Consider the following 44,713-nt stretch of genomic DNA (forward strand, 5'->3'; position numbering starts at 1 on the left):
AACCGCACCCCCACCACCAGGAACATCGCTGACACCGGGGCCGCGCACCATCGAGGCCATGCCCAGAGCGGGTACACCCTCATTGCTCCGACAACTTAAGCGGCGCCGGCTCCAACGAATCCGCGGGACGAAACCGGGTACGCCGCTCCCGCAGGGAGCCGCAAGCTGGATACCCCGAGACCTGGCCAAGTGTTAAACACAACAGGCCCCCACCAGAGGTGAAGGCCTGTTGTGTTGGCGCCGTTAGCTGGCGCCGGTGGCAACTAGTTGCCGGTGAGCTTTTCGCGCAGTGCGGCGAGTGCCTCGTCGGATGCAAGGGTACCTGCGCCGGCGTTGGACTCTGCAGCCGGCTCCGAGGAGTAGCTGGTGGTGCCGGAATCGCTGTCACCGGACGTTGCTGCTGCAGCGTCGTCGGCGGCGTGCTGGGTAACCTGCTTCTTGTGGGCTTCCCAACGGGTCTGGGCGTCAGCGTACTGCTGCTCCCAGGCGGCGCGCTGGTTCTCGTAGCCTTCAAGCCACTCGTTGGACTCCGGATCGAAGCCCTCGGGGTACTTGTAGTTGCCCTCTTCGTCGTACTCAGCGGCCATGCCGTAGAGAGCCGGATCGAATTCGGTGCTGTCGGCGTCGACGCCCTCGTTGGCCTGCTTGAGGGACAGCGAGATGCGGCGGCGTTCCAGGTCGATGTCGATGACCTTGACGAACAGTTCGTCACCAACGGAGACAACCTGCTCGGCCAGCTCAACGTGGCGCACGGCGAGCTCGGAGATGTGGACCAGGCCTTCGATGCCGTCTTCGACGCGGACAAACGCACCGAACGGAACCAGCTTGGTGACCTTACCCGGCACAACCTGGCCCAGGGCGTGGGTGCGGGCGAAGGTCTGCCACGGATCTTCCTGCGTAGCCTTGAGCGACAGGGAAACACGCTCGCGGTCCAGGTCGACTTCGAGAACCTCGACGGTGACTTCCTGGCCAACTTCGACAACCTCGGACGGGTGGTCGATGTGCTTCCAGGACAGCTCGGAAACGTGAACGAGGCCGTCTACGCCGCCCAGGTCCACGAATGCACCGAAGTTGACGATGGAGGAAACGACGCCGGGACGAACCTGGCCCTTTTCCAGCTTGTTGAGGAACGTGGAGCGAACCTCGGACTGGGTCTGCTCGAGCCATGCACGGCGGGACAGAACCACGTTGTTGCGGTTCTTGTCCAGCTCGATGATCTTGGCTTCGATCTGCTGACCGATGTACGGAGCCAGGTCGCGCACACGGCGCATCTCGACGAGGGATGCGGGCAGGAAGCCGCGCAGACCGATGTCGAGGATAAGACCACCCTTGACAACCTCGATGACGGTACCGGTGACGACACCGTCTTCTTCCTTGACCTTCTCGATGTCGCCCCAGGCACGCTCGTACTGAGCGCGCTTCTTGGAGAGGATCAGGCGGCCTTCTTTGTCTTCCTTGGTGAGCACCAGGGCTTCGACCTGATCGCCAACGGAGACAACGTCTCCGGGATCAACGTCGTGCTTGATGGAAAGCTCGCGGGAGGGGATGACACCTTCGGTTTTGTAACCGATGTCGAGCAGAACTTCGTCGCGGTCGACCTTAACGACGGTACCTTCGACGAGGTCTCCGTCGTTGAAGTACTTGATGGTCGCGTCGACAGCTGCGAGGAAGTCCTCAGCGGTACCGATGTCGTTAATTGCGACTACGGGGGTACCGGGCTTCTCGGTGGAGGTGATGGTCATGTAGTAGGGGCTCCGTTGTGGATAGTAAGTTGATCAGGCGACCACCACTTCCGGGTATTGACCTGGAGGCAGAGCACGGCGGATTGCCGGGTCATCCTGACTGCGGGATTAAACGTGCGGAAAAAAATTACGCACACGTAACACACGCCCGTTTATTCTAGTCGCAGCTCAACAGCCGGGTCAAAGCGGCGGTAGTACGTCCCCAAGGCGGGCAAACGTGGTTCCGCCGGCCAGGAGTTGCGGCAGTGCACGGCGGAAACCCGGGCCGGTGCCGCTGCCGGGCTTGTTGAAGTGCGCAATGACGATGTCCCCCGGCCGGACCCCGGCAAGGGCAGCAGCCACAGCCCCGGGTCCCAGGGTGGCGCCGCCGTCGGCATTAACGCTGAAGTTCACCGGCAGCATCCCCAACCTGCGCGTCATCCCGGCGGCCACCTCATCAAGATGGGCGGTGCCGGACCGGAAAAACCGCGGCTCCACTCCCGACGCTGCCCGCAGCAGCTCCAGGCAGCCCGTGAGTTCGTCATAAGCCTCCGCGACGGATCCGGTGCCGGGGATCCGGTACGCGGATTTGCCGACGACGGACAAGGGCCTGTGTGCCCAGCCGTGGTTTGCCAGCTCAAACAGCGGGTCGTGGCCAAGTTCAGTTGCCAGGCCAAGGTTCGCCTGGACCCAACGGGCATTGACGAACAGGGTCGCTGGCACGGCGAGTTGCCGGAGCAGCCCCAGCAGTTCCTGGTCCACCCCCGCGCCGCCGGGTCCACCGCAGGCGTCCAGGGTCAGCACCACCGGCTGTGCCGCGGACTGTGTCACCACGCCGGTGACCGCCAGGCCCCACTCGTTGGGATGGCGGCCGGCGAATTCCGCCACCAGTTGCTCCTTGGTGGGCGGCACAAAAGCGGGCGCGGACGGCGGCGCCGGCGCCGGAGAAGCTTCCTCCGGCACGGCATGGCCAGGCTCGGCAGCACCGGCAGCGCCGTGCCGGGCCTGACCAGGGTGCCCTCCGGGATCCGGTTGCCGGTCCGCCGGGCCGGCCGGATTGCCCGGCCCGGGCTGCCAGGGCGCCGAACACGACGCCGCGGCGGCCGCCACACCCACTGCCAAGCCAACCAACAATTCCCGCCGGCCGGCCAGCGCCGGTGCACGGTGATCCCCCAAGGATGTTCCTTTGTGAAGGCAGGGGCTCCTAGAAGTGGGTCAGGCAGTGCGTGGAACGCTCAACCGCAAACATCCCCCGTGCCTGGAGCGCCGCACCCTGCGTGTGTTCCCGGATCCGCCCAGCCGCCGCCAGCGTAACCGGGCTGACCGCGCCGAGGTAAATCGATGACAGGACAGAGACGTCAAGGTCCAGGTCGGCGGGCGTTTCCTCGGCAAGGCGTTCGACGTCGGCCTGTCCGCCTTCCACTGTAACGGCGAATGTTCCGCCGGCCAGGCCAAGCGGGTCACCGACGTTAATGACCAGCCGTCCGTCCACCGGGTAATGGCGCGCGGTGAGGGCGGCCGGAACGTCGAGGATCCGAAGCCACAGCATGTCCCGGACGTCCGAGGCATCGATGCAGCGGGGATCCGCGAGGGCCCAGGTGAGCGGGTCGTCCAACGGCGCCTCGTCCCACGTGACCCGTTCCACCAGGTCGATGGCGCCGAGGAACTGCCACAGCTCCAGGTAGGCGTCGTCGCTGGCCGCGAGGAAGTCCACTACTTCCACCGTGTAGGGCTCTTTCTCCCAACCCAGGAACTTGTAGGAGACGTAGCCGTCCACGGCGCCGGCAGGCCCGTAATGGAGGGCCACCTTGATGGCCGCATCTTCCTTGCCGTCCCGGCCCCGGGCCCCGGACACCATATGCCGGTACCACTCGTGCCGGCCCACAGACCCCGGCAACAGCCGGTGAACCTGTTCAAAAACTTCCGGGGCAAGGTCCAGCAGCTTCCGGGGATCGGCGATCTCCACAGTCCCGGTGGCCTGGTGGGCCAGGCTGAAACGGGCAGTGGTGTCCACCTTGACGCTGCGCTCAAAACTGGCCACGCCGAACCCGAAGCGCCCGTAAATGGTGCCCTCGGAGGCTGTCAGCGCGGCCATGGAGACTCCGCTGTCCTTGGCCAGGCGCAGGTCCTCAGCCATCATGCGCCGCAGCAGGCCACGGCGGCGGTGTGTGGTGCGCACCGTGACGGCGGTGATGAGGTGGCTGGGCAACGTCCTGCCGAACCCGATGTTCAGGGTCTTCCGGAAGGTGCCAAACGTCGCCACCGGAACTTCCGCCGGCAGGGACGACGCCGGCACATCCCCGACCTGGTAGACCCCGGTGTACTCCGGCTGGTCCGCCACCTTGATGGCCAGGGTGCCGGTGATGTGCTCCGTTGTCCTGGCCTCATCATGGAACCCGAACGCCACTGCCCGGGACCACGCCAGGGACTGGTCGAACCCCTCGCTACCCTCGGTTGCCGCCGGGAAGCGCCGGATCTCATAGTTATCACTCGAATTACTCACGATTCCGAGCCTAACCAATGAATCCGGCGCCTGACCAGCACCTGCGTCAGTGGCCGGCGTCGTACCAGCTGGGTCCTACGCCGATCTGCACTTCCAGGGGCACCGTGAGGTCCGCGGCGGCTGCCATCTGTTCCGTGACCAGCCGTTCCACGGCGTCCCGTTCACCGGCAGCCACTTCCAGCACCAGTTCATCGTGGACCTGCAGCAGCATCCGGGACTTCAGCCCCTGCGCCTTGAGCTCGGCGTGGACGCCCAGCATGGCGCGCTTGATGATGTCCGCGGCGGAACCCTGGATGGGGCTGTTGAGGGCGATCCGTTCGGCGTTTTCGCGCGCCTGCCGGTCGGTGCTGGTGAGGTCCGGCAGGTAGCGCCGCCGGCCTTCAATGGTGGCCGTATAGCCGTCGATCCGGGCCTGTTCCACCACGCCGCGCAGGTAGTCACGCACGGCGCCGAACCGGTCGAAGTAGTCCTTCATGAGGGTGCGGGCCTCATCAACCGAGATTTCCAGTTGCTTGGACAGACCGAACGAGGTCAGGCCATAGGCGAGGCCGTAGGACATGGCCTTGACCTTGGAGCGCATGGCGCTGGTGACTTCCTCCGTGGGCACGTGGAAGATGTTGGAGCCCACAAACCGATGCAGGTCCTCGCCGTCCTTGTAGGCCTGGATGAGGCCGGCGTCACCCGACAGGTGCGCCATGATGCGCATCTCGATCTGCGAGTAGTCGGCCGACAGCAGGCATTCGTAGCCTTCACTGACCACAAAGATGCCCCGGACCCGGCGGCCTTCCTCGCTGCGGATGGGGATGTTCTGCAGGTTGGGGTTGTTGGAGGAGATCCGGCCCGTGGCGGCTACGTTCTGCGCGTACGTGGTGTGGATCCGGCCGTCCGCGGCCACGGACTTCTTCAGCGATTCGATCATCTGGCGGAGCTTCGCGGACTCACGGTGCGCCATCAGCTGCACCAGGAACTCGTGGCCCGTTTTCTCCAGCAGGTTCTTCAGGGACGCGGCATCCGTGGTGTAGCCGGACTTGATCTTTTTGGTCTTGGGCAGTTCGAGTTCCTCAAACAGAACGGTCTGCAGCTGCTTGGGCGAGCCCAGGTTGACCTCATGGCCGATCGCCGCGAACGCCTGTTCCTGGGCGTGGTCGATCACCCGGGCGAGGTCGGCCATCTGGTCTTCCATCCGCTCCAGGTCGATCCCGATTCCTGCCAGCTCCATGTCCGCCAGCACCCGGCTGACCGGCAGTTCCAGCGTGGAGAGCAGTTCCTCGGACTGGCGTTCCTTCAGTTCGGCTTCGAAGAAGCTGCTCAGGGAACGCACGACGGCGGCCGCCTGGACCAGTGCGTCTGCCGCGGCGGTGTCGTCCCCGTCGAAGGAAAGCTCCAGTTGGCCGGCCTTCGCCGTGGCCCCGGGGAGGCCCACGTTCAGGTGGTGCTGGGCCAGTTCCGCGAGTTCGTAGGTCCGGCGGTCGGGTTCCAGCAGGTATCCGGAGATCGAGGTGTCGTCCACAACGCCTTCCAGTTCCAGTCCTCTCGCCGTCAGGGCCTTGAGCGCTGCCTTGAAGCCGTGCAGGACCTTGGGTTCCGCCGGGTTGCGCAGCCAGGCGGCCAGGATGTTTTCAGCTTCGGCGTCCTGCCCCTCCAGGGAGATGTAGGCTGCGCCGCCCTCGCGGACAATGGCCACCGCGGCTGCGTCCTCGCCGACGCGCCCCGGGATGAGGTCCACCGCAACGGCGGACCGCTGGCCGGTACCGGCGGCAAAGAATTCCGAGAGCCCTGCAGCGTCGGTTGGCGTGATGTACTCCGGGGTGGGGATGCTTTCCCGCTCGGCCGCGGGAGTGTCAGCTTCGCCGTACAGTGCGAAGAGGCGGGTCCGGATGGTCTTGAACTCCAGCTCATCAAACAGGTTTTCCAGCGCTGCCTGGTCCGGCCGCGGTTCGTACAGCTCGTCGAGCGTGACCGGCAGTTCCAGGTCCGTGTGCAGCCTGTTGAGCTTGCGGTTCCGCTTGACGGAGTCCACATGCTCGCGCAGGGCGTCGCCCACCTTGCCGCCGATGGCGTCGATGTTGGCCAGCACGCCTTCGAGCCCGCCATAGAGGTTGATCCATTTGGCGGCAGTTTTGGGCCCGACGCCGGGCACGCCGGGCAGGTTGTCCGCGGTCTCCCCCACCAGCGCGGCCAGGTCCGAGTACTCGGCGGGGGTGACGAAGTACTTTTCCTGGATGGCGGCCGCATCCATCCGGGGAATGTCGCTGACGCCCTTCTTGGGGTACAGCACAAAAACGTTGTCCGTAATGAGCTGGAACGCATCCCGGTCGCCGGAGACCAGCAGCACCTCATAACCGGCCTTGTCGCCCATGGCGGCGAGGGTGGCCAGGATGTCGTCCGCTTCGAAGCCGGGCATCTTGATGGTCTTGATGCCCCAGGCCTCCATGACCTGGCCGATGAGGTCGATCTGGCCGCTCATCTCTCGGGGGGTCTCGTTGCGGCCGCCCTTGTATTCGCTGTACTCCGCCTTGCGGTGGGTGGTTTCGTCGGAGACGTCGAACGCCACGGCGATGTGGGTGGGCTTCTGTTCCTTGATCAGGTTGATCAGCATGGAAGTGAAGCCGTGGATGGCGTTGGTGTGCTGGCCGTGGGCGGTGGAGAACTTGTCCGCGGGCAGTGCGAAGAAGGCGCGGAACGCCATGGAGTGACCGTCCAGGACCAGCAGCCGGGGCTGGCCCGTCAGTGGGACAACGGGGGCGTCAGTGGCCGAAACCGTTCCGGCGGCCGGAGGCGGTACCTGGTCCGTGGGGGCAGGGTCGCGCTCGAGGACCTGGGACGGGAAGGGGGCCGGTTTGGTTGTTTCACTCACAGGTGCCAGCCTAGTTGCCATGATGGACAATTTCACGCCCGGACCGTTCACCGCTGAACTGACGGCCGCCGGTATTCCCGAACACCTGCATGGTTGGCTTGGCAGCTTCGGGATCGGTGCCCTGGTGGTGAAAATGGAGATCCGGTTCCTTGAAATGAGCCCGGAACGCACGGTGGCCACCATGCCTGTGGCCGGCAACACCCAGGTTGCAGGGATCCTGCACGGCGGGGCGCACGTGGTCCTGGCAGAGACTTTGGGATCCTTTTCCGCAGGGATCCATGCCGGTCCCGGCCGGCATGCAGTGGGAATTGAGGTCAACGCCACACATCACCGCTCCATCGCCACCGGCTTGGTGACGGGAACCTGCACCGCCATCCACCTGGGCCGCACCCTGGCAACGCATGAAATCGTGATGACGGACGAGGCCGGACGCCGGCTCTCCACAGCCCGGATCACCAACATGATCAGGGACAACAACGGCGGCCGGGCCTAACCGGCCACACCCTCCGCAGCGGTTCCCAAAAGGTAGCGGAGCTCAACAATCCCGCGCCCCATGGTGCGCGAACCGCTCAACTCAAGGACCGGCGTCGGGCCCTGCAGTGGCAGCAGGCGCTTCCCGTCCCCCAGCACCACCGGGATGACCGACAGGATGATCTCGTCCAGCAGGCCGGCGGCTGCGAACTGGGCCGCCAGGTTGCCACCGCCAACCACCCAGATGTTCGCCCCGCCTGCGGCGCCGCGGAAGTCATCGATGAACTCCGCCACGTCGCCGCGGACAAACGTGATGTCCGCCCCCTGCTGGGCGCGGTGTTCATGCCGGGTGAAGACGTAGCTGGGTGTATCCGGGTACGGCCACGTGTCCGGTTCGTGTTCGATCAGCCATTCGTAGGTGCTGCCGCCCATAACGATGCTCCCCACCCCGGCCCTAAACGCGTCGTAGCTTTCAGCGCCGCCCTCGAACCCGTCGAACTGCAGCAGCCAGGCGAGGTCGTCGGTGGGTGTGGCGATAAAGCCGTCGAGGGATGCTGCGACAAAGTACTGGATCCGTGCCATGGGGCCAGCCTAGCCAAGCGTGGGCGCAGTTCCCAGAGTGCGGGTGCTCAGGCCGAGAAGTACGGGATGATCAGGTACAGCCCAAAGAGGACTGCAAGCCCGCAGAGTCCGAAGCAGGCGTAGGCCAGGGCCCGTTTTATGCCCGGTGAGGCCTGCTCGGAGTCACCGGCGATGGCTGTGAGCCGGACGCCCAGCGAATAGAGCACCACCACGGTGACGGCGGAAACCAGGGTTGCCCCGCCGACTGTCAGCAGTTCCAACCATTTCATCGCTGGGTCTCCTTGAAGGGTGCGGTGCCGTCTGTGCCGTTGATTTCCGGCGTTGCGCCGGCCGGGTTTTCGGCGGCCGGGGTTTCGGGGGCGGCAGGGTTTTCGGCGGCCGGGGCGGCGGCAGCGCCTGCGCGGTTCCTTGCCCTGTCGCGGACCCGGGCCCTGGCCCGGGCGCGGGCCTCGGCCAGCGCCTTCTTCTTGGCGAAACGGACGGCCTGGCCGGCCTCTTCCACCTCGACGGCGTTGTGGTGGCCCACTTCGGACTTGCGGGAGTGCAGGAACATGTAGAGGACTGCTCCGATACCTGCCACGGCGGCAATCAGGACGCCAACGATGCCGGTCTTGACCAGCAGCGCCGTCAGGGCACCAACGATGCCCGCAGCCGGAAGGGTGAACAGCCAGCCCAGCGCGATCTTGCCCACCATGGACCAGCGGACGCTGGTACCGCGGCGGCCCAGGCCGGAGCCGATGACGGAGCCGGAGGCCACCTGGGTGGTGGACAGCGCAAAACCGAGGTGCGAGGAGGCCAGGATGGCGGACGCGGTGCTGGTTTCCGCGGCGAAACCCTGGGCGGGCTTTACTTCGGTGAGTCCGGAGCCCATGGTCCGGATGATGCGCCAGCCGCCGGAGTAGGTGCCGATCGCGATGGCCAGGGCGCAGGCGGCGATGACCCAGAACTGGGGTCCGGTGCCTGGCGCCTGGGTGCCGGCGGAGATCAGGACGAGGGTGATGATGCCCATGGTCTTCTGCGCGTCATTGGTGCCGTGGGCCAGGGCCACCAGGCTGGAGGTGAAGATCTGCCCGGTCCGGAACCCGCCGCGTTTCTGCGTGAGCTTGCTGCCGGTCTCCGGATCGTGCCGGGACGTCAGTGCATAAGCTAGCCGCGTGCAGGTGTACGCCACGATGCCTGCGATGAGGGGGGCGAAGATGGCCGGCAGGATGACTTTCTGCGCCAGGGATGCCAGGTTGATGGAGTTGAAGCCGATACCTGCGATCGCGGCACCGATCAGGCCGCCGAACAAGGCGTGGGAGGAGCTGGACGGCAGCCCCTTCAACCACGTGATCATGTTCCAGAGGATGGCGCCCATCAGGCCGGCGAAGATAATTTCCGGGGTGATCTGGACCCCGTCGGCGCCTTCGTTGATGATGCCGCCGGACACCGTCTTGGCCACCTCGGTGGACAGGAAGGCGCCCACCAGGTTCAGGATGGCGGCGAGGGTGACGGCAGTCTTCGGTTTGATGGCGCCCGTTGCGATGGGCGTGGCCATGGCATTTGCGGTGTCATGGAAACCGTTCGTGAAGTCGAAAAATAGTGCCAGTGCGATGACCAGCGCCACCATGAAGGTGATATCCACCTGTTGCCCAATCTGCAGAGTCGACGTTCAGCAATTTCGCGTTTCCGGCTGCCCCCGCACAGCATAATTCACCAGCTGTTCGCGGGGAATGACCTGCGGCGTTAACCAACCGGCGTGAAACCTTATCGATCGTACGCGTCCGGAAGGTCAGGTCAAAACAACCGGCGCCGGCCGGTAACCACCCCGCCCAGTGTCAGGCGGTGGTTTCGCGCGGCTGGCCGGTGTGGCCGTCAGGGTGCGTGGCGCCGGCAGCGAGGCCGGGCGCTGCTTTGGCTTCCAGGGCCGCGATGGTGACGTCCGGCAGGACGATCAGGCCATCGAGTTCACGCCGGGCGCGTTTGTAGGCCTGCTGCCGTTCGGCCGGGGTAGCCGCTGAATCCTCGGCGATCCGGAGCAGTTTTCGGGCGGTGGCAAGCCGTTGCCGTTCGGGGCCGCTGAACCTGCTGTCCTTGATGCGTTTAGCCTCGCGCTCGGCCAGGTCCAGCGCCAGCGCGAAGCTGTCGACGGCCTGCCGGTAGGACTCGAAGGCGGCTGGCGACGTCATGTCGGCGGCCGTGGTCGGGCGCTGGCCGTCCGCTTCCCGTTTCGCCCGGAGGAAGGCCACGGTGAGGGGCTCCCGGACGTCCGTCATCAACGGAAAGTCGATGAGTTTGCCGACGTCCAGTTCGTACTCGAGCCACCGCGCGTTGGTTGCGGTGTGCCGGACCAGGACGTCCGCCACCCGGGCAGCCGACGCCACTTCCGCGTCGCGGGACTGGTTCCGGAGGGTGTACAGCTCCACTTTGCGGCGGTGCCGGCGTTCGCCGGCCTTGCGCCACGAGTTGGCCCAGTGCCCGGCAAACGCACTCAGGGGAAAAATCAGCCACCATTTGTCGGATAGGAACTCAAAGAGGGACTCCACCGCACCATCCTTGCAGCAGCCCCGTCCCGCCTCAACCCCCCACGGACCGGCGAGGTGGTTGGTTCAGCGGCCCGGCTGGGAAGCTGCCAGGGCGTAGCTGCCCCATAACCCGGCGGCCAGGAGGAGGGCCAGGTACGCCAGGATCAGCCGGGTATCCCGGAGGTAGCAGTTCGACCGGGTCAGGCCCCGTCGCCGGGCTTTCCAGTAGCCGGCGAATCCGACGGCGGCGAACACGGCCAGTGCCACCGGGCCGGCAACCCAGCCCAGCAGGGCAATGGTCGCGAAGATGCAGAGCCGCAGCGGATCGAACGGCGGTGGGTCCGCCGGGTCCGTTCCGTGGCCGCGCCCCTGGCCGTGCAGGGCGGCATGTTTGGCGCGGACCAGTTGCGATGGCATTGGCCCGGCTGCGATCCGCCGGGCCTCCGACTCGGCGTCCATCAGTGCTCCCCGGCACTGGCCGGGACCTGGCGGACGGGGAGGAGCCGGGTGCCGGTGGCCGTGCTGATGCGTTGCCTGGCCAGGGCGGGCCACGCCTGGACAGCACAGAACGGAGCGCATTGGTGTTCGCCGGCGTCGCTCTTGGTGCCCACGTGGACGCAGCATTGCGTGAGCCGTTCCTCGATCATGGTGGAGATGTCCATAAAGGGCTTCACCATGATGCGGGTGATCCGTTCGCCCAGCAGCCGGCGCAGCCGCTGCTGCTGGCCTGGCAGTTTGCCGGCGGCCAACGTGGTCAGGGTGCCGATGCCGAGGTCGCACTGGGTGCAGATGTTTTTCCAAAGATCCATGGTCCGCGGGTGGGACAGCGATGACTGCTCGCTCAGGAGGTCCAGGAGGGAGGTCTTCATGAGGTTCCGCAGCTCGAGCGGGATCGCGCTGTCGGCGATGCGGTTGGCAAGGCCGTCGGGATTGAGTTCCAGCCACGCGAGCAGCTGGTCATGCCCGACGAGGGCTGCCAGCGAACGCCAGGCCCCGGAATCGTCCTTCAGCATGTAGCCCACGGATGCGCAATGCGGATGGGAGCACGGGAGTGCCGTCAGGTCGTGCCATGAAACCACCCCGCCGGTTTGCGCCGCGAGCCGTTCCAGGACGCCCGTGTGGGTGAGCCTGGCCGTGGGGTCGATGCCGTGGCCGCGCCCCGAACCGAACACCGGCTGCAGCGCAACCCCACCCACAAACGGGGTTTCCAGGGCCCGCATCACAACGGCGCCGACCTCACCATCGTTGACGCCAAGGGCCGCCGTCATGGTCAGGGTGGTGAAGACACCTGCCTCGGACAGGCGTGCGATGGCCAGGTCCTTGAAGCGGGTCAGGTCTCCCCCGCGGTGATGGATGGATGTTTCCCTGGACGGGCCGTCGTATTGGAGGTAGACCTCCACCCGGTCCCGGTGCCTGGCCAGCAGCGCCAGCAGTTCATCGTCGGTTGCGATCAGCATGCCGTTGCTGTTTACCATGATCCGCACGATCGGACGGGCTACGAGCTCGTCCAGGAGTTCAGCCAGCTGCGGATAGAGCGTTGGTTCGCCGCCGGAAAGCATCAGCACGTCGAGCCGCCCGTTTTCGCGGGACAGCCGGGTGTCAATGTTCGCGAGCACCTCGCTCAGCGGTGCCACCCCCTGCAACGTGGGGCCGGAGGCGGTGAAGCAGGTGGGACAGCGCAGGTTGCAGTGTTCGATGATGTCCTGCAGGAGGATGCAGGTGTGCTGGGTCTGCATGGCAGGCAGCCCGTATGCGTAGGCTTCGGGCACCTGGCGGTAATTGCCGGCCTGGTCCGGGATGTGCTGCTTGGTGGGGGCCTGCCATTTCTCCAGGTAGCGCAGGATTTCCGGGGACTCGTCATACAGTGTGCTGACGAGGCCGTGATCGGGGCAGCCGCGTTCCAGCCAGACCCGGTCATCGCGGATCAGCAGCGCGCCGGAGAGGCGCCGCACCTGCGCGAGCGGGGGGTTGGTTTCGTGGCAGTGGGGGCAGAATGCTGTGACGTAGCGGTGGATCCGGTCCCCGCGCAGCGGCTGGCCGGGGCCGGGCAGCGACTGTCGGGAGGCGAACGGCAGTGGATTCATCTCAGGCCCTTATCTGTGCGAGGTATCCGACGCAGATCCCGCCGCCGAGCAGCGTGAAGATTCCCAGGCCAATCAGCAGCCCGGCGCCCCACTTGGCTGTGGGTGGCCGGACCGCCAGCAGAATCGCGATGGCCAGGTAGCCTGCGATGGGAATCAGCACCACAGGCCCACTCAGGTACCGCACCGGCTGGGTGGGATCGGCCGTGGTCTGGACTGCGCTGAAAATAATCGGTCCGCCGACATAGAGGCCGTAGAGGACCACTGCCCCCACGAGGGTTCCGACCCCCAAGGGACCGAGCCAGGGTTCAGCGGGGTCCTCACCGTTCCCGGTAAAGCGGTTGTTCCTGCTCATGCCACCCGTCCTTCCAGCCTGGGGCGGCGGGGTTTCCCGAACACCCGCTGCATCCGCCAGGACAGCAGGGGGAGAATCACCAGCAGAAACCACTGGGGCCGGCTCATGCCCAGCCACAGCACCTCGTTGCCCCGGACGAATTCGACGCCGAACCGGAACAGCGCGTAGGCGCTCACATAGCAGATTAAGAGGTCGCCTGGACGGGGCAGGCGGTCCCGGTACCGCCACATGAGCGCAAAGGCGGCTGCGTGGAAGGCAATCTCATAGGCAAAGGACGGGTGCAGTCCTACCCCGGGCAGCCCGCCCAACAGCGCCGCCTGTGCCGGCGTGAGCGATATGCCCCAGGCCTGCCCGGTGGGGGTACCGGGCAGTTCCGTGAGGAGGCAGCCCACGCGTCCAAGCACCAGCGCCAACGCCACCGCGGGTGCCAACAGGTCGCCGGTGGACCCGCGGTAGCCCGTCAGCCGTTTCCCCAGGTGCACACCAAGCCAGGCTCCGACCAGTCCCGCGAGGATACTGCGGTCGCCGTTGCCCCACCACTCGGCCAGGGAGACCTGGCGGGAAACGTCCCAGGTGAGGACTCGTGAGCCGATTGCCCCGAACGCGATGGCGAAACCCGCAATGGGCCACAGGCGTGGGTCGGTCAGGCCCCGGCGGCGCTTTTCGTAGCCGTAGAACAGCAGGGCCGCCAGGATGCCCAGGCCCAGCAGGCAGGCGTGCACCAGTGGGTCCCCGGCGAAGGGAAGGCCTGTCATGGCCGGTGTGCAGCAGTGAGCATTCCTGCTCCTCAGGTCCTACATCCGGGTGGAAATGGGTCCAACAGCTCCGGCCGGCGCGTCCTAGGGGGCGCCGGTGGCACCCTGGGCGCCGTTGACGTTCACCAGCCAGTCGATGCCGAATTTGTCGGTGCACATGCCAAAAATATCGCCCCAGGGCGAGGCCTCCATGGGCACGGTGACGGAGCCGCCGTCGGTACTGAGCTTCTCGTAATAGCCGCGCAGTTCGGCCTCATCATCCCCGCTGACGGAAACCGAGATGGCCGAGCCCGGGTTGTAGGGCATGCTGTTCGGGGTGTCGGCGCCCATCAGGACCAGCCCACTGGGCGTGGTCAGCATGCCGTGCATCACCTTGTCCGCTTCGGCGGGATCCTCGGAGGCCTGGTACTCGCCGAACGTACTGACGCGGAGGTCGCCGCCGAACACCGACTGGTAGAAGTTCATCGCGTCGCGGGCGTTGTCGCGGAAACTGATGTACGGGTTAAGGATGGTGGGCATGGCGGTGACTCCTTCGTGCAGGATAAAAGCTGGACCAGACAACATCCTGCCCCAAGCCGGTCGCCGCCGGTAGGGGGGATTTCCACATGGCCGGGCCCGGGGTTAAGGCTCGAAGCGGTACCCCATCCCCGGTTCGGTGCGGAGGTGCCGGGGATTGCCGGGATCGGCCTCCAGCTTGCGCCGCAGCTGGGCCATGTACACCCGCAGGTAGTTGGCTTCCTTCTGGTAGGGGGGACCCCAGACCAGGGCCAGCAGCTGCTGCTGGCTGACCAGCCGGGACGGATTGCGGACCAGGATTTCCAGGATGCTCCACTCGGTGGGGGTGAGCCGGACCGGTTTTCCGCCACGATGCACCTGCCGCCGCACCAGGTCAACGGTGAACCCTTCCGTGGCTACCGTGGGGGCGGAATCCGGCTGCGGCACGCGGCGCAGCAGTGCCCGCAGCCGCGCCAGCAGTTCGTCCAGGCCGAAGGGTTTGGTGATGTAGTCGTCAGCACCCGCGTCCAGGGCAGCCACCTTGTCCGCCGAACCGTGGCGGGCAGAGAGCACCAGGACGGGGACGGTGCTCCAGCGGCGCAGGTCCCGCAGCACCGCTGCGCCGTCCATGTCCGGCAAGCCCAGGTCCAGGACCACCAGGTCCGGTGTGTCCCTGGCCGCGGCGGCAAGCGCCGATCCGCCGTCAGCTGCCACGGTGACCCGGTAGCCGTGGCCGGCCAGCGTGATCCTCAGGGCCTTAAGCAGGTGCGGATCGTCGTCAACAACCAGGACGGTGGCCAGTGGGGCAGGTCCGCCTGCGGGGACGTCGGCGGTGCTCACTGGGCCTGTTCCCTGGGACCCGTGGACAGGGGCAACCGGATGACCATGGTCAGGCCCCCGCCCGGGGTTTCCTCCGCGGTCAGGGACCCCCGCATGGCCTCGACGAAGCCCTGCGCAACGGCAAGCCCCAGGCCCACGCCGGTTGCGGGCTGGGCGTCGTCCAGGCGCTGGAACGGGCGGAACATTTCCACCACTTTCATGGCGGGAACGCCGGGTCCGCGGTCGGCGATCCGCAGTTCGCCGGAGGGGTGCCCGGCCAGAGCGGAACCCATGCCATCGGTGGTGCCGGTGATTGCCACCTGGGTGCCGGGTGCGTATTTGAGGGCGTTTTCCACAATATTGGCGATGACCCGTTCCAGCAGCCCGGGGTCCGCATCCACGGCCGGCATGTTGGGCGGCAGCACCACGGCGACGGCGGTTGACGGGATGCCGCGGAGCGCCTTGTCCAGCACGTCATGCCACCGCACGGGTCCCAGGAGGGGCTCCACCGACTGCGCAGTGATCCGTGACATGTCCAGCAGGTTGCCCACCAGCAGGTCCAGCCTGTCGGAACATTCGTCGATGGTCTGCACCAGCTCGCGCTCCTCGGCCCGGGTGAAGGTGCCGGCGTCCTGCAGCAGTCCCCCGGCGGCCAGCTTGATCCCGGCCAGCGGCGTCCGGAGGTCATGGGACACCGCCCTCAGGATGGCGGTGCGCATGGTATTTCCTTCCGCCAGCCGCATGATCTCAAGCCGGCTGGTTTCCAGTTGTCGGCGCTCCAGCTGCGCCTTGATGTGCACGGCAACGGCGCCCAGCAACGTGCGCCGGTCCGGTGCGACTTCCCTGCCGAAAAGGACCAGCCACGTGACGGCGTCCACAGGTTCCACGGTGCTGCCGGGCGGGGGCGCGGCAGGCGGCACCATTCCGTGCCATCCCGTAGTGTCCCCCACCCCGGCAAGCAGCACTACCGGCGCCTTCCCGGCTCCGGCGCCGGGTGACTGCCGCGCCACAATGGCCGCTCCGGCGACGCCAAACACGGTGACCGCATCGGACAGCAGACCGCGGAGCGGGTCTGCGGACCGCGAGGCGTCCAGCGCCAGGTCCCCCAGGATGCCGGCCTCCGCCCGCGCCTGCGCGGCTTCGCGTGAGCGCCGTGCAGACCGGTCCACTACGCCGGCCACCGCAACGGACAGGCCCAGGAACACCGCCAGGGACAGAAAATCCTGCGGGTCCTCGATGGCCAGGTTGCCCAGCGGGGGCGTCGAGAAGAAGTTGACCAGGACACTGCTCCACAAGGCACCAACCACCGCAGGCCGCAAGCCGCCCACCAGTGCGATCGCCACGGCGCCGGCCAGCTGGATCAGCACGGCGGTGGCAACACTGTGTTCGAACGCGGCGAGGACCAGCTGAAGCAGCGCCGGCAGTATGGCGGCGAGCGCAATGCCCCCGAAGGTGCGGGCACGGCCCACATCCAGCGGCCGTCTTTGCACGGGGTTCCGGGCCGGCAGGCCGGGGACCACATGGACGTCGATGTCCCCGGCACCGCGGATCACCCGCATGCCCGTACCGGCAGCGCCCCGGAACATCCCTGCCCGGGAACGCCCCACCACCATCCGGGTGGCCTGGACCGAGCGTGCATAGTCGAGCAGGCCGGTGGCAACGTCATCGCCCTGCAGGGTCCGGAAGGTGCCGCCGGCTGCCACGACGGCGCGGCGCTGCGCCTCGAGTGCCTGCGGTGATCCGCTCCGGCTCCCCTTGGGGGTCCGGACGTGGACGCCCAGGAGTTCACTGCCCCCGCCGGGCGGCAGAAGGCGCGCGGCGCGCTCCGTGAGCACGCCACCGTCGTCGTCCCCCTTGAGGCCGATCACTATACGTTCCGCTGGCATGGGGCACATTCTGCCACCTCCGGAGCGGCACCTTTGACCGCCGGTGTGCCCTTCCCCACACCGGCGTTAAGGATGCGTCAAGATCCCCGGATTTCGGGGTTCGGGGCCTTGTCCCGGTGCTACGTTCGGCTGTGCCGCGGCGCTGTGCCGTGGCCTGGACACTGACGCAGAGGGAACCCGATGACCACCATGAGCAGACCGCCGGCTGATCCGTCAGCCCTTCCTCCCGGCCGCAGGGCTGCGGTACGGGACTGGCTGCTTTTTGGCCTGCAGGACGCCAAAGGCACGCACCAGGGCCCGGGCGGGCAATCATCCGGGCAGGACCACAAACACCCCTGGTGGCAGGTGATGTGCCTGACGGGCGTGGACTACTTCTCCACCCTTGGCTACCAGCCCGCCATCGCGGCGCTGGCGGCGGGGGCCATCTCACCGCTGGCCACGCTGGTGCTGGTGGCCGTGACCCTCCTGGGGGCCCTGCCGGTCTACCGCCGCGTGGCCGGCGAAAGCCCCCGCGGCGAGGGTTCCATCGCCATGCTGGAACGGCTTCTGCCGCGCTGGGGCGGGAAACTCCTGGTCCTGGGCCTGCTGGGGTTCGCCGCCACGGATTTTATGATCACCATGACCCTCTCCGCCGCCGACGCCACGGCGCACCTGATCGAGAACCCGTATGCGCCCGGCTGGCTGCACGGCCAGGAGGTGGCCATCACCCTGGTCCTCCTGGCGCTGCTGGCCGCCGTTTTCCTGCGGGGCTTCAAGGAAGCCATCGGTGTGGCGGTTGTCCTTGTGGTGGTGTACCTGTCACTTAACGTGGTGGTCATTGGCCGTTCCCTGGTGGAAGCGGCCAACCATCCGGTGGCGGTGGACAACTGGTGGCAGACGCTGACCACCTCCCACGGGAACCCGCTGATGGCCGTGGCCATTGCCTTGCTGGTGTTTCCCAAACTCGCGCTGGGCCTCTCCGGTTTTGAGACCGGCGTGGCAGTGATGCCCCAGATCAAGGGCAGCCCCTCGGACACCGACGCGAACCCAGCCGGAAGGATCCAGGGCACCCGGCGGATGCTCACCACAGCGGCCCTGATCATGAGCACGTTCCTGGTGACCAGCAGCTTCGCCACTGTAGTACTTATCCCCGCGGCGCAATTTGAGCCGGGCGGGGAAGCCAATGGCCGTGCGCTGGCCTTCCTGGCGCACTCCTACCTGGGGCCGGGGTTCGGCACGGTGTACGACCTCAGCACCATCGCCATCCTGTGGTTCGCCGGTGCCTCCGCCATGGCGGGGCTGCTGAACCTGGTGCCGCGGTACCTGCCCAGGTACGGCATGGCCCCGGCCTGGGCCAAAGCGGTGCGGCCGCTGGTGCTCGTGTTCACCATCCTGGGGTTCGTGGTCACCTGGCTTTTTGAGGCCGACGTCGACGCCCAGGGCGGCGCTTACGCCACGGGCGTGCTGGTGCTGATGACGTCCGCGGCAGTGGCCGTCACGCTTTCGGCCCGGCGCCAGCAGCAACGCAAACGCACCGTGGGCTTCGGCATCATCGCCGTCCTCTTTACCTACACCACGGTGACCAACATCTTCGAACGGCCCGAAGGCATCCGGATTGCCGCGTTCTTCATCCTGGGCATCATTGCCGTCTCCCTGCTGTCCAGGTTGATGCGCTCCTTCGAACTGCACGCCACCCACGTGCGGCTGGACACCGCAGCCCTGGAGTTCATGGCCCCCGCACTGGCCGGGCCCATCGGCATCATTGCCCACGAACCGGTCCGCGTGGCCGCTGCCGACTACCGGCAAAAACTGGCGTCCGCCACCGAGGCAAGCCACTTCCCGCGAAACGCCCGGCCGCTGTTCCTGGAAGTCATTGTGGACGACTCCTCCGACTTCGAAACCGCCCTGGAGGTGCGCGGCGTACTCCGGCATGGGTACCAGGTCCTGGAAGTCCACGGGCCGGGCGTCCCCAACACCATCGCCTCCGTGCTCCTGCACATCCGTGACGTGACAGGGCTGATGCCGCACATCTACTTCCGCTGGACGGAAGGCAACCCGGTCCGCAACCTCCTCCGGTTCCTGTTCCTCGGCGAAGGCGAAATTGCGCCGGTGACCCGGGAGATCCTCCGTGAAGCCGAGCCGGACATCCGGCAGCGGCCCTGGGTGCACGTGGGCTGACCGGCCGGGCGCCGCCGTCGTGCTTTCCCCGCCCCGACCGGGAAGGTGGTGCGGTGGCGGTCCCGGGAACGTAGGCTCTCCCACATGGCCAGATACTTTGACGTTCATCCACAGGACCCCCAGCCCCGCGCCATCTCGCAGGCAATCAGCATGGTGCGCGACGGCGGCCTGATCGCCTACCCCACGGATTCCTGCTACGCGCTGGGCGCACAGCTGGGCAACAAGGACGCCCTGGACCGGATCCGGAGCATCCGCAAACTGGACAGCAAGCACCACTTCACCCTGGTGTGCCGGGACTTTGCGCAACTGGGCCAGTTTGTGAACATCGGCAATGACGTGTTCCGCAGCATCAAGTCCGTCACCCCTGGCGCGTACACGTTTATCCTGCCCGCCACCAAGGAAGTCCCGCGGCGCCTGCTGCACCCCAAGAAGAAGACCGTGGGGGTGCGGATCCCGGACAGCCGGGTGGTGCAGGCCCTGCTGGCGGAACTGGGCGAACCGCTTCTCTCCAGCACCCTGCTGCTGCCGGACGAGGAGGATCCGTTGACTCAGGGCTGGGACATCAAGGAACGCCTGGACCACCAGGTGGACGCCGTGGTGGACGCCGGCGACTGCGGCTCCGAGCCCACCACGGTGGTGGACTTCTCCAGCGGGGTGGCCGAGGTGGTCCGGCGCGGAGCCGGCGACCCGTCCCGCTTCGAATAAAAACGGCTACTCCGGCTTCTTTGCCCGGCTGGGCTGGACGCGCGGCGGCTCGCCCGGCATCTTTGGATAGTCGGGTGGGAATGCCAGCTCGCCCAGCCCGGCCTCGAGGTCACGTTCCCACCACTGCATCAACGTGTCGATGGTGCCGGGCTTCGCGCCGAAATCCGCCCACGGGTCGCCGATGGTGCGGAGCCGCTCCGGGACCGTCAGGATGGTGAAGTTCCGCGGGTCAGCGGTGTCCAGTTCGTCCCAGGTGATGGGGCAGGAGACCGGAGCGTGCGCCAGGGCCCGCGGGCTGTAGGCGCCGGCAATGGTCCGATCCCGGTTGGCCTGGTTGTAGTCGAGGAAGATGCGCTGGCCCCGTTCCTCTTTCCACCATGCCGTGGTGACCTGGTCCGGCATCCGCCGCTCCACCTCGCGGGCTGCGGCGATCACGGCATGCCGGACGTCCAGGAACTCCCGCGTGGCCTCGATGGGGGCATAAACGTGCAGCCCCCGGTTGCCAGACGTTTTGATGAACGCGTCCAGTCCGGCCTCGGCCAGGACGTCCCTCAGCACCCGCGCTGCGGGGACGGCGTCCTTGAAGTCCGTGCCGGGCTGCGGGTCCAGGTCGATCCGCAACTGGTCCGGGTTGTCCGTGTTATCCGCCCTGGACGGCCACGGATGGAACACCACGGTGTTCATCTGCGCGGCCCAGACGGCCGCGGCCGGTTCATCCAGCACCAGCTGGGGGTGGGACCGGGCGCTGGGGTAGACCACCTTGACGGAGCGGACGAAGTCCGGGGTGCCGCGGGGCGGGTTCTTGGAAAAGAACTGCTCGCCGTCAATGTTGTCGGAGAACCTTTGCAGCGAAACGGGACGGTCGCCGTTGGCGGCGATGAAGGCGTCCCCCACATCGGCGAGATAGTTGGCCAGGTCCAGCTTGGTGAGGCCAAGCTCCGGCCAGAGCACCCTTGAGGGACTGGAAATGCGCATTTCGCGTTCGCCGTGGGGGCCCTGGACTGTGATGGTGGTCTGTTCGCTCGCCATGGGGACAACGTACACCCTGCCCCCGTCGCAGGGCCGTTGCTTCCGGCATGATGGATCCATGCCCATCGCAGAAGAACCCCGCACCATCACCGTGGCGGACGGGGCGGTTTCGGCCGCCTATACCCGCCCCGACCACCCCGCCGCGACCCTGGTGGTGGCGCACGGGGCAGGCGCGGGCATGGACCATCCGTTCCTGGCCGGGTTCTCCGCCGGACTGGCCGACGCCGGCGTTGCCAGCCTGCGCTTCAATTTCCCGTACCGGGAAGCCGGCCGGAAATTCCCGGACCGGCCACCCGTAGCCATTGCCGCCTGGCGTTCCGCCATGGACCATGCCGCTGCACTGGCCGCGGACCACGGGGACCACGGGAACCTCTGGGCCGGCGGCAAGTCCTTCGGCGGGCGGATGGCGTCCATGGCCGTGGCCGAAGGAATGCCCGCCGCCGGGCTGGTGTACCTGGGCTACCCGCTGCACCCGCCCGGAAAGCCCGAAAAAATCCGGGACGAACACCTGTACGGGCTGACGCTGCCCATGCTTTTCCTGCAGGGCAGCCGGGACACGTTTGCCACCCCGGACCTCCTGACGCGCGTGGTGTCCGGGATAGGGACCAATGCTTTCCTGGAATGGGTGGCCGGCGGGGACCACTCCTTCGCCGTCGCGGGCAAAAAGCGGGCCGCGTTCGACGTCGGTGCCGCCGCTGCCATCCCCGTCGCAGCCTTCATCCTGTCCCGGCTGGATCCGCAGCCGTAGGGGTGCCGGGCTCAGACCTGCTCTTCGTGCCACCAGCCTTCCCAGGCGGCTGAGGTGAGCCGGCCTGCCGGGAAACTGCTGCCGGCGCTGCTGCCGAAGGCGTGCCCATCGTCGTTGCGGCGTCCGTCGAGCAGAAGACTGAGGCTGTTCAAAAGAAACATTCGGTGCATCCTTCCAGGTCCATTCGGGCTTCCTTGCCCCTGTGGATCCGAGACTAACGGGACCATGTTTCAACGGGTCGACGCGGCGTTTCCGCTGTGTATCGGACATCTCACCCTGCGCTTGCGGCAGGCCTGCTCCCGCGCCGGAAGGCCGCCCTACCGGGGTTTCGTCCGTGCGGTGGCCGGCGCCGACCAGGGGTCTTCCGGCCAGGGGTGCCGTGGATAGCGGCCCCGCATCTCCGCCCGGACCTGCGCATAGGGCCCCGACCAGAATGACGCCAGGTCATCGGTAACCGCCAGCGGACGCCGGGCCGGTGAGAGCAGATGGAACAGGACCGGAACCCGGCCGTCCGCCAGCCGGGGTGTGGTGGCCAGCCCGAAACACTCCTGCAGCTTGACCGCCACCACCGGCCGGCCGGTACCGTCAGCGTCGGCCGGGTATTCAATCCGGATCCGGGAACCGCTGGGAACTTCAAGGCGCTCAGGTGCCAGACTGTCCAGCCGCCCTGCTTCGGGCCAGGGCAGGAGCCGGCGCACGGCCGGGGAAAGATCCAGGCTGCCCGCGGCGGCGCCGCCGGCCAGTGCCGCCAGCTCAGGCCCCAGCCAGTCATCCAGCCGCTGCAGGAGGGCCGTATCCGACATGTCCGGCCAGGGCGCCCCCATCTCGCGGTGCAGGAAGGCGAGCCGGCGGCGGATGTCCAGTGCCGCCGTCGGCCAGGCCAACACATCAAGCCCCTCAGCTCTTAGCGCCGCCGCCACGGCGGTCCGGCCCTCCGCCGGGGACGGCCGGACCGGGGTGCTCGCCAGGACGATGGCGCCGAGCCTGCGGACCCGCCGGGCGCTGACCCGTCCCTGCACAAACTGTGCCACCACGGAGTCGCTGAGCAGGTGGGCTGCCGCGGATTCCGCCAAGGCAGCCGTCAGCGGCGCGGCGGCGCGGATCACGGCTCCCGTGCCGGCAGCGTCCCTGCCTTCCGCACGGGACACTTCGGCCACGGCCAGCCACTCGTGGCCGGCCAGGGAACTCCCGGCCGGCAGCCCGGCCCGGGTGCCGGAGGCCAGCAGGTAGCGTTCGGGCCCGTCGCCGGCGACGCGTTGCGCCACCCTGCCAGGGAAAGCCAGTGCCACCACGGCGCCCACCGCCTCTGCGCCGCTGCCGGCTTCAGGGCGGGAAGAACCGGGCGCCTTCGCCTTTCCGCTGTTCCCGGCCCGGGCGGCGAGGTCCTGCAGCCGCCGGGACTCCTCAGCCCACCTCCGGCCTTCCGGGCCCCTCTCGGCACGGAGCTGCGACAGGAGGCCGGGGAGGTCGGCGCCGCGCGCGCGGTGGTCCCCGGCCACGGCTGCCACCACCTGTGCTGCCAGGACGGGACCCGCGGCGGTGCCGCCGGCCAGCAGGGCCCTGGCCAGGCGGGGGTCCGCCGGAATGCCGGCCAGCGTGCGGCCGGTGGCGGTGGGGTGCCCGTCCGCACCCACCGCACCGAGTTCGAGCAGCACCGCCGTGGCGTCCGCCAGTGCCTGCTGCGGCAGCTGGTCCGGCAAGGCAAGGCCCGCGCCGCCCGGAGAGCCCCAGCAGGCAAGGGTAAGGGCGGCGCCGGTGAGGTCCGCGACCGCAATTTCCGGGGTCACGTGGGCGGGGGCCGCTCCGAACGCCTGCTGGCTGTAGCACCGCACCACTGTTCCCGGCCCCTGCCGGGCGGCCCGGCCTGCCCGCTGCTCCGCCGACGCCCGCGAGCAGGACACGGTGACCAGCCCCGTCATGCCGCGGCCCGCGTCGCGCCGGGGTTCGCGGGACAGGCCGGAATCGATCACCAGCCGCACCCCCGGCACTGTCAGCGACGATTCGGCCAGGTCCGTGGAGACGATGATCCGTGGTTTCCCGCCTTGCCGCCGGCCGGACACGGCGCTGTCCTGGTCGGCCGCGGGGGCTTGGCCGTGCAGCTCCAGGACGTCAACGCCGCTGCCCAGCCGGCCACGCAGCGCAGCCGCAACCTGGGCCACCTCCCGGGCACCCGGGACAAACACCAAAGCGTCAGCGCCGGGCTCGACGGCAAGGGCGCGGGCATGGAACTGCGCGGCCGTCGCGGCCACGTGGTCCAGGAAATCCCGTGCCACACCCCGGCCATCCACTCGCGGCCCTGCGGCCGGCTGCCAGTCCACTGTCAACGGATGCAGCGCCGACGGGCAGTCGATCACGGGAGCCGGCCGGCCGCCGTCGGAATCCGCCAGCAGCGCGGCGAACCGGGGCGCGTCGAGCGTGGCGGACATGGCCACCAGGGTCAGGTCGCCGCGCAGCTCGCGGACTTCGGCGAGCATCCCCACCAGCAGGTCCGTCTCCAGGCCACGCTCGTGGACTTCATCGAGGACGACGGCGGCCACCCCCGCCAGGCCGGGATCGGCCAGCAGGCGGCGCAACAGGATGCCCGGGGTGACAAATTCGACGACGGTGGACCGGCTGGTCTTGTTTTCGCCGCGGACGGTGTAGCCCACCGGTCCACCCAGTGGGGTGCCGGCCAGGGCCGATAGCCGCCGCGCAGCAGCACGGGCAGCCACCCGGCGGGGCTGCGTAACAACGATCTTCAGGTTGCCGGTGCCTGGTTTTCCTGCGCCCAGCAGGTTTGCCAGCAGCGGCGGGACAAGGGTGGTTTTGCCGGTTCCGGGTGGTGCCTGCACCACAGCGGCCATCCCGGCGCCCAGCGCCTCCCGGAGAGCTGGCAGGGATGCGGCGAACGCGAGGCCGGCGCCGATGGCGGCCAGGTCGAAGGCGGGGCCAGGACGCGTCGGGGCGGGTCCCTCAGGAGAAGTCACCCGTCCATTCTGCCCGGTTTTGTACGGGCACCGGTTCCCGGCCAGGCAAGCCGCGCGTCCGTCAGGTCAGGCCGGGGGGCAGGCCAGCGCGCCAAGCGGCAGGGTCAGGCCAGCGCGGCGGCCCGGCACGTCAGGCGGCGTGCCGGGCCGCCCCCGAAGCGGTGCGGCGGACCGGCAGGGGCAGGACGCTCGCAAGCCGGACGGGAGCCTGTACGGGTTCCTGGCTGGTGTCCACCCGCGGCGGGGCAGCCTTCCGCACCAGCTGCAGGGCCAGCGCCTTCAGGCCCAACGTCAGCAACTGCCCGAGTCCGAGGCCCAGGAACACGTGGCCAACCAGCTGTAGGCCATTGAGGCCCTGCGCCCCGTTACCGCTGGCTGCCAGGCCCACCAGGGTGCCGCTCGCGGCAAGGCCCAGCCAGCAAACGGCGCTGACGATTACGCCCATGGTTCCTGCTCCCGTCCTCCGGTTCATCAGTACGCTTACTGATATTGTTCAGCAAGCTTACTACCGGGCGGATGGTGCTTGCGGCACTGGGCCGGCGACGGCCCGGGATCAACTTGTCCTTTCCTGGCGGGACACCGTACAGACCGGTCTGTCTGGGTAGTGTAATGTCTGCCCTGATGGAACATTCACGTAGCTCTTCAGCTGGCCCGCTTGCCGCTCCCGTCCCTTCCGGGAGCTCGCCTTCCGGCGCGCGGGAGCGCATCATGGCGGCCGCTTATGAATTATTTACGCAGCGTGGCATCCGGGATGTCGGCATCGCTGAACTTATTTCCCGTGCCGGGGTTGCCAAGGCCACGTTCTATGGGCACTTCCCCGCCAAGGATGAGTTGGTCCTCGCGTTCCTGGAACGCTGTCATCAGGACCTGACCGTTGAACAGATCATTGCTGAGTGCAGAAAGCGGTCCGAGGACCCGACAGCCCAGTTGCTGACTATTTTCGACGTCCTGGATGGATGGTTCCGCCGGGACGACTTCCAGGCCTGTGCGCTGATAAGCACCATGCTGGAGATGGGTCCCACCCACCCCCTGGGGGAAGCATCGATGAGCTACCTGGCGCAGGTCAGAGCCTTTATGCGGAACCTTGCCGAGGAGGCCGGACTGGACCATCCGGATGTTTTCGCGCGGTCATGCCACATCCTCACCAAGGGCTCAATCATCTCGGCGGTTGAAGGCGACAGGGATGCAGCCGTCCTGGCCAAGAGCATGGCCGTGGCCCTCATCGCCAGCCATGGGGGCACCACCGGCGCCGACCATTGGGCGGTCCAGGACAACATGGCGGATCTCTCCTGAGTCTGGACCCGGCTGCTCCACTGCCGGGACGATTCCAGGCAGCCACACCCCAAAGACGGCCCACCGCATCCCCTCCAAGGACCCACCATGGCGTACTCACAGTTTGACCGGTTCCTTCAGGAAGCCACCCACCGGGACCAGGAGTCAGACTCGACTCTTGCCCCGGACTCCCTCTACGGCCTGTACACCAGCTGGTGCACCCTATCGCAGCACCCCCAACAGGCCGAGCACATCTTCTGGGCTGCAATGAGGGACCGCATCGACCCTGGACAGGGCCTGCGCATGAAGGGACCGGCGGGCGCGGACTACATTCTTGCCAGCTATCCGGCATTGGTTTAAGACGGCCATGACAACATCGTTAAGCAGCTATGTTCCACGGGACAAGGACCAGCCCCGGGGAAAACGCCCCTGGTGCCCCACGTGTGACACCGACCTGCACCTGGAGATTGCGTCGCCCAGCGTTTCCGGGCGGCAGGAGGGCACCCTGGCAGTGGCCGTCTGCTGTTCCAAGTGCCACGGGTCCCGCGTGCTGGACACAACGGCAGTCCACTTGGAAACCCTGTCGGGGCAGTTGATGGGCGCTTGTCCGTTGCCGGTGAAGGCCTCATGAACGGCCCCGTCGAGCAGGGCGCCTGTTTCGCCACCGACCAGGCCGGTGACAGTCTTGCCGGGTTGCTGCTGCGTACAGCCGAAGGTGACCACCACGCGTTCAGCGAGTTCTACCGGCAGACATCCACCCGCGTCACCGGGCTGGTCCAGCGCGTTGTTGTTGACCGGGCGCTCAGCGAAGAAGTAGTGCAGGAAGTATTCATCACTGCCTGGCAGGACGCCGGGAAATACCGGCCGGCCGTGGGCACTCCGATGGCCTGGCTGATGACCATTGCCCACCGAAGGGCTGTGGACAAAGTCAGGTCAACCCAAAGCAGCCGAACCCGCGATCATCGATGGGCCGGGTCCGCGCCGGCAGCCTGCGACGGTTTCGTCGACGACCTGGCCGACAAAATGGACGCCCAAATCATCATTGCCTCGTTGGCGTGCCTGTCAGCCCTGCAGCGCGAATCAATTCTCCTTGCCTACTTCGGCTCGTTGACCTACCAGGACATCGCCGCGAAGCTCTCCGTGCCGCTGCCCACGGTCAAGTCCAGGATCAGGGACGGCCTCCAACGGCTCCGCTCGCACGTCACCATGGAACATCCGGGCGTTTCGGGGACCGGGTAACAGCCGCAGATCAGCTGGCAACCTCAAGCAGCCGGTCAGCAGCGGAAATCCCGGCGTAGCGGCCCTTGAAGAACAGCAGCGGCTCTGCATCCTGGCGTGCGCTCAGGTGCCGGACGGCTGCCACCACGATGGTGTGGTCGCCGCCGTCGTACTCCGCGTGGAGTTCGCAGTCGATCCAGGCCAGCGCATCATCCAGGACCGGGTTGCCCAGCGGCGAGGCAGCGTGGCTGACGCCGGCGAATTTATCCGCCCCGGAACGGGCAAACTGGCCTGCCAGGTGCTGGTGTTCCGCCGGCAGGATGTTGACGGTGAACGAGCCTGCCTCGCGGAGCAGCGGCCAGGTGCTGGACGTCCGGGCCGGGCTGAAGGTGACCAGCGCCGGCTCCAGGGAGAGCGAGGCAAACGACTGGCAGGTGAACCCGGCCGGGCCATTGTCCGTTGCGCTGGTGATGACCGTCAGGCCGGTGGCGAAGGTTCCAAAGATGTCCCGAAGCCTGCGGGGCGCAAGATCTGATGTAGCTGTCATGTGAAGGGCCTCTCGTTCGGATCGTTACCTCACCAAACCATCCCCAAATCGTTCAGTTCAAGCGCCGCCGCAATGCCCGGACGCGGGCCGCAACGAAAATTCACAGCACTACTTCTGCCGTCACGGGACGGTTCGCTGCGACGTAAAAAGACGCTGTTTGACGTGCCGCGAACCACCGTGAACTGCGGTTGCGAACTGTTGATGCGCGTGTCGGGAGAACTGGCGGCCCCCGCGGCGCCGGGGCTAACTTCGCAGTGGCTGCCGGGCTGAAACCCCGCCGGCCGGCCCCCGAACCCCCGGCCCGGTCCTCCCCTGCGTTGCACTGGCCCCGACGAGAGATCCCGGCATGACAACAGTTGAAACCGAAGCGTCCCCCCGCGTCCTCGACGCTTTCGCCAGCGCACTCGGCGAGCGCCACCCCGCCATTGAGCTCCTGGCACCCGCCGACGGGACGGACCGGTACCGCTACGACGCCGCGACCGCCAGGGCAGGCGCGGCGGGCGCCGGACAGCCAGGGCCCGCCGTGGTTTTTCCCCGGACGGCAGCCCAGGTGCAGGAAGTGGTGCGACTCGCCGTCGAACTGGGCCTGAGTGTTGTGCCGCGCGGAGCGGGGACCGGCCTGTCCGGCGGCGCCACCGCGACTGGGGAGCAGGTGGTGGTGTCCACCGAACGGATGGCGGCGATTGTGGAGATTTCGCCGCTGGATGAGGTGGCAGTGGTGGAGCCGGGGCTCATCAATGCGGACCTGAACGCCGCGCTGGCTCCATACGGGCTGTTCTACGCACCGGACCCTGCCAGCTACGACATCTCCTCGATCGGCGGCAACATCGCCACCAACGCCGGCGGGCTGCGCTGCGCCAAATACGGGGTGACCCGGGAATCCGTCCTGGCCCTCGACGTCGTCCTGGCTGACGGCAGCCTGGTCACGGTGGGGCACCGATCCATCAAAGGCGTCACGGGCCTGGATCTGACCTCCCTGTTTGTGGGCTCCGAGGGAATCCTGGGCATCGTGGTCCGGGCCACGGTCCGCCTGCGGCCCATCCCCGTGGCCCGCAACACCGTCACCGCGTTTTTCGACAGCACGGCCCTGGGCGCCGCAGCGCTCGGCGCCATCACGCTCTCCCCCGTCCGGCCCGCAGCCATCGAGTTCTTCGACACCCCCACCCTGGACTCCATCGACAGCCACTCCGGCTCGGACCTGCGGGCCCGCGGGGCAGCGCTGATCCTCATTGAAATCGATGGTTACGGCATCGCCGGGCAGGCGTCGGACCTGACCGACGCCCTGACCGCCAAGGGCGGCCGGGTCACCGTGGAGCCTGCTGCGGATGCCGTCCAACTCTGGGAGCTGCGCCGCAGCGGGCGCGGGCTGCCGGCCGGCCACTGGTACATCGGCGAGGACATCGCTGTGCCTAAATCCCGGCTGCCGGAGGTCTATGCGGCGTTTCCCGCGCTGGAGGCACGCTTCGGCGTGAAGATCTCCGCCGTGTCCCACGCCGGAGACGGGAACCTGCACCCGCTCATCACCCTGCCGATCGGCCCAGGTGAGGACCAGCCCCCGGCAGCCCTCCAGGATGCTGCCACGGAACTGGTCAGGGTGGCCCTCGCCCTGGGCGGCACCGTCACCGGCGAACACGGGATCGGCAGCCTCAAACAGGACTGGGCCGCGCTGGAACTCTCTGAACGCGTCCGGGAATCCCAGCACGCCATCAAGGCCGCCCTGGACCCCTTCCACCGGCTCAACCCCGGCAAAGCCATCTAGCCCACTTCACATCCCCACACTTTTCCAGGAGACCACCCCCATGCATGCAACAGAATTCAAACGCCGCGCGTTCCTTGCCGGCTTCAGCGCCATCAGCGCCACCGCCCTCCTCACCGCCTGCGGCGGTCCCGCGGCCACCGGCACCCCGGCCGACGGCGGCACTCCCGTGGACGGCGGAAACATCACCTTCCTGATCCAGGGCTATGACACCGGCTGGGTGTCCAGCAAAACCTCCATCTCCAGCTACGAGGGAAACCTCTGGGGCCAGCTCACGGACAAGCTGGTCTACGTTGACGCCAACGGTGCGCTCAGCCCCTGGGTTGCCGAAAGCTGGGAGGAGCTGAACGGGGCGAAGGACTTCGTCATCCACCTCAAAGACGGCGTCACCTTCTCCGACGGCACCCCGCTGGACGCGGCCGCCGTGGTGGCAAACCTCCAGGCCTGGGCCAAGGGGGACCCCGAGCGGGGCATCAGCAAGGTGGGCCTTTTCCCTGCCAGCAACTACGTGGGCGCCGAAGCTGCGGACGCGAAGACCGTCAAAGTCTCCTTCTCCTCCCCCGCCCTGGGCTTCATCGCCACCCTGGCCTACCACGGCTGCATCCTGCTCAGCCCGGAAACCCTTGCCCTCCCTGCCGAGGCGCAGGCAGACCTCAGCCAGGAAATCGGCAGCGGCCCGTTTGTGCTGAAGTCCTGGAAGCAGGGCGACAGCTATGTGCTGGCGAAGCGGCCGGACTACAACTGGGGCCCGGCAGCGCTGGGCCACACCGGCCCGGCCCGGCTGGACACCATCACCTATAAAGTCATCAAGGACACCTCCGTGCGGACCTCCACGGTGGCCTCCGGCCAGGCGGATGTTGCCTTCAACGTGGAACCGCAGGAAATCGAAGCACTCAAGGCCGCCGGTTTCACCGTGGGAACCCCCAAGTACCTGGGCTTTGTGGATGGGTTCCAGGTCAACACGCAGGCCTTCCCCACCAACGACGTCAGCGTCCGGCAGGCCATCCAGCACGGCATTGACCGCGAGGAAATCCGCAGCACCGTCTACACTCCCGACTGGGACGCGGCCACCACCTTCATCCAGGGCAACGTCCCGGAAGCAGGCGACTACAGCAGTTCCTTCGCCTTCGACCCGGACAAGGCCGGCAAGCTGCTGGACGACGCCGGCTGGAAAACCGGCTCCGACGGTTACCGCACCAAGGACGGAAAGACCCTCGAGTTCCCGCTGACGCCGAACCCCTACGTCCCCTCCACCAAGGCCGAGGACGAACTCATCGCCCAGCAGCTCAAGCGGATCGGCATCAAGGTCACCCTCAAGGTGGTGGACGTCGCCGGATACGCCGCGATCCAGGCCAGCCGTCCGCCGCTGTTCCAGACGTCCCGCAGCTTTGTGGACGTGGGTACCGTGGCAGGCGTCCTGACCAGCCAGAACAAAGGCGAGGACTGGTTCAACGTGGGCACCTCGGACACCCGGCTCAACGAGTTGTCCGCCGCCGTAGCCAGCGCGTCCGACAGGGCATCCCGTGAAAAGGTCACCGGCGAACTGCAGCAGTACGTCCTGGAACAGGGCTACTTCATCCCGTTGAACCAGCTGGTCCAGCGCCTGTACCTGATCTCCCCGAAGGTCCGGGACGTCCAGTACAACGGCCTGGCCTACGCAAACTTCTATACCGCCTGGATCGCCAAATGACCGGCCCGGCCACCTCGTCCCGGCCCCCGGCAACAGTTGGGTGGTGGCGGAAATGACCAACACCTATGGCCGCTTTGCCCTGGTCCGGACCGGCCAGGCCGTGGTGGTGGTCCTGCTGGCGTACATCCTCACGTTCCTGGTGATCAGCGTCCTTCCGGGCGATGCCATCACCAACAGCCTCAGGGACCCGCAGCACGGGCTCAGCGAGGCAGACATCCAGCGGATCGTTGCCTACTACGGACTGGACCAGCCGGTCCTGGTGCAGCTGGTCCTGTCCCTGGGCCGGTTCCTCACCGGGCAGCTGGGTTTCTCGCTGCAGTCCAACCTGCCGGTGGCCCAGCTGGTTGGCGACGCGCTCCCCTCCACCCTGACCCTGGCGTTCACTGCCTTTGTCATCGCCCTGGTCTTCGCCGTGGCCATCGCCTACGGCGCCCACTACGCGCCCGGCCGGTGGGCGGGGGTGCTGCGCTCCATCCCGTCATTTTTCCTGTCCGTCCCCAACTTCGTGATCGGGCTGGTCCTGATTGAACTGTTCGCGTTCCGCCTGCATTCGTTCACCACCACCGATCCCAACAGTGCCGCGGCCACACTGTTCGCCGCCATCACCCTGGCGATTCCCGTCTCGGCGCCGCTGGCAGAGGTCCTGCTCGCCAGCCTGGACCACGAAAGCCGCCAGGACTACGCCCAGGTGGCGCGGTCCCGGGGACTTACCGAGGCCGCGCTGTTCGCCCGGCACCTGGTCAAACCTTCCGCACTGCCCTCGGTTGCCATGATCGCCCTGATCGTCGGCGAACTTCTGGGCGGCTCAGTCATCACCGAAACCATCTTCGGCCGCGACGGCATCGGCACCGTGGTGCAGAAAGCCGTCACCGGCGAGGACCAACCGGTCCTGCAGGCGGTAGTGGCCATTTCGGCAGTGGTGTTTGTGGCCGTCAACCTCGCCGCCGACCTCCTCACGCCGCTGCTGGATCCGCGGGTCAAGATCAACGAAACGGTGGACGCATGAGTGCCGACCTGACCTTCGCCCGGCTCCGCAGCGCCGGCGCCGCGTCCCTCCGCACCAGGACCATCCTGCCGCCCACGGTGGCGCTGTCCTTCCTGGTCCTCCTCATTGTGGTGCTCTGGTCCCTGGTCCCCGGGGTCTTCACCTCCTTCAGCCCGGTCACCGGCGAAACCGCAGCGAAGCTCGCTGCCCCCAGCGCCCAGCACTGGTTCGGCACGGACTACCTGGGCCGGGACCAATATGCCCGGGTGGTCCACGGGACCGCTTCCTCGGTGACCAGCGCCCTGGTGGCAGTGATCATCGGGCTGGTGGTGGGAAGCGCCATCGGACTTGCCAGCGGATTCCGCGGCGGCTGGGTGGACACCACCCTGGGCCGGTTCGTGGACGTGCTGCTGGCCATCCCCGGCTTCCTTCTGGCCGTGGTGATTGTCAGCTCGCTGGGCTTCCAGACCATCAACGCCGCCATCGCCACCGGCGTTTCGGCCGTGGCCGTGTTTGCCCGGTTGATGCGGGCGGAAGTGATCCGGGTCCGCCGGGCCGCTTTTGTGGAAGCGTCCTACCTGCAGGGCGGAAACCGGCTGCAGGCGCTGCTGGGCCATGTGCTGCCCAACGCCTACCGCCCGGTGCTGGTGCTGGCGGTGCTGCAGTTCGGCACGTCCATCCTGGTCATCGCGTCGCTGGCGTTCCTGGGCTACGGCGATCCGCCCCCGGCGTCCGACTGGGGCCTGCTGGTGGCATCCGGAAAGACCTACCCCACGGCACCGTGGCTGGTCTACGCGCCCGCCCTGGTGATCGTGGCCACCGTCCTGGCCGTCAACAGGATCAGCCGCTGGCTGCGGAGCACCCGGTGAACGCCGTCCGTCGCCTCGAAACCGTCCACCCCGCAGGAAAGGAAAATCCAGTGCCGACACCCCGGAACGAAGCGTTGCTGACTGTGGCAGGGCTCAATGTCGCCTACGGGCGCAACAACGTGGTCCACAACGTGGGCTTCAGCCTGGACCGCGGTGGCAGCCTGGCCCTGATCGGCGAGTCCGGATCCGGAAAGTCCACCATCGCCAAAGCCATCCTCCGGCTGCTGCCTTCGGGGTCGTCCGCCGGCGGCAGTGTCCGGTTCGACGGCACGGAGGTCCTGGCCGTTCCGGAGCGGCAGTTCCGTCCCCTCCGCGGCCGGAAGCTGGGCTTCATCCCCCAGGACCCGGGCTCCGCCCTGAACCCGGTCCGGACCATCGGCGCCCAGGCCCAGGAAGCCGCGGCGCTGCTGGGACCGGCAGGCGCCGACGAACGCCGGGAGGCCGTCCTGCGCGTGTTCGGGCAGGTGGGCCTGCCGGACCCGCGGCGGGTTTATGACTCCTACCCGCACCAGCTCTCCGGCGGCATGCTGCAGCGTGTCCTGATCGCCCTCACCGTGCTGCCGCGGCCCGCCCTGGTTGTGGCGGATGAACCGACGTCGGCCCTGGATGTCACCGTCCAGAAACTCATCCTGGACATGCTGGCGGACCTTCGCCAGGAACTGGACATCAGCCTCCTCCTGATCACCCATGACCTGGCCATCGCGGCGGAGCGCACGGACTCACTGGTGGTGCTCAAGGACGGCGCCGTGCAGGAATCGGGCTCCTCGCGGGAGGTGTTTGCCGCCCCGGCCACGGAGTATTCACGCAGCCTGCAGGCCGACGTCCCGGCCCTGAATCCGGACCGGTACCGCAGCCAGCGGACTGCCTCATCCGCCCTCACTGAGCCGGCGGCGCCCCAGATCGAGGTGGCCGGGGTGACCAAGCGGTTCCGGACCGGCAAAAAATTCTTCCTGGCCCTGGATAAGGTGTCGTTCACGGTGGAGCGCGGCCGGACGCACGCCCTGGTGGGCGAGTCCGGTTCCGGCAAGACCACGGCCGTCCGGCTCCTGCTGGGTCTCGACCAACCGGACGACGGCGGCATCCTGGTGGGCGGCCAACCCACCGCCGGGCTGTCCCGGGCTGCCCTGCGGGACGTCCGCCGCCACCTCCAGCTGGTCTACCAGAACCCGTTCACGTCCCTGGATCCCAGCTGGCGGGTGGGCAGGATCATCCGCGAACCGCTGGACCGGTTCCAGGTGGGCCACAAGGCCGGCCGGGCCGCGCTGGTGGTCGAGGCGCTGGAAGCCGTGGGCCTGCCCGCGGAGACCCTGCGCCGCCGGCCCGCGGAACTGTCTGGCGGCCAACGCCAGCGGGTGGCCATAGCCCGCGCGCTGGTGGTGCGCCCCGATGTTGTGGTCCTGGACGAACCCACCTCCGCCCTGGACGTCAGCGTGCAGGCCGGAATCCTCGAACTGCTGGCCCGGCTGCAGCGGGGGCTCGGCCTGACGTACCTCTTCGTCTCGCACGACCTGGCACTGGTGCGCCAGGTGGCGGACACCGTGTCCGTCCTGCGCCGGGGACAGGTGGTGGAGCAAGGCACCGTCGATCAGGTCTTCTCCCGGCCGGAACATCCCTATACCCAGGCGCTCCTGGCGGCCATTCCCGGCGCCGGCCCCGTCCAACAACCCGTAAAGGCTGCATCATGACTTCCACCCCGACCCGGCCCGCACCGGCGCGCAAAACAGCACTGATCGCAGGGTTCACCGCCCCGAAAGGCTTCGGCGACGCCACCCTCCGTGACCGGCGGGAGGATGCCATCGAACTGCTCGGTGGTATCCCGGACCCCGGAGTCCTCCCTGCCGCGGAGCTGGCTGCGGCCACCACCCGGGTCCTGTCCCGCCCGGGGCTGCCGGCACTCCAGTACTCCCGCACCGAAGGCATTTCGCCGCTCCGGGACTGGATTGCCGCCAGGGAAGGCGTCCCGGTGGAGCGGATCATTATCACCAACGGCGGTTTCCACGGCCTGTCGCTGGGCATCCAGGCGGTGGTGGAACGCGGCGACACGGTGGCCGTGGACAACCCCATCTTCCCGCTCTTCCTCCGCGGCCTCCAGCTCTCCGGTGCAAACACCCTGCCCATCCGGGTGGGCGCGCACGGACTGGACGTGGACGAACTCGCGGACCGGCTCCGCGCGGGTGCCCGCCCGTCAGCGCTGTACACGGTCCCCGACTTCCATAACCCCTCGCAGGGCACACTTCCGGCCGGGGCCCGGACCGAGCTGGTCCGGCTGGCGGAGCATTACGGCTTTGTGGTCCTGGCCGACAACCCGTACCGAGAACTCTGGTACAGCGGCGGACCGGAAAGCGTTGACGCCTTCAACACCTCCGACCACGTCATCCACATCAACACCTTCACCAAGACGCTGGGCCCCGGGCTGCGCTTGGGCTGGCTGGTGGCACCCGAACACCTCGCCGCGGACCTCGTGGCACTGCGCAGCCGGCAGGATTCGCACAGCTCCACGCTGGTCCAGGCCATTGTGGGCGAACTTTTGACGTCCCAGCCGGACCTGTTTGACGCCACCCTGGCGCGGGCCCGGGAGCTGTACCTGACCAGGGCAAGGACGCTGGTGGCCGCCTTGGAACGCGAAGCCCCCGGAGCGTTCCAGACCACCCTTCCCGGCGGCGGCCTTTTCCTGTGGCCCCGCCTTCAGGACGCCGGAATCGACGCGGACGCACTGGCGGCAGCCGCCAGCGCCGAAGGCGTGGAGTACCAGCGGGGTTCCTTCTTCGCCTCCGGGCCCGGCACGGACGCTGACCGGCACATCCGGCTGGCCTTCGGGGACGTCCCCGCACAGCGGCTGGAAGAAGCAGCAGTGCGCCTGGGCCGTGCCGTGCGGCAGCAGTAACCGGCTGCGGGTGGCCACCAGGAAAATCGCCTGACGGCGGGCGCCGCGGCGTCAGGAGCAGTAGATTCAGGAGAGGCGGACCACCCGCCGCGGAGTTGTTAACGGAGGATCACATGGCTGAAAAAACCACAGGGCTGTCCAAGGACGAGCGGGATGCTGTCAAACAGCGCGCCGCGGAACTCCGGGCCGAGGAAAAAGCCGGTAAAACCCGGGCCGCAGGGGAACAGGCAGTCCGCGACGCGATCGCGGCAATGCCTGACGACGACCGTGTCCTCGCGGAGGGGATCGACCGGATTGTCACCGAGGTTGCCCCGCAGCTGGTGCCCAAGACCTGGTACGGCTTTCCGGCGTACACGGACGCGGACGGCAAGGTGGTGGTGTTTTTCAAGGCAGCGGCCAAGTTCACCTCCCGCTACGCCACAGTCGGGTTCGAGGAGTCAGCGAACCTTGACGACGGCGACCTCTGGGTCACGTCCTTCGCGCTGCTCGCCCTCACCCCGGAGACGGAGAAGCGGATCGCTGACCACATCAGGAAAGCTGCCGGCTGACCTGCCTCGAACCTTCAGGCGCGCTGGTCCAGGGCTGCCAGGAGCCGCTGGACCGAGCCGCCCAAATTCCATTCGGTGGCCAGGCGCTCCAGTTCCTTCCGCGGACCGCCGGTCACCGGACGAAGGTGCGCGCCTGCCTCCTCGAGGGTAGGCAGGTCCAGGTCCCGCACCAGGTTGACGACGGCGGGGGCTGCTTCAAGGTAGTCCCCGGCCGCCGCCAGTTTGGACCGCACGGCCGGGGAGATCTTGCTGGCGGGGTTGGCGGCTGCTTCGAGGAGTCCTGCCAGGGTCCCGTAGTCGAGGAGCAGCGTAGCTGCGGTCTTTTCGCCGATCCCCGCAACACCGGGGAGACCGTCCGAGGCGTCGCCGCGGAGGGTGGCGTAGTCGGCGTACTGCTGCGGGAGCACCCGGTATTTGGCCACCACGGTTTCCTCGGTCATCACGTCCAGGTTCTTCATGCCCCGGGCGGTGTAGATCACCCGGACCTGGCGGCGGTCATCGCAGACCTGGAACAGGTCCCGGTCGCCGGTGACAACATCCACGGGGAAGGCCGCATGGCTGGCGTAGGTGCCGATAACGTCGTCGGCTTCATGGTTGGCGGCGCCCACCACGGCGATGCCGGCAAGATCCAGCACCTCGCGGATCATGGGCAGTTGCGCCTCCAGCGCGTCCGGGACCACCTCGACGTCGGTGGCGTCAGGAAACGCCTGGGCCACCCGGTGGGCTTTGTAGGTGGGAATCAGGTCCACCCGCCACTGCGGCCGCCAGTCGTTGTCCCAGCACGCCACAAGGTGCGTGGCGCGGTAGTCGGTGGTGAGCCGGGAGATCATGTCCAGCAGCCCGCGGACCGCGTTCACGGGGGTCCCGTCCGCCCGCCGGATGGAATCCGGCAACCCGTAGAAGGCACGGAAGTACAGCGACGCGGTGTCCAGCAACATCAGGCGGTGGGGCATACCTGATCCTTCCACGGCGCCTGCCGATCCGGCTACCGCCGGACGCCGGTACCGGCCCGCTGGCCAGCCACGATACCGCCTGCAAGGTGAACACCCCACGTGGAGATCATGGCAGGGGACATCGCCGCGCAGGTTTCGGAACCCCGTGCAGCCTGCAGGCCACGGCAATTGAACAGTTACCGGGTGGGGTCACGCCCGCGACGTACCGGACCGGAAACGGCCAGCGGCACTGACCAGCAGGTCGCGGCCGGCCCGCTCCAGGATGGGGTCCAGGCTCAAGGTGGGGTGGTTGACCAGGACGCCGATGTCGCGCTGGATCCGCTGCAGGGGATGTGCCAGCCGGTGCACGCCGGCTCCGGAACCGGCCATAACCAGGCGCACCGCGTCCTGGGCGGCATCGGCGCTGAGGCCCAGCAGCAGCCGGACCTCGGCTCGCCCGGATTCGGTGGGGTCCGCGCCCTTCCCGGGTCCCGCCGTCGTGATGGCGCCAAGGGCCTCCGTCCACAGCAGGCGGGCCGAGGCGAGCTGTCCGAAGGCCCGGGCAAAGCGTGCCTGCGCCAGCGGCGAGTCTGCCTGCCGGCCCACGGGGTTTTTGCCGCCGCCGGCCTGCAGCCGGTCCCGGAACAGGTCCACGGCGCTTTCTGCAGCGCCGAGGGCCACCGAGGGCGCCACCAGGTTCAGCAGCGTCCCCATGGGTGCGTGGATCAGGGGTTCCGGGTGAATCCTGCTGCCTGGGTTGTCCGGCGCCGCCAACTTCTCCCACGCCAGGGTGCGGTAGCCCGGAACAAACAGGTCCTTGGCCAGCAGGTCATTGCTGCCTGTTCCGCGCAGGCCGTCGGTTTGCCAGGCATCCTGCAGTTCCAGCTCCGGCACCGGGACCAGGCACTGCAGGCGAACGCCGTCGAGGTCCACGGCCAGCAGGGCCCACTCCGAGTGCAGGATGCCGGAGGCAAAGCGCCAGTGCCCGGTGATGGCCAGCCCGCCGGGCACGGTGCGGGCCGTTCCCGCCGGTGCGCTGGTCGCAGCGGCCAGGGGCATGGTTCCGTGGTTGAACACCTCGTCCTGGATCTGACGCGGCCAGCGCGCCAGCATCCAGGCGTGTTCCATCAGGTGCCCTGCCGTCCAGGCCGTCGAGGCGCAGCCCCTGGCCAGCAGCCGGATGACCTCTGCATAGGTGTCCGCGCCCATGCCGAAGCCGCCCAGGGCCTTCGGGACCACGACCCGGAAGACTCCGGCACCATGCAGGTCTGCCACGGTGTCCGCCGGCAGGCGCCGCTGCGCCTCGGTGTTGGCAGCGCGGGACTGCAGGGCCGGGGCCAGGGCCTCCACCCGGGCCAGGAGGTCTGCGGGATCGGGGATGCCGGCAGGCGCCGGCACAGCGGAAGCATTTCCTGCAGAACGCTCCACGGCGGAGGGCTCGACGGCGGCCGGCAGGACCAGCGTATGGGCGGTCCGGTCGCGCTTGGCGGCGAGGTACCGGCCGTTGGCCGCCGAAAGGTGCACGCCCGTGGCGACCGACTCGGTGATGCCGATGCCGAACCCCGCCAGTTGGGCGGCCTTGTCCGGGTTGTTGCTCAGCAGCCGCACGGAGGTGGCGCCCAGGGCGTGCAGCATCTGGGCCGCGGCGGTGTAGTCCCGTTCGTCAGCCGCGTGGCCCAGCGCCAGGTTGGCATCGTAAGTGTCCAGCCCCGTGTCCTGCAGGGCATAGGCGTCCAGCTTTGAATACAGTCCGATGCCCCGTCCTTCCTGCCGCAGGTACAGCAGGAAGCCGCCCGTGCCGGCAATCTGCTCCACGGCTTCGCGGAGTTGGGGTCCGCAGTCGCAGCGCTCGCTGCCGAAGACGTCCCCTGTCATGCACTCGCTGTGCATCCGGACCAGCGGGGCGGCTCCGGCCGGGGATCCGGTCGCGGGGTCGGCACCGAGGAGGGCCTGCTCCCACGGTCCGAGGGCCAGCAGCAGGTGTTCCTTGCCGTCGGCCAGGCCGTGGAAGGTCAGGACGTCAGCGGTGGTGCTGTATCCGTCGGAAAAACGCAGGGGAACGGTGACCTGGGTGCGCACGGTGGCCGCGGGCGGGACCGGGAAGTGGCGGGAGGTGTGGGCAACAGCGGTCATGGCGGTCCTCTGCGGTCGAGTTACTTGAAGCTTAAAGTTTATCTTAGGTATGTTTACTCAAAGCTTCAAGTATTTCGCCGTGTGACCTGCCGCCCGCGCCTCCCGGTTAGAGCGCCGTCGGCGCGTCCCCGAAGTCGGGGATGGGCAGCCGTGCGCCATTCTGGAGGGCGGATTCGTGCGCAATGATGCCGGGAAGCGTAAAGCGAGCGGCGGTCCAGGCGTTGACCGGGGGCAGCGTTCCGGAGTTGACCGCCGTCACAAAGTCGTCCACCAGGAAATGGTGGCTGCCCTCGTGGCCGTTGGGCGCGCCCTGGAATTCGGCGGGCAGCCGGAAACTGTCATGGACAGGGGCCAGCCCGGACACAAAGGCGTCACGGAGTTCCGGCGCCACGTTCTCCAGCGACGGATCGTCCAGGGACATGCTGGCCTGCGTCGCCATGAGGTGCGAGATGTCCTCCACGGCCGCCTTGTTCTGCCACACCGTCACGTTGGCCAGCTGCTCGAAGCTGGCCTCCGTGCCGAAGAACCGGAACCGCGATTCACGGATGTGGGAGGGGTAGCCCACCCGGCGCATCTCATTGGTACGCATGGCCCCGCCGTCGCTCATTTCAAACAGGGCGGTGGCGTTGGAGAAATCGTTGCCGAACATGCTGATCTCACGGTCGAAGACGCCATCGCCGCGGTCATCCCTGACCCCGACGCAGCTGACGCTGACGGCATGGGAGGCCGTGGCGCCCAGCACGCCGCCGATGGCGTGGGTGGGGTAGAGCATGGGCGGGTAGCTTGCCGTTTCCTTCCACTGCTCGCCGCCACTGTAGGCGTAGGCATCGTAGAAGCCCAGGTCCATGTCGTGGACGTAGTCGCCTTCGGTGTAGAACAGCCGGCCGAAGTCGCCCGCGGCCTGCCGGTTCCGGGCATAGACGGTGGCGGGGTTGTAATAGCTGGTCTCCCCCATCATGTACACCTTCCCGGTCTCCCGTACCGCCTCGATGATCCGCGCGATCTCGGCTTCGGTGATGGCCATGGGCACCGCCGAGTAGACATGCTTGCCGGCCCGTAGCGCACGCTCCACCAACGGCCCGTGGGTCCAGCGCTGGGTGAAGATGGCCACAGCGTCCACGTCGGAGGCAAGCAGGTCATCGAAGGACGCCATGGTGCCGGTCAGGTGGTGTTGCCGGACAGCCTCTTCGGCACGCTCCGGGCGCTCGTCCACGGCGTAGACGGCACTGACGCCGGGGTGCAGCATAAACAGGTGGGCAAACTGGCCGCCGAACTGGCCGGCGCCAACCACGCCGAGAGAAAACGTCATTGTTATGGGTCCTTTTGTTGAGTGCGGGTGCGGTTCCACTATTCTTGGCCGTATTTCTACTCGAGTCAACTGTTTTTCAAGTTGCCGCTCTCAATCTTTAGCAGCAAGCTTTCTGATTTGGCCTTGATCTATCTACTCGTGTAGATAGAAGATTCGGGTTAAGCGGGCAACCCGGCCTGACCGGCCCGGTGGCGGCCACCGCGCCGCCGGTGTGCAATTCTGGGGGAATGGATTTGGAGGTGCTACCCACGCTTGTTATCCCGGCGGCCGAGCTGGGCTGGCGATTTTCGCGCGCCTCAGGTCCCGGCGGGCAGCACGTCAACACCACCGACAGCCGGGCGGAGCTGTCCTGGAATCCAGGCGCTTCTGCTGTTCTTTCGGAAGGCCAGCGCGGAATGCTGCTGGCCCGGCTGGGCCCCCGGCTCGTTGCCGGCGTGATCACCGTGACGGCGTCCGAGCAGCGCTCTCAGCTGCGGAACCGCGAACTGGCGCTGGCGAAACTGGCGGCGCTGGTTGCTGATGCCTTGGCGCCGGGTCCGGCCGTTCGCCGGGCCACCAAGCCCACCCGCGGGTCGCACCGCCGCCGCCTCGCCGCCAAGGTGCAGCGGTCCGCCACCAAGCAGCAACGACGGCGGCCACCGGCGGAGTAGCGGCTTTTAGGGGCGCGTTCAAGCGCCGCTGTTCAGGCCCGGTTGTTCAGGCGCGGTTGTTCAGGGCCAGCCGGGCGAAGAAATCCTCAACCACCAGCCGAGAATCCAGCTGCTTATAGAGCCGGCGGGACGGCGCGGTGCCGGTTGTTTCATAGCTGCTGGTGACATCGTCGAGGCCGGTGACCAGCAGCGGCGCGCTGTCCCCCAGGCACCAGGTGGGGCCGAACTTTACGACGTCCGGAACCTGCAGGGTGTCAAAGCGCTCCCAAAGCCAGGCGCCGGCGTCGCCCGCTTGTTTCAGGCGGTGCTCAAGCTCCGCCAGGGAAACCACCAACTGACGGTAGGTCTCGAGCGGAAACTGCCACACCGCCAGGTCCGGGTTGCGGAGGACGAAGCCGGCTGCTTCGGGGTCGGTGAAGTAGTTGTATTCATCGGCGTCCGCCGCCGCGCCGCCTACCCAGGCCAGGGTGAGCCGGCCGGCGATGCCGGGATCCGCCAGCAGGGCGTCCGCTACGTTGGTCAGCGGCCCTGCGCAGACCAGGACCGCGGGAAGGTCGCCGTCGGCGTTGGCCGCCGCCACGATGGCGCGGGCAGCGGCGGAATCCCGCGGCCTTCCCGTGAAAGGACTGTCCGGACCGGCGTGGACCGGGGCCGGGACAGCCAGGACCTGCAGGAGTTCCGCCGCAAGGGCTGACCCCGCCAGGGCCTGGCCGGCCGGCGGGCCGAACATGGGATTGGTCAGCGACCCCGTCACGGCGATGATCCGGTTGGCCGGAGACAACGCATGGTGGGCCAGTCCGATCAGTCCATCCGGATCGCCCGCCCAGTCGTTGTCGATAATGACGCGGCATCGTGGTTCAACCCGGATCATGCTGTCCCCTTCCACCGCCGGGCGCTTGCCGCGGTGACGTGCGGCCCCTTGGTCCTGCCGGGATGGCAGCCGGTAACCGTCAGCCAACCATGAACCGGCAGGGCCTGCCGGTGCCGGCGGATTTCATTCAATGGAAGGGTTTCACTCCTGCGTAGGGGCAGGCGCGGTGGTGAGCAGGGCCCGGAGTGCCTGGCCCAGCGGTTCCGTGAAGTCGGCGGAGGTTGCAGAGGTGACCGGCTGGACACCGGTGGAGGTCCGCAGCATCACCAGGCCCAGCATGGTGGCGATCGCTATCTGCGCCCGCAGGAGGAGCGGCTCCGTGGTGGGGTCCTCCGCACGCCAGCCGGCAACCCCGGCAAGCCGTTCCGTGAAGGACTCCAGCGTCCTGCGGCGGATGGCATCCGCCCGCTCATCGCCGGAGGACCGGAGCAGAAGCAGCAGCTGGAGCGGATCATCCGGGTTGGGCAGTTCGATGATGTGCCCGATCAGCCTGTCCACCAGTTCGTCCACCGTGCCGGGGCGGGTAATCCGCCGCGGATCCAGTTCGTCAACGGTCCGGCTCATGCAGGCTTCAAACAGGCCCTCCTTCGACCCGAAATAGCGGCTGATCAGGGCTACATTGACGCCCACGTCCGCGGCGATATGCCGGACCGTGGTAGCCCGGAAGCCTTCGGTGGCAAACCTGCGGCGGGCAGCCTGGACCAGGCGGCGGCGCGTGCCAGCTGCGTCCCTGCCCGTCGTCGTCTGTTGGTTGTCCATGTCCTGCCTTTCCTTCCCCAACCCTATCCGGAATACCGGCATGTAAACGCATGTTGACTTAGGTTGTTCCGTGATCAATTATGAGTCATCAACTGTTTACATCTTGGAGGAGCATCATGTCCGTCACTACGCAGCAACCGGCCGGGAGTCCCGCGCCCGGAGCGGACGTCCAGCGGCCCCGGGGCACCGCAATCATCATGTACCTGGCCTTGGCCGGGCTGTCCTTTGCCGTCCTGCAGTCACTCGTGGCCCCTGCGCTGGGTACCATCGGCAAGGACCTGGGCGTCGCCACCAGCGATGCAAGCTGGGTCCTCACCGCCTACCTGCTGGCCGCCGCCGTCCTGACGCCCGTGCTGGGCCGCCTGGGAGACATGGTGGGCAAGCGTAAAGTCCTCATTGTGGTGCTCGCGCTGCTCCTGGCCGGTACCGTCCTGGCCGCCCTGGCCACCAACCTCACCGTGCTGATCATTGCCCGGGTACTCCAGGGCGCGGCCGGTGCCGTGATGCCGCTGTCCATCGGCATTGTCCGCGATGAGCTTCCCAAGGAGCGGGTCAGCGTCACCATCGGCCTGCTGTCCGCGATTTTCGGAATCGGCGCCGGCATTGGCATCGTAGCTGCCGGGCCCATCGTTGAGGCCTTGTCCTGGCACTGGCTGTTCTGGCTGCCCGCCGTGCTGGTCCTCATCGCCCTCCTGGGTGCCATCTTCGGGATGCCCGAGTCCCCCGTCCGCAAACCCGGCCGCCTGGACATGCTGGGAACCGGCGTCCTCACCGTGGCCCTGGTGGCCATCCTGCTGGCCGTCACGGAAGGACAGGCCTGGGGCTGGGGCGATGCCAAAACTGTTGGCCTCCTGATCGGCGGCGCCGCCGCACTGGCAGCCTTTGTCATCATCGAACTGCGCGTTGCCGAGCCCCTGGTGGATGTCCGGCTGTTCAAAAACCGTGGCGTGTGGACCGCCCACATCGTTGCCCTGGCCTTCGGGTTCGCCATGTTCGGCACGTTCATCCTGATCCCCACGCTGCTGCAGTTGCCGTCCGTGCTGGGGTACGGCTTCGGCAAGTCCGTCAGCGAGGCGGGCCTGTACCTGCTGCCCACCATCGTGGCCATGGTCATCTCCGGTGTGGTGGCCGGTGCCCTCATCCGCCGGATCGGACCAAAGGTTCCCATGATTGTGGGTGCCGTGTCGGTCATCGCCGCATTTATCCTGCCCGCCCTGGGCCATGCGGAGGCGTGGCAGATCCTGGTCTCCGGCGTCCTCACCGGCATTGGCATCGGTATGGCACTGGCTGCCACGTCCAATGCCATTGTCGAAAGCGTTCCCGCCACCCAGACCGGCGAAGCCATCAGCGCCAACACCGTGCTGCGGACCATTGGCAGCAGCGTGGGCACCGCAGTCATCGCGGCGCTCATCTCTTCCAACGTCACCCCGCAGGGGGCGCCGTCCGACGACGCCTTCACCCTGGGCTTCTGGGCCTCGGCTGCCGTGGGCGTGCTCGCCCTCCTGGCTGCACTCCTGGCCCCGTCGCACCGGCAGCGGAAGCAGGACGCGGCAGCCGCCGGAATCGACGACTTTCCTGAAGCAGGCAGCTAGGTGTACTCGGCCAGGACGTTGGTTACATCGTGAAAGGGTGAAGACCTCTTAGGTTGGTGGTTAC

The 44,713-nt window shown here is 67.6% G+C and carries 41 protein-coding genes; 16 read left to right on the plus strand and 25 right to left on the minus strand.

Annotated features, from left to right (window positions below; genetic code table 11):
• Positions 1–263: 263 nt before the first annotated feature.
• The 4 genes from rpsA to polA all read right to left on the minus strand — a co-directional run bounded on the left by rpsA (position 264) and on the right by polA (position 6,913).
• Positions 264–1,742 carry a 30S ribosomal protein S1 gene (gene rpsA, locus ASF72_RS15765; RefSeq protein WP_050687814.1) on the minus strand — a complete coding sequence of 493 codons (1,479 nt, stop codon included), beginning with the start codon at positions 1,740–1,742 and terminating at the stop codon, positions 264–266.
• 180 nt (positions 1,743–1,922) lie between these two features.
• Positions 1,923–2,897, minus strand: coding sequence for a polysaccharide deacetylase family protein (locus ASF72_RS15770; RefSeq protein WP_050687815.1), 975 nt, complete (start codon positions 2,895–2,897; stop codon positions 1,923–1,925).
• Between the two features lie 28 nt (positions 2,898–2,925).
• On the minus strand, positions 2,926–4,224 hold the full coding sequence (locus tag ASF72_RS15775) for a GNAT family N-acetyltransferase (RefSeq protein ID WP_050687816.1): 1,299 nt from the start codon (positions 4,222–4,224) through the stop codon (positions 2,926–2,928).
• 46 nt (positions 4,225–4,270) lie between these two features.
• A complete protein-coding gene (gene polA, locus ASF72_RS15780; RefSeq protein ID WP_056600472.1) occupies positions 4,271–6,913 on the minus strand; it encodes a DNA polymerase I in 2,643 nt (880 codons plus the stop codon).
• 187 nt (positions 6,914–7,100) lie between these two features.
• Here polA and ASF72_RS15785 point away from each other — a divergent pair, with 187 nt between their 5' ends.
• Positions 7,101–7,574 carry a hotdog fold thioesterase gene (locus ASF72_RS15785; RefSeq protein WP_050687817.1) on the plus strand — a complete coding sequence of 158 codons (474 nt, stop codon included), beginning with the start codon at positions 7,101–7,103 and terminating at the stop codon, positions 7,572–7,574.
• On the opposite strand, the gene ASF72_RS15790 is transcribed toward ASF72_RS15785, so the two are convergent.
• The 11 genes from ASF72_RS15790 to ASF72_RS15840 form a co-directional block, all read right to left on the minus strand.
• Positions 7,571–8,134 (minus strand): dihydrofolate reductase family protein, encoded by a 564-nt coding sequence (locus tag ASF72_RS15790; protein WP_056600431.1) that lies wholly within the window; start codon positions 8,132–8,134, stop codon positions 7,571–7,573. The two genes, ASF72_RS15785 and ASF72_RS15790, sit on opposite strands and share 4 nt — an antisense overlap.
• A 47-nt stretch (positions 8,135–8,181) precedes the next feature.
• Positions 8,182–8,403: a hypothetical protein gene (locus ASF72_RS15795; protein WP_050687819.1), complete on the minus strand. Its 222-nt coding sequence runs from the start codon at positions 8,401–8,403 to the stop codon at positions 8,182–8,184.
• Positions 8,400–9,758, minus strand: coding sequence for an inorganic phosphate transporter (locus ASF72_RS15800; protein WP_235504744.1), 1,359 nt, complete (start codon positions 9,756–9,758; stop codon positions 8,400–8,402). Before ASF72_RS15800 ends, ASF72_RS15795 begins: the two co-directional genes overlap by 4 nt.
• Positions 9,759–9,951: 193 nt before the next feature.
• Entirely contained in the window at positions 9,952–10,659 is a 708-nt protein-coding gene (locus ASF72_RS15805) for a hypothetical protein (protein ID WP_050687807.1), read from the minus strand.
• Positions 10,660–10,722: 63 nt separating this feature from the next.
• On the minus strand, positions 10,723–11,097 hold the full coding sequence (locus tag ASF72_RS15810; protein ID WP_157371007.1) for a hypothetical protein: 375 nt from the start codon (positions 11,095–11,097) through the stop codon (positions 10,723–10,725).
• Positions 11,097–12,722: a radical SAM protein gene (locus ASF72_RS15815; protein ID WP_056600432.1), complete on the minus strand. Its 1,626-nt coding sequence runs from the start codon at positions 12,720–12,722 to the stop codon at positions 11,097–11,099. Before ASF72_RS15815 ends, ASF72_RS15810 begins: the two co-directional genes overlap by 1 nt.
• 1 nt (position 12,723) lies before the next feature.
• The gene (locus ASF72_RS20395) at positions 12,724–13,074 is read right to left on the minus strand and encodes a hypothetical protein (RefSeq protein ID WP_056600434.1); all 351 of its coding nucleotides are present in this window, start codon (positions 13,072–13,074) and stop codon (positions 12,724–12,726) included.
• Complete coding sequence (locus tag ASF72_RS15825; RefSeq protein ID WP_056600436.1) at positions 13,071–13,829, minus strand: prolipoprotein diacylglyceryl transferase family protein; 759 nt, start codon at positions 13,827–13,829, stop codon at positions 13,071–13,073. The genes ASF72_RS20395 and ASF72_RS15825 overlap by 4 nt, the downstream gene beginning before the upstream one ends.
• 84 nt (positions 13,830–13,913) lie before the next feature.
• Positions 13,914–14,348: a VOC family protein gene (locus tag ASF72_RS15830; protein ID WP_050687801.1), complete on the minus strand. Its 435-nt coding sequence runs from the start codon at positions 14,346–14,348 to the stop codon at positions 13,914–13,916.
• A gap of 102 nt (positions 14,349–14,450) precedes the next feature.
• The gene (locus ASF72_RS15835; RefSeq protein WP_056600474.1) at positions 14,451–15,125 is read right to left on the minus strand and encodes a response regulator; all 675 of its coding nucleotides are present in this window, start codon (positions 15,123–15,125) and stop codon (positions 14,451–14,453) included.
• 35 nt (positions 15,126–15,160) lie between these two features.
• Positions 15,161–17,029 carry a DUF4118 domain-containing protein gene (locus ASF72_RS15840; protein WP_235504745.1) on the minus strand — a complete coding sequence of 623 codons (1,869 nt, stop codon included), beginning with the start codon at positions 17,027–17,029 and terminating at the stop codon, positions 15,161–15,163.
• 180 nt (positions 17,030–17,209) lie between these two features.
• Between ASF72_RS15840 and ASF72_RS15845 the strand changes: the two genes are divergently transcribed.
• Positions 17,210–19,186 (plus strand): hypothetical protein, encoded by a 1,977-nt coding sequence (locus ASF72_RS15845; RefSeq protein ID WP_056600440.1) that lies wholly within the window; start codon positions 17,210–17,212, stop codon positions 19,184–19,186.
• An 84-nt stretch (positions 19,187–19,270) separates the two neighbouring features.
• Positions 19,271–19,891 (plus strand): L-threonylcarbamoyladenylate synthase, encoded by a 621-nt coding sequence (locus ASF72_RS15850; protein ID WP_050687795.1) that lies wholly within the window; start codon positions 19,271–19,273, stop codon positions 19,889–19,891.
• 6 nt (positions 19,892–19,897) lie between these two features.
• Here ASF72_RS15850 and ligD read toward each other — a convergent pair whose 3' ends face one another.
• On the minus strand, positions 19,898–20,920 hold the full coding sequence (ligD, locus tag ASF72_RS15855) for a non-homologous end-joining DNA ligase (protein ID WP_197273621.1): 1,023 nt from the start codon (positions 20,918–20,920) through the stop codon (positions 19,898–19,900).
• Positions 20,921–20,978: 58 nt separating this feature from the next.
• Here ligD and ASF72_RS15860 point away from each other — a divergent pair, with 58 nt between their 5' ends.
• The gene (locus tag ASF72_RS15860) at positions 20,979–21,668 is read left to right on the plus strand and encodes an alpha/beta hydrolase family protein (RefSeq protein WP_056600443.1); all 690 of its coding nucleotides are present in this window, start codon (positions 20,979–20,981) and stop codon (positions 21,666–21,668) included.
• 11 nt (positions 21,669–21,679) lie between these two features.
• Here the strand turns inward: ASF72_RS15860 and ASF72_RS20710 are convergent, their stop codons facing one another.
• The 3 genes from ASF72_RS20710 to ASF72_RS15870 form a co-directional block, all read right to left on the minus strand.
• The gene (locus tag ASF72_RS20710) at positions 21,680–21,829 is read right to left on the minus strand and encodes a hypothetical protein (RefSeq protein WP_164468851.1); all 150 of its coding nucleotides are present in this window, start codon (positions 21,827–21,829) and stop codon (positions 21,680–21,682) included.
• 156 nt (positions 21,830–21,985) lie between these two features.
• Positions 21,986–24,634, minus strand: a complete 2,649-nt coding sequence (hrpB, locus tag ASF72_RS15865; RefSeq protein WP_056600445.1) for an ATP-dependent helicase HrpB — start codon at positions 24,632–24,634, stop codon at positions 21,986–21,988.
• A gap of 130 nt (positions 24,635–24,764) precedes the next feature.
• Positions 24,765–25,079, minus strand: coding sequence for a hypothetical protein (locus ASF72_RS15870; protein ID WP_056600447.1), 315 nt, complete (start codon positions 25,077–25,079; stop codon positions 24,765–24,767).
• Between the two features lie 263 nt (positions 25,080–25,342).
• On the opposite strand from ASF72_RS15870, the gene ASF72_RS15875 reads away from it, so the two are divergent.
• The 3 genes from ASF72_RS15875 to ASF72_RS15885 all read left to right on the plus strand — a co-directional run bounded on the left by ASF72_RS15875 (position 25,343) and on the right by ASF72_RS15885 (position 27,145).
• Positions 25,343–25,927 carry a TetR/AcrR family transcriptional regulator gene (locus ASF72_RS15875; RefSeq protein WP_056600449.1) on the plus strand — a complete coding sequence of 195 codons (585 nt, stop codon included), beginning with the start codon at positions 25,343–25,345 and terminating at the stop codon, positions 25,925–25,927.
• 87 nt (positions 25,928–26,014) lie between these two features.
• Entirely contained in the window at positions 26,015–26,266 is a 252-nt protein-coding gene (locus ASF72_RS15880; protein WP_056600451.1) for a hypothetical protein, read from the plus strand.
• Positions 26,267–26,533: 267 nt separating this feature from the next.
• Positions 26,534–27,145, plus strand: coding sequence for a sigma-70 family RNA polymerase sigma factor (locus tag ASF72_RS15885; protein ID WP_157371009.1), 612 nt, complete (start codon positions 26,534–26,536; stop codon positions 27,143–27,145).
• Between the two features lie 10 nt (positions 27,146–27,155).
• On the opposite strand, the gene ASF72_RS15890 is transcribed toward ASF72_RS15885, so the two are convergent.
• Positions 27,156–27,671 carry a flavin reductase family protein gene (locus tag ASF72_RS15890; protein WP_050687784.1) on the minus strand — a complete coding sequence of 172 codons (516 nt, stop codon included), beginning with the start codon at positions 27,669–27,671 and terminating at the stop codon, positions 27,156–27,158.
• 346 nt (positions 27,672–28,017) lie between these two features.
• Here ASF72_RS15890 and ASF72_RS15895 point away from each other — a divergent pair, with 346 nt between their 5' ends.
• From ASF72_RS15895 to ASF72_RS15925, 7 genes are all read left to right on the plus strand, one after another.
• Complete coding sequence (locus ASF72_RS15895; RefSeq protein WP_056600453.1) at positions 28,018–29,430, plus strand: FAD-binding oxidoreductase; 1,413 nt, start codon at positions 28,018–28,020, stop codon at positions 29,428–29,430.
• 40 nt (positions 29,431–29,470) lie between these two features.
• Entirely contained in the window at positions 29,471–31,117 is a 1,647-nt protein-coding gene (locus ASF72_RS15900) for an ABC transporter substrate-binding protein (protein ID WP_050685159.1), read from the plus strand.
• Between the two features lie 52 nt (positions 31,118–31,169).
• Positions 31,170–32,123, plus strand: a complete 954-nt coding sequence (locus ASF72_RS15905) for an ABC transporter permease (RefSeq protein WP_050685160.1) — start codon at positions 31,170–31,172, stop codon at positions 32,121–32,123.
• Positions 32,120–32,971 (plus strand): ABC transporter permease, encoded by an 852-nt coding sequence (locus ASF72_RS15910; RefSeq protein WP_157371010.1) that lies wholly within the window; start codon positions 32,120–32,122, stop codon positions 32,969–32,971. Before ASF72_RS15905 ends, ASF72_RS15910 begins: the two co-directional genes overlap by 4 nt.
• Before the next feature lie 50 nt (positions 32,972–33,021).
• Complete coding sequence (locus tag ASF72_RS15915) at positions 33,022–34,656, plus strand: dipeptide ABC transporter ATP-binding protein (RefSeq protein ID WP_056600478.1); 1,635 nt, start codon at positions 33,022–33,024, stop codon at positions 34,654–34,656.
• Positions 34,653–35,855 carry an aminotransferase-like domain-containing protein gene (locus ASF72_RS15920; protein ID WP_056600454.1) on the plus strand — a complete coding sequence of 401 codons (1,203 nt, stop codon included), beginning with the start codon at positions 34,653–34,655 and terminating at the stop codon, positions 35,853–35,855. The genes ASF72_RS15915 and ASF72_RS15920 overlap by 4 nt, the downstream gene beginning before the upstream one ends.
• Before the next feature lie 113 nt (positions 35,856–35,968).
• The gene (locus ASF72_RS15925) at positions 35,969–36,403 is read left to right on the plus strand and encodes an iron chaperone (RefSeq protein ID WP_050685162.1); all 435 of its coding nucleotides are present in this window, start codon (positions 35,969–35,971) and stop codon (positions 36,401–36,403) included.
• A gap of 14 nt (positions 36,404–36,417) precedes the next feature.
• On the opposite strand, the gene ASF72_RS15930 is transcribed toward ASF72_RS15925, so the two are convergent.
• From ASF72_RS15930 to ASF72_RS15940, 3 genes are all read right to left on the minus strand, one after another.
• Positions 36,418–37,356 (minus strand): 5'-3' exonuclease, encoded by a 939-nt coding sequence (locus ASF72_RS15930; RefSeq protein WP_197273546.1) that lies wholly within the window; start codon positions 37,354–37,356, stop codon positions 36,418–36,420.
• 189 nt (positions 37,357–37,545) lie between these two features.
• Positions 37,546–39,468 carry a GTP cyclohydrolase II RibA gene (ribA, locus tag ASF72_RS21225; protein WP_056600455.1) on the minus strand — a complete coding sequence of 641 codons (1,923 nt, stop codon included), beginning with the start codon at positions 39,466–39,468 and terminating at the stop codon, positions 37,546–37,548.
• Between the two features lie 106 nt (positions 39,469–39,574).
• Positions 39,575–40,777, minus strand: a complete 1,203-nt coding sequence (locus ASF72_RS15940) for a Gfo/Idh/MocA family protein (protein ID WP_056600457.1) — start codon at positions 40,775–40,777, stop codon at positions 39,575–39,577.
• 227 nt (positions 40,778–41,004) lie between these two features.
• Here ASF72_RS15940 and arfB point away from each other — a divergent pair, with 227 nt between their 5' ends.
• Positions 41,005–41,427, plus strand: a complete 423-nt coding sequence (gene arfB / locus ASF72_RS15945; RefSeq protein WP_050685167.1) for an alternative ribosome rescue aminoacyl-tRNA hydrolase ArfB — start codon at positions 41,005–41,007, stop codon at positions 41,425–41,427.
• A 46-nt stretch (positions 41,428–41,473) separates the two neighbouring features.
• On the opposite strand, the gene ASF72_RS15950 is transcribed toward arfB, so the two are convergent.
• The gene (locus ASF72_RS15950; RefSeq protein ID WP_056600459.1) at positions 41,474–42,298 is read right to left on the minus strand and encodes a nucleoside hydrolase; all 825 of its coding nucleotides are present in this window, start codon (positions 42,296–42,298) and stop codon (positions 41,474–41,476) included.
• Between the two features lie 141 nt (positions 42,299–42,439).
• Positions 42,440–43,057 carry a TetR/AcrR family transcriptional regulator gene (locus tag ASF72_RS15955; RefSeq protein WP_082484338.1) on the minus strand — a complete coding sequence of 206 codons (618 nt, stop codon included), beginning with the start codon at positions 43,055–43,057 and terminating at the stop codon, positions 42,440–42,442.
• Between the two features lie 116 nt (positions 43,058–43,173).
• On the opposite strand from ASF72_RS15955, the gene ASF72_RS15960 reads away from it, so the two are divergent.
• Entirely contained in the window at positions 43,174–44,649 is a 1,476-nt protein-coding gene (locus ASF72_RS15960; protein ID WP_056600461.1) for an MFS transporter, read from the plus strand.
• Positions 44,650–44,713 lie beyond the last annotated feature (64 nt).

This window comes from Arthrobacter sp. Leaf141, assembly GCF_001424565.1.
GTDB lineage: Bacteria > Actinomycetota > Actinomycetes > Actinomycetales > Micrococcaceae > Arthrobacter.

Bases quoted from the DNA above. Each gene is read 5' to 3' on its own strand.
- rpsA (WP_050687814.1), bottom strand. From the start codon at position 1,742: ATGACCATCACCTCCACCGAGAAGCCCGGTACCCCCGTAGTCGCAATT.
- polA (WP_056600472.1), bottom strand. From the start codon at position 6,913: ATGGCGTTCCGCGCCTTCTTCGCACTGCCCGCGGACAAGTTCTCCACC.
- ASF72_RS15785 (WP_050687817.1), top strand. From the start codon at position 7,101: ATGATGGACAATTTCACGCCCGGACCGTTCACCGCTGAACTGACGGCC.
- ASF72_RS15790 (WP_056600431.1), bottom strand. From the start codon at position 8,134: ATGGCACGGATCCAGTACTTTGTCGCAGCATCCCTCGACGGCTTTATC.
- ASF72_RS15795 (WP_050687819.1), bottom strand. From the start codon at position 8,403: ATGAAATGGTTGGAACTGCTGACAGTCGGCGGGGCAACCCTGGTTTCC.
- ASF72_RS15810 (WP_157371007.1), bottom strand. From the start codon at position 11,097: ATGGACGCCGAGTCGGAGGCCCGGCGGATCGCAGCCGGGCCAATGCCA.
- ASF72_RS15815 (WP_056600432.1), bottom strand. From the start codon at position 12,722: ATGAATCCACTGCCGTTCGCCTCCCGACAGTCGCTGCCCGGCCCCGGC.
- ASF72_RS20395 (WP_056600434.1), bottom strand. From the start codon at position 13,074: ATGAGCAGGAACAACCGCTTTACCGGGAACGGTGAGGACCCCGCTGAA.
- ASF72_RS15825 (WP_056600436.1), bottom strand. From the start codon at position 13,829: ATGACAGGCCTTCCCTTCGCCGGGGACCCACTGGTGCACGCCTGCCTG.
- ASF72_RS15830 (WP_050687801.1), bottom strand. From the start codon at position 14,348: ATGCCCACCATCCTTAACCCGTACATCAGTTTCCGCGACAACGCCCGC.
- ASF72_RS15840 (WP_235504745.1), bottom strand. From the start codon at position 17,029: ATGCCAGCGGAACGTATAGTGATCGGCCTCAAGGGGGACGACGACGGT.
- ASF72_RS15845 (WP_056600440.1), top strand. From the start codon at position 17,210: ATGACCACCATGAGCAGACCGCCGGCTGATCCGTCAGCCCTTCCTCCC.
- ASF72_RS15850 (WP_050687795.1), top strand. From the start codon at position 19,271: ATGGCCAGATACTTTGACGTTCATCCACAGGACCCCCAGCCCCGCGCC.
- ligD (WP_197273621.1), bottom strand. From the start codon at position 20,920: ATGGCGAGCGAACAGACCACCATCACAGTCCAGGGCCCCCACGGCGAA.
- ASF72_RS15860 (WP_056600443.1), top strand. From the start codon at position 20,979: ATGCCCATCGCAGAAGAACCCCGCACCATCACCGTGGCGGACGGGGCG.
- ASF72_RS20710 (WP_164468851.1), bottom strand. From the start codon at position 21,829: ATGTTTCTTTTGAACAGCCTCAGTCTTCTGCTCGACGGACGCCGCAAC.
- ASF72_RS15870 (WP_056600447.1), bottom strand. From the start codon at position 25,079: ATGGGCGTAATCGTCAGCGCCGTTTGCTGGCTGGGCCTTGCCGCGAGC.
- ASF72_RS15875 (WP_056600449.1), top strand. From the start codon at position 25,343: ATGGCGGCCGCTTATGAATTATTTACGCAGCGTGGCATCCGGGATGTC.
- ASF72_RS15880 (WP_056600451.1), top strand. From the start codon at position 26,015: ATGGCGTACTCACAGTTTGACCGGTTCCTTCAGGAAGCCACCCACCGG.
- ASF72_RS15885 (WP_157371009.1), top strand. From the start codon at position 26,534: ATGAACGGCCCCGTCGAGCAGGGCGCCTGTTTCGCCACCGACCAGGCC.
- ASF72_RS15890 (WP_050687784.1), bottom strand. From the start codon at position 27,671: ATGACAGCTACATCAGATCTTGCGCCCCGCAGGCTTCGGGACATCTTT.
- ASF72_RS15895 (WP_056600453.1), top strand. From the start codon at position 28,018: ATGACAACAGTTGAAACCGAAGCGTCCCCCCGCGTCCTCGACGCTTTC.
- ASF72_RS15900 (WP_050685159.1), top strand. From the start codon at position 29,471: ATGCATGCAACAGAATTCAAACGCCGCGCGTTCCTTGCCGGCTTCAGC.
- ASF72_RS15905 (WP_050685160.1), top strand. From the start codon at position 31,170: ATGACCAACACCTATGGCCGCTTTGCCCTGGTCCGGACCGGCCAGGCC.
- ASF72_RS15910 (WP_157371010.1), top strand. From the start codon at position 32,120: ATGAGTGCCGACCTGACCTTCGCCCGGCTCCGCAGCGCCGGCGCCGCG.
- ASF72_RS15920 (WP_056600454.1), top strand. From the start codon at position 34,653: ATGACTTCCACCCCGACCCGGCCCGCACCGGCGCGCAAAACAGCACTG.
- ASF72_RS15925 (WP_050685162.1), top strand. From the start codon at position 35,969: ATGGCTGAAAAAACCACAGGGCTGTCCAAGGACGAGCGGGATGCTGTC.
- ASF72_RS15930 (WP_197273546.1), bottom strand. From the start codon at position 37,356: ATGCCCCACCGCCTGATGTTGCTGGACACCGCGTCGCTGTACTTCCGT.
- ribA (WP_056600455.1), bottom strand. From the start codon at position 39,468: ATGACCGCTGTTGCCCACACCTCCCGCCACTTCCCGGTCCCGCCCGCG.
- ASF72_RS15940 (WP_056600457.1), bottom strand. From the start codon at position 40,777: ATGACGTTTTCTCTCGGCGTGGTTGGCGCCGGCCAGTTCGGCGGCCAG.
- arfB (WP_050685167.1), top strand. From the start codon at position 41,005: ATGGATTTGGAGGTGCTACCCACGCTTGTTATCCCGGCGGCCGAGCTG.
- ASF72_RS15950 (WP_056600459.1), bottom strand. From the start codon at position 42,298: ATGATCCGGGTTGAACCACGATGCCGCGTCATTATCGACAACGACTGG.
- ASF72_RS15955 (WP_082484338.1), bottom strand. From the start codon at position 43,057: ATGGACAACCAACAGACGACGACGGGCAGGGACGCAGCTGGCACGCGC.
- ASF72_RS15960 (WP_056600461.1), top strand. From the start codon at position 43,174: ATGTCCGTCACTACGCAGCAACCGGCCGGGAGTCCCGCGCCCGGAGCG.